Raw genomic sequence first — 57,671 nt, forward strand, 5'->3', positions numbered from 1 at the left:
AGCAGCTCGAGGCGTGGCTGGCCGAGGTCACCGGGTACGACGCGGTGTCGCTGCAGCCCAACGCCGGCTCGCAGGGCGAGCTCGCGGGGCTGCTCGCGATCCGTGGCTACCACCGTTCGCGGGGTGACGTGCATCGGGACGTGTGCCTGATCCCCTCGTCCGCGCACGGGACGAACGCGGCATCCGCGGTGCTCGCCGGCATGAAAGTCGTCGTCGTCGCGTGCGACGAGGCCGGCAACGTCGACCTGGGCGACCTGCGGGCGAAGATCGCCGCGCACGCCGAGAGCATCGCGGCGCTCATGATCACCTACCCGTCGACGCACGGGGTCTACGAGCACGATGTGGTCGACATCACCGCGGCCGTGCACGAGGCCGGGGGACAGGTGTACGTCGACGGTGCCAACCTGAACGCGCTGCTCGGGCATGCCCGGTTCGGCGATCTCGGCGGCGACGTCTCGCACCTGAACCTGCACAAGACGTTCGCGATCCCGCACGGCGGCGGCGGGCCCGGTGTGGGGCCGGTGGCCGCCAAGGCGCACCTCGCGCCGTTCCTGCCCGCCCATCCCCTCGCCCAGCGAGCCGCGCATGCCGGAGGGTACGTCTTCGACGGCGGCCCGGTGTCGGCGGCGCCGTACGGATCGGCATCCATCCTCCCCATCTCGTGGGCCTACGTCCGCATGATGGGCGCCGACGGGCTGCGGCAGGCCACCGGTGCCGCCGTGCTCGCGGCGAACTACGTCGCGGCGCGACTGAACGAGCACTATCCGGTGCTGTATGCGGGCGAGGGCGGGCTGGTCGCCCACGAGTGCATCCTCGACCTGCGACCGCTCAAGGAGCGCACCGGAGTCACCGTCGACGACGTCGCCAAGCGCCTGATCGACTACGGGTTCCACGCACCGACGATGTCGTTCCCGGTCGTCGGCACGCTCATGGTCGAGCCCACCGAGTCCGAAGACCTGGGCGAGCTCGAGCGGTTCATCGAGGCCATGATCGCGATACGGGCCGAGGCCGACGCCGTCGTGGCGGGGGAGTGGCCCGCGGACGACAACCCCCTGGTGAACGCCCCGCACTCGGCGCAGGCGGCGGTGGCATCGGAGTGGGCTCACCCGTACTCGCGGGAGTCGGCCGTGTACCCCGTACCGGCCCTCGTGCGGACGAAGTACTGGCCGCCGGTGCGCCGCATCGACAACGCCTACGGCGACCGCAACCTGGTGTGCGCCTGCCCACCCGTGGAGGCCTTCGCCTGACGCCGCGCCGCCGCGCCGCCGCGCCCTCATTCGGCGAGAGAACAACTGGCGGACGAGAGAACGGGGTTCACCCGTTCTCTCGTCGCTGAGTTGTTCTCTCGCGGCGGCTACGGGTGATCGCGCGATCGTAGGGTGCCAGGAGTCGCTGGAGTGAGCGCAGCGGGGCGTGCGTCTCGGGCGCAATCTGTCGCAGTCCCTGGCCCATCAGCTGCGCGCGCAGCGGGTCGATACGTGCGACTTCGATCCATCCCCAGTGGGTCACCGCGCGCACGCCACCCAGCAGCAGGCGACGGTCTCGTTGGCGGCGTTTGCGGAGCAGTTCGGCAGGGTCGCCGAATCGACCGTCGTATTTGAACTCTCCGTCGGGCTCACCGAGCAGCCCGGCCTCCTCCCACCAGAGATCACCGCGGTCGGTGATGCCATGGGGAGAGGTGAACTCGTGCTGGATCTCGGGCGCGGGAAAGCCGAGCCATTCGATCGTCGCGACGCTCAGCGATTCCAGCACGCTCTCGCATCGCCCGTCCGCGCGGTCGAGAGCCCAGCGGGCGTGATTGCGTCCGCGGCTGCTGAGGCGCGAGTCATTGTCGGCTCGCAGAGCCTGCGGCGTCAGCGTCTCGTCCATGCGCAACGCGGCCTCCAGCGCGGCGAACCCGATGGCCTCGTGTCGATGCCGTGCGAGGGTCACGGCGGTGGCGCCGGGGCTCGTCAGCAACAGTCCGCCGATGGTGAGCACGGCGGCAGAGCGCTCGGTGCGATGCGACCGGATGCCGGCGCTCTCACGTGCGGCCGCGGTCGGCGGCACCAGGACGTGCACGGTCTCGGGGTCGCCGATGACCGGAATCCCGAGCAGCGCCGCGGCCGACTCGTGGCTGAAGGCGAAGTCGGGATACAGCATGGCAACGGCGTAGACACGCGCGAGATAGCGTTGCCACGGTCGCAGCACCAACCAGCGGGCACGCGGGGCGTAGACGCCGCGGCGGACCCGAATGACTTCGCCGTTCGCAAGGGCGCGCTCCGGATGGGGGAGCTGCGCGGTCGGCACGAGGGGCACGGGGCAGGGCACGAGGGTCAATCGTGCGAGATCGAGCGCGAGGCCGGTGTCTGGCATCCTCTCACTGTGGACGCTCGGACCGGGCACTGCTCATGCGCGGCGCCCATCTGTGGACGCGTTCGCAACTTCGCCCCCTGTGGAGGAGACGCCACCCCAGCCGGCTCTCGGCCCGCGCACGCACCCGCCGCACCGTCCCCACGACGCCCCACGACGCCCCCGCACGACGCCCCACGACGACACCCCACGGCGCCCCACGACGACGCCGCACGACGCCCCACGACACCCCACGGCGCGCGAGAGAACAACTGACGGCCGAGAGAACGGGGTTCACCCGTTCTCTGGGCGCCCCGTTGTTCTCTCGCCGGCGGGAGGGGGGGCGGAGAGCAGGGGCAGGGTCAGGATGCCGGGGCGAATACATCCGGCCACCAGGCGGCGGCCAGGGGGTAGCCGATGAACGCGATCACGTCGATCAGGGTGTGAGCGATCACGAGCGGCATCACGCGGCCCCAGCGCTGGTAGACCCAGCCGAACACGACGCCCATGGCGAAGTTCCCGACGATCGGACCGAAGCCCTGGTAGCCGTGGTAAGCGGCGCGCAGGGCGGCAGAGGCCAGGATGATCGTCCACGGGCCCAGGCCCAGCCGTTTCAGGCGGTCGAACAGGTAGGCGATCATGATCACCTCTTCGGTGAGCCCGGCCCGCACGGCCGCGAGCAGCAGCAGTGAGATCGTCCACCACGACGAGTCGATCGGCGACGCGTCGACCTGCACGGTGATGCCGAGCGCTCGCCCTCCCGCGTAGAGGGCGAGTCCGGGAACGCCGATGACGAGGATCAGCAGGAGCCCGGCGCCGAGGTCCCGGCCGAACATGCGGAAGTCCAGGCCGATGCGCCGGAAGGTGCTCACGCCGGGCTCCCACAGCAGATAGATCGCCAGCGCGATCGGCGCCAGCGCGAACAGCTGTGCGAGGAACTGGTTCAGCACATCCCAGAATTGCTCGGCGTTCGCGCCGGGGTTCAACGACGTGGACTGGTCGCCGAGCGGCGCTTCACGGGTGAGGGCCTGGATCAGCGACAGGACCGAATACACGGCGGACCGCCCGACCGAGAGCGCCAGCACGATGGCGATCTCCCAGCACAGTCGTGTGCGGCGCCGGGCTTGCTGTTCCACATCCGGGTCGACAAGCCCGCGATCGTCGTTCACCTTGTCAGGTTGTCACATTCATGACCATTTGAGTTAAGGCTATGTAACGTTTTGGGCAGTTGTTTTGGTCGTCTCTGTCGTCGTGCCTATTGTGTTCCTATCCGTGCCACCGGGGGCTGACGCCCGCGAGTGGTGCACCTAACCTGCACAGGAGGAAACAGCGTGTCTAACCAGACATGGCGTAAGCGTGCGCTCGGGATCGTCGCCGGCGTGGGGATCACAGCCCTCGCGATCAGCGGATGCTCGACGACGCCCGAGCCCAGCGACAGCGACGAGCCCGTCGTCGACACCAACGTCACGATCGCCGAGGTGAACGAGTTCACCAGCACGAACGCGATCAGTGCCACCGGCAACCTCGACATCAACGGCAAGGTCAACTACCTGACCCGCGCCGGCTTCTACTACGTCAGCGACACCTACGAGGTCGTCCCCGACGAGTCGTTCGGCAAGATGGAGGTTCTCTCGGAGGACCCGCTTCAGGTCAAGTACACCCTCAACGAGGGCCTCGTCTGGTCTGACGGCGACCCCATCGACGCCGACGACCTGGTCCTCGGCTGGGCAGTCAGCTCGGGCATCTTCGACGATGCGACCTTCGACGCCGATGGCAATGTCACCGCGGGCACGCAGTACTTCGAGTACGCGGGCAGCACTGAGGGCCTCAAGACCTCGACGATCACCGAGGTCAGCGACGACAAGCTGTCGCTCACGCTCGAGTACGACGCGCCGTTCGTCGACTGGAACCTCAACGGCCTGACCGACCAGCCGATCCACGTCCTGGCGGACAAGGCCGGCCTCGAGGTCGCCGACCTCGTCGACACGATCCTGACGAGCCCCCGCGGCGACGCGGCGAGCCCGGCACCGGTCAACGAGACGCTCAAGGCCGCGGCCGACTTCTGGAACACCGGCTTCGACATGACGTCGCTGCCCGAGGACGAGTCGCTGTACCTGTCGAGCGGACCCTTCACGATCTCCTCGTGGGAGCCGTCGCAGTCCATGACGCTGACCCTCAACGAGTCCTACACGGGTGACCTCACCCCGAGCTTCAGCGAGTTCGTCATCCGGTTCATCGGTGACGCGCAGGCTCAGGTCACGGCGCTGCAGAACGGCGAGGTCGACCTGATCGTCCCGCAGGCCAGCGGCGACATGCTCACCACCCTCGAGGGCATGGACGGCGTTCAGGTCATCCAGGGCGACCAGCTCGCCTACGACCACATCGACCTCACCTTCGCCGGTGTGTTCGCCGACGCCAACGTGCGCGAGGCCTTCCTCAAGACGATCCCGCGCCAGCAGATCGTCGACACGCTGATCAAGCCGGTCAACCCGAACGCCGAGGTGCTCAACTCGCAGCTGTTCATCCCCGCGCAGCCGGCCTACGCCGACGCCATCGCGGCGAACGGCTCGGACGCCTTCAACGAGGTCGACATCGAGGGCGCCAAGGAGCTGCTCGCCGGTGCCACTCCGACCATCCGACTGATGTACAACATCAACAACCCGAACCGCGTCGACTCGTTCCAGGCCATCCAGGCTTCGGCAGCTGAGGCCGGCATCACGGTCGAGGACGTCGGACGCGAGGACTGGAGCGCACAGCTGGGCTCGGACATCTACGACGCCGTCATCTTCGGATGGAGCTCGCCGGGTGTCGGCAACGGCACGATCCCGCAGATCTTCGCGAGCTTCGGTGGCAGCAACTTCAACAAGTTCGCCAACGACCGTGTCGACGAGATCGCCCGCACGATCCCGGTCACGCTCGACCCGGCCGAGATCGACGCGCTGACGATCGAGGCCGACACGGAACTGTTCGCGGACGGCTACGGTCTGCCGCTGTTCCAGAGTGCGGGCCTGGAGGCCCACACCGACCGGCTCGAGGGGGTCACCTACATGGGTAACCAGACCGGTCCGATCTGGAACTTCTGGGAGTGGACGGTCGCCGAGTAATCGGCACCACCCACTGACGTACGACGCAGGGGCGTCGGGTCTCACCACCCGGCGCCCCCTGCGCGTGCAGATCGACCACAGGCACGCCTGCGGACGCGCGGAATCACGAGTTCCCCGCCGCACGCCTGCTACCTTGTCCGCATGAAGGGCCAACCCCGTGCTTAGCTTCATCCTTCGGCGCATCGGCGTATCGATCCTGATCCTCATCGCCGCGTCATTCCTCATGTACGCCATGGTCGCGGTCGCGCGCGACCCGCTCGAGGATCTCTATGCGTCCAACAGCCCGAACCGCGAAGCGTTGATCCAGCAGCGCACCGAGTGGCTCAATCTCAATCAGCCCATTCCGGTGCGCTGGTTCAATTGGTTCCTGGGCGCCGCCCGCTGCGTGATCCCGTTCGGCGGGTGCGACCTCGGCGTGACGATCCAGAACCAGCCCGTGACGATCCTGCTCGGCCGGGCCATGGGCGCGACCCTCCAGTTGGTCACCGCCTCCACCATCCTCGCGATCGTGCTCGGCATCGTCGTGGGCATCGTCTCGGCGCTGCGCCAGTACAGCGCGGTCGACAACACGTTCACCTTCGCCAGCTTCCTCTTCTACTCGCTGCCGTCGTTCGTGATGGCGGTGCTGCTCAAGGTGTTCGTCGCGCTCACCTTCAACGACTGGCTCGCCGAACCGGTGTTCACATGGCCGTTCATCATCGTCTTCTCGGTGATATTCGGGTTCTTCCTGCAGGCGATGACCGGGGGACCGCGCGCGAGGCGCCTGGTCACCTTCGCCGTCGCGACGGTCGTCACGATCGGCATCCTCTACTTCATGAGCGTGACGGCGTGGTTCCTCGACCCGGCACTGGGACCTGTCGTGGCCCCGCTTCTCATCGCGGGCTTTGCCGCCGCGATGGTCGTGATGATCGCGGGCGCGCATGCCCGATACGCGTGGCGGACGGCGGGCGCGACGGCGATCGTGCTCATCGTCTGCTACTTCGCCCTCCAGCCGGTGCTGGCCGGGTGGGGCGGCTGGGGCGTCTTCGCCCTGTTCCTGATCGCAGCCGTCGTCGGCGTCGTCGCAGGCTGGCTGCTCGGCGAGTACGACAAGGGTCAGGCCATCCGCATCGGCGTGTTCACCGGCCTTCTGGGCTGGGGCGTGATCATCCTCGACCAGTTCATGCAGCACTGGAACGAGTATGTGCGCCACCCGCGCGTGCGGGGCCGGCCGATCGCGACGATCGGCTCCGAGACCCCGAATCTCAACGGCGACTTCTGGATCTCCGGCATCGACACGTTCACCCACCTGCTGCTGCCCACGATCAGCCTCATGTTGATCTCGTTCGCCGCGTATACGCGTTACGCGCGCGGTGGCATGCTCGAGACCCTCAACCAGGACTACATCCGCACGGCTCGCGCGAAGGGCCTTCCTGAGCGAACCGTCGTGGTGCGCCATGCGCTGCGAAACTCACTCATCCCGATCACGACCATCGTCGCCGCCGACGTCGGCGCGCTGATCGGCGGTGCGATTATCACCGAGAGCATCTTCGCGTTCAGCGGCATGGGCGCCCTGTTCAACAACGGTCTTCGAGCGGGGGATCCGAACCCGGTCATGGCGTACTTCATCGTCATCGCGATCTTCGCGATCACGTTCAACTTCCTCGCCGACCTCGCCTATTCCGTCATCGACCCGAGAGTGAGGGTCAAGTGATGGCGCTCCCCAATGACCCGGGGCTCCCCGGCGACGTCATCGAGCAGTCGCACGTGCTCGCCGCCGACGAGCGCGGCATCAGCCAGGGCCGGCTGACCCTCCGCCGGTTCGTGGCGCACAAGCCGGCCGTGATCAGCGCGGTCCTGTTCGTCCTCCTCGTCGGCTTCGCCGTGAGCGTCACGGGCATCGGGGCGTGGCCCGGGTGGTGGAAGTGGAACCACGAGCAGCTGCTCCCGCCGGTCGACGGTGGCCGGCCTACGTTGACACTGTTCCCGTTCTCGCTGGGTGAACACCCGTTCGGGCAGAACACGGTCGGCAAGGACTACTTCGCGATGGTCATGCGGGGGCTGGTGAACTCGTCCTACATCATGTTCATCATCGGCCTGCTGGCGTCGTTCATCGGGGTCGTGATCGGCGCCATCGCCGGGTACTACCGCGGCTGGGTCGATTCGGTGCTCATGCGTCTGACCGACGTGGTCATCGTCATCCCGATCATCGTCATCGGCGCGGTCGTCGGCTCTGCCGCAGGAGGCCTGGGCCCGGTCGTGCTGGCCGTATTCCTCGGCTTCTTCGCCTGGACGGGGGTGGCCCGTCTCGTGCGAGCCGAGTTCCTCACCCTGCGAGAGCGCGAGTTCGTCGAGGCGGCTCGCGTCGCGGGCGCCTCGGATGCGCGGATCATCTTCAAGCACATCCTGCCCAACGCCATCGGCGTGGTCATCGTGTCCACGACGCTGCTGATCGCCGCCGCGGTCATCCTCGAGACCTCGCTCTCGTTCCTCGGCTATGGCGTCCGTTCGCCCGACGTGTCGCTGGGTCTGCTGATCGCGCAGAACCAGTCCGCATTCCAGACCCGCCCGTGGCTGTTCTGGTGGCCGGCCGTGCTCATCGTGCTGCTGTCGCTGCTGGTCAACTTCGTCGGCGACGGACTGCGCGACGCGTTCGACCCGCGCCAGAAGCGCGTCGTCTTTCGCAAGGTGAAGGAGCTGCCGGCCGACGCGACCGTCGTCTCCGCCGATGACGCGGTCTCAGAGGACGAGGCGAAGGCGCAACTGTGATCAGCGCGCGCAGGTCACGCGGTCGCGACCATCGTCCAGAGGGTCACGACCACCAGCAGGCCGCCCAGCAGCGGCAGGGCCGGCTCCCACTGACGGCGCACCGGGGTCTCGGCGGCCACCCCGAGCTCCACGTCGCCGCGTTCGCGGCGGTTCTCCCACTGCTCGCGGATCACGACGGCGGCGTTGCCCGAGTCCGAACCGACCAGGTCGCTGTTGCGGACGTCCGCGCCGGCCGCGCGCGCCTCGCGTCGCGCCGTCCGGGCGTTGGAATTCAGCGCGGACAACAGTCCGGGCGCCGGCGCCGACCAGGCCACGAAGGCACCCTGCGGCGTCAGCAGCGTGAGTGCACGCCGGGTATCCACATGGATGAGCGCATGCCAGGGGACGAGCACCCGGTGGGTGACGTTCTGCAGTCGGATGCCGGCGTCCGACACCTCGACATGGGGGCGCCACAGGGCGACCCAGCCGAGCACGCCGGCCGCCGCGGCCGCCGGGTACACCCACAGCATGTTCTCGCGGTCGGTCCACAGCGCAGTGAGGACGGCCAAGCCGGCGACGGTCCACACGACGACGGCCATCGACCGGTTGAAGGTGGATCTCACACGCACGGGCTCGCTCATCCCTCCATTCTCTCTTGCACGCAGACCAGGACGACCCGATGACTGAACTGAACACCGCCGGCCAGGCCGGCTCCGCACCACTTCTCCAGGTCGAGGGGCTGTCGGTGGACTTCGCCGTCGACAACTTCTGGGTGCCCGCCGCCAAGAAGCTCGATTACACGCTCGAACGCGGCAAGGCGCTGGCCATCGTGGGCGAGTCCGGTTCGGGCAAGAGCGCGAGCTCGATGGCCATGCTGGGACTCCTCCCCAAGAACGCGCGCGTGCGCGGCAGCGTGAAGCTCGACGGCGAAGAGATCCTGGGTATGGATGCCGACCACCTGCGACGGATCCGCGGCGGCGAGATCGCGGTCATCTTCCAGGAGCCCATGACAGCCCTGAACCCCGTGTTCACCGTGGGATTCCAGATCATCGAGACGCTGCGCGTCCACTTCGGCATGTCGCCCAGCGAAGCCAAGACGCGCGCGCTCGAGCTGCTCGCGATGGTGGAGCTGCCCGACCCGCAGAAGGCGTTCGACTCGTATCCCCACCAGCTGTCGGGTGGTCAGCGTCAGCGTGCCATGATCGCGCAGTCGATCTCGTGCGACCCCAAGCTGCTGATCGCCGACGAGCCCACGACGGCGCTCGACGTGACAGTCCAGGCCGAGATCCTCGACCTCATGCGGGACCTCCGCCACCGGCTCGACTCGGCGATCCTGATCATCACCCACGACATGGGCGTGGTCGCCGACATCGCCGACGACATCGTGGTCATGCGCCGCGGCGAGATCGTCGAACGCGGCACCGTGCACGGCATCTTCGGCGCCCCGCAGCACCCGTACACCCAGGAGCTGCTCGGTGCGGTGCCCCGCATCGGCGACGGCGCCGACGAGACCATCGACACCACCGCCGCGCTGGCGGGCGACACCACCGAGATCCGTCTCGCCGAGGTCGCCGCCCGCAAGGACGAAGAGCGACGCAGTGGCCTCGGAAAGCCGGTCCTGCGCTTCGACGACGTCGCGATCGAGTACCCCAAGCGCGGGCGCGTGCCGGCGTTCCGTGCCGTAGAGCACGCCTCCTTCTCGGTATACCCCGGCGAGGTCACGGGACTCGTCGGCGAGTCGGGTTCGGGCAAGACCACCGTGGGTCGCGCGGCCATCGGACTTCTGCCGATCGCGGACGGCACCGCCGAGGTCGTGGGCATCGACATCACGTCGGCGAACCGGTCCACGCTGCGCCGGGTGCACAAGGACGTGGGAATCGTCTTCCAGGACCCGTCGTCGTCGCTGAACCCGCGCTTGCCGATCGCCCAGTCGATCGGTGAGCCCATGCTGCTGGCGAAGGTGGCGAAGGGCCGCCAGCTCGACACGCGCATCCAAGAGCTGCTGGATGCCGTGGAGCTGCCCCGTTCGTACCGCAACCGGTACCCGCACGAGCTGTCCGGTGGGCAGAAGCAGCGCGTGGGCATCGCTCGGGCACTGTCGCTGCAGCCCAAGCTGCTCATCGCCGACGAGCCGACCTCCGCGCTCGACGTGTCGGTGCAGGCCACCGTGCTCGAGCTGCTGCGTCAGCTGCAGGCCGACCTCGGCTTCGCGTGCCTGTTCGTCAGCCACGACCTCGCCGTCGTCGACTCGCTCGCCGACCGGATCATCGTGATGAGCAAGGGACGCATCGTCGAACAGGGCGCGACCGGTCAGATCCTGCGAGCGCCCAGCGAGGCCTACACGAAGCGTCTGATCGCCGCGATCCCGGTGCCCGATCCCGAGGAGCAGCGCCAGCGCCGCGAGGCACGTGCGGTGCTGCTGCGCGACGACGTCATCTGATTCCGCAGGCAGAAGGCCTGAAGCGCTCATTCAGCGAGCCCTTGTAGTATGTATCGTCGGCATCCCGGCGCACCCCCATTCTGCATAGGACCCCTTCATGGCGCACGCCCTCCGCTCAGACCTCCGCAACGTCGCAATCGTCGCGCACGTCGATCACGGCAAGACGACGCTGGTCGACGCCATGCTCCGCCAGACCGGCTCTTTCGGATCGCACGAGCACATGGAAGAGCGCGCGATGGACTCGAACGACCTCGAGCGTGAGAAGGGCATCACGATCCTCGCCAAGAACACGGCGATCACCTACAACGGCATCCATTCGGATGTGCCCATCACGATCAACGTGATCGACACGCCCGGCCACGCCGATTTCGGCGGCGAGGTCGAGCGCGGGCTGTCGATGGTTGACGGCGTCGTACTGCTGGTGGATGCCAGTGAAGGCCCCCTGCCCCAGACCCGCTTCGTGCTGCGCAAGGCCCTCGAAGCCAAACTCCCGGTGATCCTCCTGGTCAACAAGACTGATCGCCCCGACGCGCGTATCGCCGAGGTCGAGGAAGAGGCGCACGACCTGCTCCTGGGGCTGGCGTCCGACCTCGTCGACGACGTGCCCGACCTCGACGTCGACGCGCTCCTGGACGTGCCGGTCGTCTACGCCTCCGGTCGCGCCGGCGCCGCCTCGCGCACCCGCCCCGACAACGGCTCGCTGCCTGACAACGACGACCTCGAGCCGCTGTTCGAGGCGATCCTCGAGCATGTGCCCGCACCGGCCTACGACGACGAGGCGCCGCTGCAGGCGTGGGTCACCAACCTCGACTCGAGCCCGTTCCTCGGCCGTCTCGCCCTGCTGCGCGTGTTCAACGGCACGCTGAAGAAGGGCCAGACGGTCGCCTGGGTGCGCCACGACGGCACGGTCAGCAACGCCCGCATCACCGAGCTCCTCAAGACCCGCGCGCTCGACCGCTACCCCGCCGACGACGCCGGCCCCGGCGACATCGTCGCGATCGCCGGATTCCCCGACATCACGATCGGTGAGACGATCGCCGACATCGAGGACGTGCGGCCGCTGCCGCAGATCCACGTCGACGACCCCGCGATCTCGATGACGATCGGCACCAACACGTCGCCCCTCATCGGCAAGGTCAAGGGCCACAAGCTGACCGCCCGCATGGTCAAGGACCGTCTCGATCGCGAACTCGTCGGAAACGTCTCGCTCAAGGTCGTCGACATCGGCCGTCCCGACGCGTGGGAGGTGCAGGGACGCGGCGAGCTCGCCCTCGCGATCCTCGTCGAGAACATGCGCCGCGAGGGCTTCGAGCTCACCGTCGGCAAGCCCCAGGTGGTCACCAAGCAGGTCGACGGCAAGACGCACGAGCCCTTCGAGCACCTGACGATCGACGCGCCCGAGGAGTACCTCGGCGCGATCACCCAGCTGCTCGCCGCCCGCAAGGGTCGCATGGACAACATGACCAACCACGGCACCGGCTGGGTGCGCATGGAGTTCATCGTGCCCTCGCGCGGCCTCATCGGCTTCCGCACCGAGTTCCTGACGACAACCCGCGGCACCGGCATCGCCAACGCGATCTCGCACGGCTACGAGCCCTGGGCCGGTCACATCGTGACCCGTCAGAACGGCTCGATCGTCGCCGACCGCTCGGGTGTGGTCACGCCGTTCGCCATCATCGCCCTCCAGGAGCGGATGTCGTTCTTCGTGCAGCCCACCCAGGAGGTGTATGAGGGCATGGTGGTCGGTGAGAACTCGCGCGCCGACGACATGGACGTGAACATCACCAAGGAGAAGAAGCTCACGAACATGCGCCAGTCGACGTCGGACACGTTCGAATCGATGACGCCCCCGCGCCAGTTGACCCTCGAGGAGAGCCTCGAGTTCGCCCGCGACGACGAATGCGTCGAGGTGACCCCCGAGATCGTGCGCATCCGCAAGGTCAATCTCGATGCGACCGAGCGCGCCCGCGCGACCGCACGCCTGAAGCGCCAGGACGCCAGCGCCTGACCTTGAGTGAATGGATGCCGCGGCCCGCAGCGCTCGGGCCGCGGCATCCATCGCTCTGCGCGGCATAGCCGGCCCCGGGCCGGATAGCATCGAGCGGTGAGTCACGAACGCGAGCAGGTCCGGCGCGCGTGGCGCGATGGGCTCGGCGTGGCGATCGCCACCAGTGCGTACGGCATCTCCTTCGGCGCTCTCGCGGTGGCCTCGGGCCTGGACGTGTGGCAGACGTGCGTGCTGAGCCTGCTCATGTTCACCGGCGGATCGCAGTTCGCATTCGTCGGGGTGATCGGCGCGGGCGGGCTCGCGGCCGCACCTGCGGCGATCGCATCGGCGGGGCTGCTCGGCGCCCGCAACGTCGCCTACGGGCTGCGCATGTCGCCGGTCATCGGCGCCGGATTCTGGCGCCGGGCCGCGGCGGCGCACTTCACGATCGACGAGTCGACCGCCGTCTCGCTCGCGCAGACGGCACCACGGGCGCGGCTGACCGGGTTCTGGGTGACCGGCATCGGCATCTACATCGGGTGGAACCTCTCGACCCTCGCCGGCGCGCTGCTGGGCGATGTGCTCGGCGACCCGCGGGCCTATGGGCTCGACGCCGCGGCCGCGGCCGCATTCCTCGCGCTGCTGTGGCCGCGCCTGCGGCGCACGCAGGCCATCGCGGTGGGGATTGCGGCCGCAGTGGTGGCCACGGTGCTCACCCCGTCGCTCATGCCCGGCATCCCGGTGCTGCTGGCGGCCGTGGTGGCGGTGGTCGTGGGATGGACGAACTGGCTCGGCGATCGGGAATCGGCGCCCGAAGAGCCCGACGACGTCCCCGAACGGGAGGGGCTGCCATGACGCTGTGGAACGCCGTCATCGTCTCGGCACTCGTGTGCGTCGCGCTCAAGACCCTCGGCTATCTGATCCCGCCCCGGTGGTTCGAAGCGCCCGCGCCCTCGCGCATCACCGACCTGCTGACCGTCGCGCTGCTGGCCGCACTCGTCGCCGTGCAGACCCTCGGGGTCGGTCAGGCGATCGTCGTCGACGCGCGCGTGCCGGCCGTGCTGGTGGCAGCGGGCCTGCTCATGCTGCGTGCGCCGTTCCTGGTCGTCGTGGTCGCCGCAGCCGTGGTGGCCGCACTGCTGCGCTTGTGGGGCTGGGCGGCCTGACAGGCGCGCCCACGCGGGCGCGCCTAGACTTGTGCGGTGAAGTTCTCGTGGGCCCGCGTGGCGACCTGGGTGGTCGCGGCCGCCATCGGCTTCGTCTACGGCATTGCCGGGACGATAGGCCAGAGCGCGCGCTGGGGCTGGTTCCCCGTCGGCCTGATCGTCGCGATCATCGGCGTCGCCGCGCTCGTGCTGGCCGTCCGCCTGCTCACCGCAGACCGCTGGGCGGCTCTGGCCACCGGAGCGGGCATCGCCCTGTCGACGGTGCTGTTCTCCGGAACCGGTCCGGGCGGGTCGGTCGTGGTGCCCGCACCGCCCGAGGGGGAGCTGTCGACCGGGGTGATCTGGATGTTCGCCGCGCCGATCGTCGCCGGGCTGATCGTCGCGTGGCCGTCGACACCGGCAGTCCGCGACGCGTCCGAGGATCGGCCCACGAACTAGACTTGTCCTCGTGACGTATGTGATCGCCCTGCCGTGCGTCGACGTGAAGGACCGCGCCTGCGTCGATGAGTGTCCCGTGGACTGCATCTACGAGGGTGAACGCTCGCTGTACATCCACCCCGACGAGTGCGTCGACTGCGGTGCGTGCGAACCGGTGTGCCCCGTCGAGGCGATCTACTACGAAGACGACCTGCCCGACGAGTGGCAGGACTACTACACCGCCAACGTCGAGTTCTTCGACGACATCGGGTCACCCGGCGGCGCCGCCAAGATCGGCGTCATCAAGAAGGATCACCCGGTGATCGCCGCACTGCCTCCGCAGGCGCCGTAATGGCCGTCCGCGACCTCGCCGACTACCCCTGGGACGCCGTCGCACCCTACGCTCAGAAGGCGCGCAACCACCCCGGTGGCATCGTCGACCTGTCCATCGGCTCACCCGTCGACCCGACGCCGGCCGTCATCGCCGAGGCGCTGCGGGCCGCGACCGACGCCCACGCCTACCCGCAGACGGTGGGTACGCCCGCCCTGCGCGAGGCGATCGTCGCCTGGTATGCCCGCCGCCGGGGGGTGCCCGGGCTCAGCGTCGATCAGGTGCTGCCGACCGTCGGCTCCAAGGAGCTCGTCGCCCTCCTGCCGCTGCTGCTGGACGTCACCGCCGGGGACGTCGTCGTCCACCCGCGTGCGGCGTACCCGTCGTACGAGGTCGGCGCCCGGCTCGTCGGCGCGACTCCGTTGGCGTCGGACGACCCGGCCGAGTGGCCCGAGGGCACGCGGCTGGTGTGGCTGAACTCGCCCGGCAACCCCGATGGCCGCGTGCTCGGCATCGACGAGCTGCGCGCCGCCGTCTCCCGTGCCCGTGAACTGGGTGCGGTCCTCGCGTCGGACGAGTGCTACGCCGAGCTCGGCTGGGACGATCCGTGGATGGATGCCGGGGTGCCCAGCGTCCTGGACCCTCGTGTGACGGCGGGTGATGTCACCGGCATCCTGTCGGTCTACTCCCTCAGCAAGCAGTCGAACCTCGCCGGGTACCGGGCCGCGTTCCTCGCCGGCGACTCGGCGCTCGTCGTCCGACTGCTCACCGCGCGCAAGCACCTCGGTCTCATGCTGCCCACGCCCGTGCAGGCCGCGATGACCGTCGCGCTCGGCGACGACGCGCACGTCGGCGAGCAGAAGGAGCGCTACCGGGTCCGTCGCGACATCCTGCGTCCGGCACTCGAGCACGCCGGGCTGCGCATCGACCGCAGCGAGGGCGGACTCTACCTGTGGGCGACCGCGGGCGAGGACGCGTGGACGACGATGGACCGCATGGCCGGCCACGGCATCCTCGCCGGACCCGGGCACTTCTACGGCACGCACTTCCCGCAGCACGTGCGCTTCTCGCTCACCGCGACCGATGAGCGGATCGCCGAGGCGGCACGCCGGCTGTCGGGTTCGTAGAAGTCCCACTACCGAATGCCCGATCCTTTGGCGGGGTCAGGAGTAGGCCCAGGCGGCAGATAGGCTGTAACGAGTGCGTCCAACACGGCAAGGAGGCTTCGTGAGCAACCCGGATACCCCTCAGACGGCCCAGGTCACCATCGGTGACCGGACCGCCCAGCTGCCGATCCTCCCCGGTGCAGAGGGCATCCCCAGCGTCGACTTCTCGACCTTCACGAAGCAGACCGGGCACACCGCGCTGGACTACGGCTTCGTCAACACGGCATCCACCACCTCGAAGATCACCTACATCGACGGCGACGAGGGAATCCTGCGCTACCGCGGGTATCCGATCGAGCAGCTGGCGACGGGCAGCACCTATCTCGAGGTCGCCTGGTTGCTGCTGTACGGCGAACTGCCCACCGCCGATGAGCTCGCCGAGTTCGACGACAGGATCCGTCGCCACACGCTTCTGCACGAAGACCTCAAGCACTTCTTCTCGTCGCTGCCGCACACGGCGCACCCGATGTCGGTGCTTTCTTCGGCCACGGCGGCGCTGTCGACGTACTACGAGCACCAGTCCGACCCGCACGATCCCGAGCACGTCGAGCTGAACACCATTCGGCTGCTGGCCAAGCTGCCCGTCATCGCCGCGTATGCGCACAAGAAGAGCGTCGGACAGGCGTTCCTGTACCCCGACAACTCGCTGAGCTTCGTCGACAACTTCCTCAAGCTCAACTTCGGCGTGCACAGCGAGCCGTACGAGATCAACCCGGTCATGTCGCGGGCCCTCGAGCGTCTGCTGATCCTGCACGAAGACCACGAGCAGAACGCATCCACCTCGACGGTGCGCCTGGTCGGGTCCACGGGCGCCAACCAGTTCTCGTCGATCTCGGCGGGCATCAACGCCCTGTACGGTCCGCTGCACGGCGGCGCGAACGAGGCCGTGCTCGACATGCTCGCGCGCATCCGCGATTCGGGTGAGAGCGTCCAGCGCTTCGTCGAGCGGGTCAAGAACAAGGAAGACGGCGTGAAGCTCATGGGCTTCGGGCATCGCGTCTACAAGAACTACGACCCCCGCGCCAGGCTGGTCAAGGAGTCGGCCGACGAGGTGCTGCGCGAACTCGGGGTGCATGACCCGCTGCTCGACCTGGCCACCGAGCTCGAGCAGGTCGCCCTCGAGGACGACTACTTCAAGGAGCGTCGCCTCTACCCGAACGTCGACTTCTACACGGGCGTGATCTACAAGGCGATGGGCTTCCCGACGCGGATGTTCACCGTCCTGTTCGCCATCGGCCGGCTGCCCGGCTGGCTCGCGCACTGGCGCGAGATGCAGTACGACCCGCAGACGAAGATCGGCCGCCCCCAGCAGCTGTACATCGGCGCCGGCGCGCGGGACTACCCCGGCGCGAACTGACCCGCCCGCGCCGAGAACATCTCCTCGCCGAGAGAACATCTCCTCGCCGAGAGAACAACCCGGCGCCGAGAGAACAACCCGGCGACGAGAGAACGGGTGTCAACCGTTCTCTCGTCCGCGAGGTGTTCTCTCGCGGGGGAGAGGCGACACTGCTCAGGCGTGCAGGGCCTCGTTCAGAGTCACGCCCACGCCCGCGCGGCGCACGGCTTCGATCGCTCCGGTGAGCGAGTTGCGGCGGAACAGCAGGCCGCTCCGACCGGAGAGCTCGGCGCCCTTCACGACGGGCCGCGAGTTGTCGTGGCGCGGTGCGCCGTCGGCGAGGACGATCTTCGATCCGGCGGTGACGTACAGGCCGGCTTCGACGACGCAGTCGTCGCCGAGCGAGATGCCGATGCCGGCGTTGGCGCCCAGCAGCGTGCGGGCGCCGATCGAGACCCGGTGCGCGCCGCCGCCCGACAGCGTCCCCATGATGGATGCACCGCCGCCGACGTCGCTGCCGTCGCCGACGACGACGCCCTGCGAGACGCGTCCCTCGACCATGGAGGCGCCGAGCGTGCCGGCGTTGAAGTTGACGAAGCCCTCGTGCATGACCGTGGTGCCGGGCGACAGGTGCGCCCCGAGCCGCACGCGTGACGCATCGGCGATGCGCACGCCCGCGGGGACCACGTAGTCGGTCAGGCGCGGGAACTTGTCGAGACCCTGCACCTGGATGCCGGCGCGCTGCAGCCGCGGGCGCAGGCGCGTGAGGTCGTCGGGGTCCACGGGGCCGGCGTTGGTCCACGCCACGTTGGGCAGGTGGCCGAAGATGCCGTCGAGGTTGAGGTCGTTCGGGGCGACGAGGCGATGTGAGAGTGCGTGCAGCCGCAGGTACGCGTCCGAGGTGCCCTGCGGCGCGACATCGAGGTCGATCTCGGTGACGACGACCTCCACGGTCACGGCGCGACGCTCATCGGGCCCGGCATAGGCGTCCCAGGCGGCCGTGTCGGCGGCATCCGGAGCAGCGCCGAAAGCCGGTTCGGGGTACCAGGTGTCCAGCACCGTGCCCCGCTCGCTGACCGTGGCCAGACCGACACCCCATACCCGACGCGCTTCACTCATGCCTCCAGGGTATCGGGCCGCAGGCGGCAACCTGCGCCGTCGGTAGACTCGGTGCCATGCTCGATCTCACCGCCTCGTCCGTCGATCTCACGCGCATCATCTGCGACATCCCGAGCGTTTCGGACTCCGAGACGGTGCTCGCCGACGCGATCCACGCGGCGGTCGCCGCGCTCGGGCACCTCGAGGTCCACCGCGACGGCGACACCATCGTGGCCCGCACCATGCTGGGGCGTGCGCAGCGTGTCGTGATCGCCGGGCACATCGACACCGTGCCGATCAACGCGAACGTGCCCACGCGCGACATCGAGGTCGACGGTGAGCCGTATCTGTGGGGGCGCGGGACGGTCGACATGAAGGCGGGCGTCGCCGTGCAGCTCAAGCTCGCCGCCGAGCTCACCAGCCCCCGTGTCGACGTCACCTGGATGTGGTACGACCATGAAGAGGTGGATGCCGATCTCAACGGCCTCACCCGGCTCGCCGCCGTGCGTCCCGACCTCTTCGCCGGCGACTTCGCGATCCTCGGCGAGCCCTCCAACGGACAGGTCGAAGGCGGCTGCAACGGCAATCTCCGTGCGATCGTTCGCACCGACGGCGTGCGCTCGCACAGCGCGAGGGCGTGGATGGGGCAGAACGCGATCCACAAGGCCGCCCCCGTGCTGGCGCGCCTGGCCGAGTACCGGCCGCGCGAGATCGAGGTGGAGGGACTCGTCTACCGCGAGGGGCTCAACGCGGTGCGCATCGGCGGGGGCGTGGCCGGCAACGTCATCCCCGACCTGTGCGAGGTCGAGGTGAACTACCGGTTCGCCCCCAATCACACGGCCGCCGAGGCGGAGGAGCATGTCCGCTCGGTGTTCGAGGGGTTCGACGTCGAGGTCGTGGACCTCGCGGTCGGCGCGCGTCCGGGACTGCACGCCGCTCTCGCGCAGGAGTTCGTCGCCGCGGTCGGCGCGGTCCCGCAGCCCAAGTACGGGTGGACCGACGTCGCGCGCTTCTCGGCGCTCGGAGTGCCGGCCGTCAACTACGGCCCCGGCGACCCGAGCCTCGCCCACCACGATCAGGAGCGGGTCTCTCTCGCGCAGATCGACGCGGTCGAGCACGGCCTGCGGGCGTGGCTGACGGCGGTGTGACGCTCCGCCACCGTGCCCGGGAGATCCCGGTCGCGTTGCGCGTTGCCATCCTGTACCTGCTCGCCCGGCTGATCACCACCGGATTCATCGCACTGGCCGCGGGGCTGTCGGGCCCGGCATCCCGATTCGGGGCGGATGCCACGGTCTCCGAACTGCTGATGGGCTGGGACGCCCAGTGGTACTGGTCCATCGTCACGCAGGGGTACCCGACCGATCTCCCGGTCGATCTCGCCGGAGACGTGCAGCAGAACCAGTGGGCGTTCATGCCGGTGTACCCGGTGCTCGCGAATCTGGTGGGACTGCCGCTGGGGTCGTACGCGGCCGGCGCATTCCTCGTCCCGGTCGTGGCGGGCTACCTGGCCTGCCTCGTCCTGTACCGGCTGCTGCGCGACCGGCTGGACGAGACCGCCACTATGTGGGCCGTCCTGCTGTTCGCGGCGGGACCGCTCGCGGCGATGTTCCATCTGGGCTACGCCGAAGCGCTCTTCCTGCTGTGGCTGTTCCTCGCACTGCGGTGCCTGCAGCGCCGCCGGTTCGGCTGGCTGTACCTGCTCATTCCGCTGATGGGATATACCCGTCCGGGCGTGCTCGCGTTCGCCCTGCTGCTCGGGCTGTACGGCATCTGGCGCTGGTTCCGCCGCCGCCGCGACCCGCTGCCCGTCCGCGAGATCGTCCACATCATCGCGCTGGGGCTCATCGCCGTGATCGTCGGGTTCTCCTGGCAAGTGATCGCCGGCATCGTGACCGGCGACATGTCGGCCTACCTCGACACCGAACTGTCGTGGCGACGCGGCTGGCTCAGCGCCGAGGAGTCCGGATTCGTGCCGTTCGCGGGCTTCGTCCAGGCGGCCGGTATGTGGTTCCGGCTGTGGGGCATGCCGTCTGCCCTCGGCTATGCGGCGCTGGCGGTCTGCGTCGGGGCGGTTGCCTGGCTGCTGCTGTCCGAACGTCACGTGCGGCGGCTGGGCGTCGTCGTCCGGCTGTGGTCGGCGTCGTACATCGTGTACCTGCTGGCCGTCTTCTTCCCGCAGTCGAGCATCTTCCGGCTCCTGCTTCCGCTGTCGCCGCTGTACGGAGCACTGGCGGCCCCGCGATCGACCTGGTGGCGGGTCGCGATGCTCGTGCTCGGGCTGGCCGGCCAGTGGTGGTGGATCTACAGCATGCTCGCGCAGGGGAATGCGTATACCCAGATTCCGTGAGAGGGATGCTGGCAGACGGGCGGCAACGGGCCATGGTTACGCATGGCGGTCAGTGCCCCGCCGTTCCGGGTAAACTTGAGAGGTAGTCCTACGAGGAAAGGGAGCCGCAATGGCAGCCATGAAGCCGCGCACCGGAGACGGACCGATGGAGGCCGTGAAGGAGGGGCGCCTGATCATCGTGCGTGTTCCGCTGGAAGGCGGCGGACGTCTTGTGGTGTCTGTCAACGCCGAAGAGGCCAAGGAGCTGCACGGCGTCCTGGGCGAGGTCGTCGGCGCCGCCTGACATAGCACCGTACGCGAACGGCCGGTCTTCGGATCGGCCGTTCGCCGTCTCCGGTGGGGTCAGCGTCTCTCGGCGGCCGTGGTCGTCAACTGCAGCAGGCCTTCGCCCGCGATGGACAGCGCGCCCAGGACCGCCGGCGAAGCCTGGGTCTCCTGGATGAGCGAGCGGTACGCGCTCGTGGTGGGATCGCGCTTGACCGGGTCGGCGACGGCTCCGCCGGCGAGCACGCGGGGGACCAGCACGGTGCCTCCGGCGCGGACGAGTCGCAGGCCGTGCTCCACGTACTCGATGACGCCCTCGGCGTCGGCATCGACGAGCACGATGTCGTACGAGGCCTCGTTCATGCGGGGCAGGACATCGGCGGCGCGGCCGGTGATGAAGCGGGCGCGCGCGGCCGGGATCTTCGCGTCGGCGAACGCCGTGCGCGCGAGCGCGAGGTGCTCGGGCTCCTTGTCGATCGTCGTGAGGGTGGCGCGCGGTGAACCGTGCAGCAGCCAGAGGCCCGAGACGCCGCCGCCGGTGCCGATCTCGACGATGTTCAGCGCCCCCGTAGCCGCGGCCAGCACCGCGCACTGCGCGCCGATGACGGGGCTGATGGGGTCGGCGCCGAGCTCGAGGGCATGGGCCCGGGCGCGCGCGATGGCGTCGGGTTCGATCGTCGCCTCATCGGCGAACCTGCGGATCGCGTCGTGTTCGGCCATGGACTCAGCCTACGGCGCGTGAGCGGCCAGGACCGGCAAGGCGCACGGGTAACCTGGAGCCATGTTCTTCGGGCTCGACATGGAGAAGCTCCTCCTCATCGCGCTCGTCGCCGCGCTCCTGCTCGGGCCGGAGCGCCTCCCGCGCTACGCCGAGATGCTCGGTCGGTTCACCGTCCGGGCCAAGGAGTGGCTGCAGGGCGCCAAGGGCCGTGTCAAAGAGGAGATGGGCGAGGACTTCGACGACGTCGAGTGGCGCAAGCTCGACCCGCGTCAGTACGATCCGCGCCGGATCATCCGCGACGCCCTGCTCGACGATGCCCCCGTGCCGACGGTGCGCGCGGCCGGCGTCGCCGCAGCCGTCGCAGCCACCGCGCCGGACCCGGCACCGGTCTTCGTCGCCGACGACCCCGACCGGCCCGTTCCGTACGACTCCGAGGCCACCTGAATCAGGCGCGGCTCACCGGCAGCGGCCGTCCGGCGCGGGAACGGCCCGTGGTGGCAAGGCGCAGGGCGATCGCGTCGAGCGCGACGGCGGCGGGATCATCGGGGGTGGATGCCACGATCGGGCGTCCCTCGTCGCCGCCCGACCGCAGCGCGGGGCTCAGCGGAATCGAGCCGAGCAGCGGCACGGTCTCGTCGTCGGTCGACAGCGCGGCAGCGACCGCGGCACCGCCACCGCTGCCGAACAGGTCGAGGCTCGTGCCGTCCGCGAGGGTCAGCGCCGCCATGTTCTCCACGACGCCGATCACCCGCTGGCCAGTCTGGCGGGCCACGAGCCCGCTGCGCACCGCGACCTCGGCGGCCGCCGGCTGCGGGGTGGTGACCACGAGCACGTCCGCGTGCGGCAGGAGCTGACCCACCGAGATCGCGACGTCTCCGGTGCCCGGCGGCATGTCCAGCAGCAGCACGTCGAGATCACCGAAGTACACGTCGTTGAGGAACTGGTTCACCGTGCGGTGGAGCATCGGCCCGCGCCAGGCGACGGCGCCGCCGGCGGGCGCATCGCGCGGCAGGAACATGCCGATCGAGATCGCCTTGACGTCGTAGCCGACCGGCGGCAGCATCAGGTCGTCGATGCGGGTGGGCTGGGGCGGCAGCCCGTCGTCCTCGATCAGACCCAGCAGGGCGGGGATCGAGAAGCCGTGCACGTCCGCGTCGATGAGCCCGACCGCGAGTCCGCGCTGCGCGAGCGCGACGGCGAGGTTCGCGGTGACCGTGGACTTGCCGACCCCGCCCTTGCCGCTGGTGACGGCGATGACCCGGGTGAGTGATTCGGGTCCGAAGGGCATCACCCGCTGCGCCCTCCCGCCCCGCAGGCGCTCGGTGAGCGCCGTGCGCTCGGCCGGGGTCATGACGCCGACCTCGACGGTGACGTCGTGGATGCCCGCGACGGCCGCCGCGGCGGCGTGGACGTCCCGCTCGATGCGGTCGGCGGCGGGACACCCCACGATCGTCAGCGCGATCTGCACGGTTGCGCTCCCGGCATCCACCCGCACCTCACGGACCATGTCGAGCTTCGACAGCGGCCGCCGCAGCTCGGGATCCATCACGGCGCCGACGGCCGTGCGCACGTCGACGGCATCGGTCATGGGTGCTCCGGCTGCTCGGCGTCAGGCCGGGGTGATTCGGCTCCGCGGGCGTCGAGCTGCTCGAGCAGCGCCTTCAGCTCCTGACGCAGCACATCGCGGGTGACGGCCTCGTCGGAGACCTCGGTCATCGCCATGCGCAGGGCGACCACCTCGCGGGCGAGGTACTCGGTGTCGGCGAGGTTGCGCTCGGCGCGCTGGCGGTCCTGCTCGATCTGCACGCGGTCACGGTCGTCCTGACGGTTCTGCGCGAGCAGGATCAGGGGCGCGGCATAGGAAGCCTGCAGCGACAGCACCAGGGTCAGCGCGGTGAAGCCGAGCGCGGCGTCGTCGAAGCGGAGATGCGGGGGCGCCGTGGTGTTCCACACGATCCAGCCGATGCAGAACAGGCTCAGGATCAGCAGGAACATGGGGGTGCCCATGGCCCGAGCGATCCACTCCGTGAACCGGCCGAACCGGTCGCGCGAGCGATGATCCGACGGGGTCGAACGCGGCAGCACGTTCGTGCGGCGGCCCCGGGGCGCCTCGAGCGGGTTCGCCGGACGCCGCGCCATCACGGACGCGCTCCGGCGGGTGCGACGCCGGGCTCATCGGCGTCGTGCGAGCGCCAGTCCTCGGGCAGGAGGTAGTCGAGCACATCATCGACGCTGACGGCGCCGACGAGCCGGTGGGCGGGGTCGACGACCGGCAGCGACACCAGGTCGTAGCTGGCCAGCAGTCGCGCCACCTCGGCGGCGGAGGCCATCACCGGGACCGGGTCGACCGTGTCGTCGATGATCGCCCCCAGTCGCTCGTGCGGGGGATAGCGCAGCATGCGCTGGAAGTGCACCGTGCCCAGCAGCCGCCCGGTGGGCGTCTCGTACGGCGGCAGGGTGACGAACACGGCGGCCGCCAGTGCCGGGTGCAGCTCGTGGCGGCGGATCAGGGCGAGCGCCTCGGCGACGGTGGCATCCGCCGACAGCACGATGGGCTCGGTCGTCATGAGACCACCCGCCGTGTCGGGACCGTACTTCAGGAGGGCGCGGACATCTTCGGCCTCTTCGGGCTCCATGAGGTCGAGGAGCTCTTCCCGCTGGCCTTCGGGCAGCTGCGCGAGCACGTCGGCGGCGTCGTCGGGGTCCATCGCGTCGAGGATGTCGGCGGCGCGCTCGTCGCCGAGCGCTTCGAGGATCTGCACCTGGTCGTCTTCGGGCATCTCCTCGAGAGCGTCGGCGAGCCGGTCGTCGGAGAGTTCGCCGACCACCTGGAGCAGGCGCGCATCGGGCAGGTCGAGCAGGCTGTTGGCGAGGTCGGCGGGCTTGAGCTCGGAATAGCTGGCCACCAGCTGCTGGGCCGACTGCTCTTCGCCCGGCGACTGGTCCTCGCGCACGTCGGTCCACTGGGCGAACGTCGTGGGCCCTTTCGCGAAGGGCGACGCGCTCGTCTTGGGCTTGCGCAGGAACAGCTGGCCGATGTCCCAGTCGCCCTGGCGGCTGCGCTCGATGGCCACGTCCTCGATGACCGCCTGACCCGAGCCGTCGGTGAAATACACCCGGCGGCCGATGAGCTCGGCCATGACCCGCACCTCTCCGCCGCGCTGCTGGAAGCGGCGCACGTTGATGAGACCGGTGGTGATCACCTGGCCGGTGGCGATGGAGGTGACCCGCCCGATCGAGAGGAACACGTGGCGGCGGCCGGGGATCTCGACGACGAGTCCCACGACGCGCGGCGGATGGTTCTTGCGATAGATCACCACGACGTCGCGGACCTTGCCGAGCCGGTCGCCGGCAGGGTCGAACACCGCGCACCCGGTCAGGCGCGCCACGAATACCCTCTGCGTGCTCACGCGTCCAGCGTAGTCCGCTCATCCCCGTCGCCACCGGACGGGCACGTGAGAGGATGGGCGGATGAGCATGATGGGCGGAACTCCGCGCGAACACGGCGAGAAGATCGCCGAATTCAGCACCTACGAGGGCGCGCAGAAGGCGGTCACCGCACTCATCGAGGCGGAGATCCCGGCGAAGGACATCGCGATCGTCGGACGGAGCCTGCGCTCGGTCGAGACCGTCACCGGCCGGCTGGGATATGCGGCGGCGGCGCGGACGGGCGCGATCAACGGCATCCTCCTCGGGCTCGTGTTCTCGGCGATCTTCGTGCTGGGCACCCCCAACGCCGCGATCCAGCTGTTCATCGGCGTGATGCTCGTGGGCATCGCGGTCGGCATGCTGATGAGCCTGCTCACCTACGCGATCGTGCGGCGCCGGCGCGCGTACACGTCGATGACGCAGCTCATCGCCGACCACTACGAGATCACGGTGCTGCCGCGCAGCATCCACCGGGCCCGCGAGGTCGTCGGCCACACCGTCGCCACGGTGACCGCCCACCCGGCCGATCCGCCCGCGAGCGCCCCGGTCGCCGCACCCCACGCGCCCGTGGCGCCGCCGGACGTGGAAGAGCCGCCACGCTACGGCGAGCGGATCAGCCCGGTGTCCGAGCAGCCCGCGCCTCCGGCCGACGAGGCCCCGCGGGGCTGACGATCATGGCCACGATCGAGGTCGCGCTGCCGGCGGGCCCGGTCACGGTGTCCGCCGAGTTCGACACTCCGGCCTCCGCCTGGGCCGCGGTGGCGCTCGCGCACGGGGCCGGAGCGGGGATGGACCACCCGTTCCTCGTCGGCTTCGCCGCCGCGCTGCGCGAACAGGGACTCGCGACCCTGCGCTTCAACTTCCCGTACGTCGAGGCGGGGCGACGGATGCCGGGACCGGCGGCCCACGCGATCGTGACCTGGCGGGCCGTGATGGCGGAGCTGGCCGCACGCGTCCCCGGCATCCCGCACGTCGCCGCGGGCAAGTCCTACGGCGGCCGCATGGCGTCGATGGCCGCGGCCGACAGTGTCATCGCCCCGGCCGCGCTGGTCTACCTCGGCTACCCGCTGCACCCGCCGGGCAACCCCGAGCGGACGCGGACCGCGCATCTGTCGCATGTCGTCCCGCCGCAGCTGTTCGTCGAGGGGACCAACGACCCGTTCATCCAGCCGCTCGCCCAGCTCGAGGACGCCGTGGCGGCATGCCAGGATGCCGAGACCACCTGGATCACCGGCGGCGGTCACTCGTTCGAGGTCAAAGGCAACAAGCGTCCCCCGGCCGAGGTCGCCGCTGCGCTCGCACCCGGCGTCGCGGAGTGGCTGCGCACCCGGCTGGGCGAGACGGAGTCGCCCGCAAGGCCGTGACCACCGCGTCAGCGTCCGGCGGCGTAGCCCTGCATCCCGCGCGGGTTGGCGGCCGCCCACACCGTGCCGTCCTCACGTGAGATCCCGACCGCCGACAGCCGGCCCAGCGCCCAGTCGCCGGTCCGCGTGACGTCGTGACCGCGGGCGCGGAGACCGTCGATCACGTCCGCGCCGAGCCGGTCTTCGGCGACCACGCCCGCGGGGGTCCACGTGCGCGGCCAGAACGAGTCGACCAGCGCCGTCGTGTGCAGCGTCGGCGCGTCTATCGCCTGCTGGGCGGTGTACCCGCCGGCGAGCATGCGCAGCAGCATCGGCAGCTGCCACTGCTCCTGCTGGTCGCCGCCCGGCGTGCCCATCGCGAACAGCGGCAGTCCGTCCTTGAGGACGAGCGTCGGGGTGAGGGTGGTGCGCGGACGCGCGCCGGGCCGCAGCGCCGTCGGTGCGGCGTCGTCGAGCCACATCATCTGCAGGCGCGTGCCCAGGCAGAACCCCAGCTCGGGGATGGCCGGCGAGGACTGCAGCCAGCCGCCCGACGGCGTGACCGCGACGATGTTGCCCCAGCGGTCGACGACGTCGATGTGGCAGGTGTCGCCGCGCGTCTGACCGGTCGGTGCGACCGTCGGCTCGCCCGTCCCCGCCGCGACGCCGCCCTCGGCGCGCAAGGGCGGGTGGAACGGGGTGCGTCCGGGAACAGCGCCGGGGCGCCACTGGTGCGACGCCGTCCCGCCGATCTGGGCGCGACGTCCGGAGATGTAGGCCTCGTCGAGCAGGGCGTCGACGGGCGCACCGTCCCCGAGGTAGGCGTCGCGGTCGGCGAGAGCGAGCTTGAGGGTCTCGACGATCGTGTGCGCACCGGCCGGAGTCTGAGGGTCGAGCCGGTCGTCGGTGAAGCCGTCGAGGATCCGCAGCGCCTCCAGCAGCGCCGGCCCCTGCGACCAGCTGCCGGCTTTCGCGACCGTGTGCCCGCGGAACCCGGCTGTCACCGGCCGCTCATAGCCGGCATCGAAGGCGGCGAAGTCGTCCGCGGTGAGGACGGCGGCGTGGTCGGCGCCGGTCGAGTGCCGGTGCGGCTGCGCCAGGAAGGCGGTGGATGCCGTGGCGACGAGCCCCGTCTTCCACTCCGCCCGCCCGGCGTCGATGCGCGCGCGCCGATCCGCCGCGCCCGCGCCCGCCGCAACCAGCCGGTCGAGCACCGCGGCATAGGCGGGGTTGCGCACCATGGCGCCGGGCGCCGGGACCTCGCCCTCCGGCATCCACAGGTCAGCGGAGGTGGGCCAATGGTCGCGGAACAGCCCGGAGACGCGGGCGATGGTGGCGGCGGCCTGCGCGAGCAGCGGGTGGCCGTCGCGGGCGTAGCCGATCGCATAGGCGAGGACATCGCCCAGTTCCCACGTGCCGTGGTCGCGGAGCAGGACGAGCCAGGCGTCGACGGCGCCCGGCACGGCGGCCGCGAGTCCGCCGGCCCCGGGAACGAGGTCGAGCCCCTCGGCGCGGTAGTGGGCGATCGTCGCACCTGCCGGAGCGGGCCCCTGGCCCATGAGCACGGTGGGGCCGTCGGCCCCTTCGGCGTGGAAGATGCCGACCAGATCGCCGCCCGGGCCGTTCAGGTGCGGTTCGACGACGTGCAGGACGAATCCGCCGGCCACGACCGCATCGAATGCGTTGCCGCCGCGCTCGAGGACCGCCTGTGCCGTCGCGGTCGCCGTGGCATCGGTGGACGCGGCCATGCCGAACGTCCCCACCAGCTGCGGCCGCGTCGTGAAGGCGGGCGGGGGAGTGAACCCCGTCACGCCGACCGGGCGATCCAGGCTTCGACCTCGTCGGCGGTGCGGGGGATGCCGGCCGACAGGTTCACCGGTCCGTCCGCGGTCATAAGGATGTCGTCCTCGATGCGCACGCCGATGCCGCGGTACTCCTCGGGCACGGTGAGGTCGTCGATCTGGAAGTAGAGCCCCGGCTCGATGGTGAACACCATCCCCGGCTCGAGGACGCCGTCGTAATACATCTCCCGCCGTGCCTGCGCGCAGTCGTGCACATCGAGGCCGAGGTGGTGCGAAGTGCCGTGCACCATGTACCGGCGGTGCTGGCCGCCGGTGTCGGCGTCGAGCGCCTCCTGCGCGGTCACCGGCAGCAGACCCCATTCCGAGACCCGCGCCGCGATGACCGCCATGGCGGCCTCGTGCACGCTGCGGAACTTCACGCCCGGCTTGGCGGCGGCGAAGGCGGCATCGGCCGCCTCGCGGACGGTCTCGTAGATGGTCCGCTGGATGGGGGTGAAGGTCCCGGACACCGGCAGAGTGCGGGTGATGTCGGCGGTGTAGAGGCTGTCGACCTCGACCCCGGCGTCGATGAGGATCAGGTCACCGGGCACGACGGCGCCGTCGTTGCGCGTCCAGTGCAGGTAGCAGGCGTGCGGGCCGGATGCGGCGATCGTGTCGTATCCCTCGCCGTTGCCGTCGGTGCGCGCGCGCAGGTGGAACACGCCCTCGACGGCGCGTTCGCCGCGTGGGGTGTCGATGATGCGCGGCAGGTCGGCGACGATGTCGTCGAACCCGCGGGCGGTCACGTCGACGGCGAGCTGCAGCTGGGCCCGCTCGTACTCGTCCTTGACGAGCCGCAGCTCCGACACGAAGCGGGTCAGCTCGTCGTCGGCGTCCACGACCAGTTCGCCGGGGACCGGCGAGAACCGGTCGATGTGCGCCGTGGCGATGCCGAGGTCGGTGGCGACGCCCGCGAGGGACGGGCGCGGCCCGATCCAGAACTCGCCGATCGACGCGTCGCCGTAGAACTCGGCGGTGGTGCGGTCGGCGCGCTCGCGCAGGTAGAGGGTGACCTCGTGACCGGATGCCGTGGGCTCGAACACCAGAACCGACTCGGGCACCGCGTCGGCTCCCCACCCGGTGAGGTGTGCGAACGCGGAGTGCGCGCGGAACGGGTAGTCGGTGTCGTTCGAGCGTTGCTTGAGGGCCCCCGCCGGGATCACGAGACGCTTGCCGGGGAAGGCGGCCGACACCGCGGCGCGCCGAGCGGCGGCGTACGGTGCCTGCGGGCGCTGCGGCGGCGCCTGCTCGGGGCGGTCGGCCCAGCCGGTCGAGATGGCCTCGAGGAAGCCGCTCGGGAACGGCTGCCTGCGGTTGGTCGTGCTCTCGGCCGGAATCGTCTCGGTCTCGGCGATCGTGTCGCCCTCGTGCGTGCTCATGGTTCCATCCTCGCACCGAGGAGCGGAGCGGTCAGCGTGCGCGTTCGAACTGGACCACGACCGGGCGGTGATCGCCGCCGGACCCGTCCAGGGAGTCGAGCACGACCGATCCGGTGGCCGTCCACGCATCGGTGGCCAGGACGTGGTCGATGGGTGCGCCCAGCAGTGCCGGCCACTCGGTCGACCAGGTGCCCACGCCGCCGTTGCCGGTCGCGGTCGTCGCGTCCCGGCAGCGCCCGAGGGTCGCGTCATCGACGCCGAGACGCTCCATGTGGTCGACGGTCGCGTTGAAGTCGCCGGCCATGATCACGTCGTCCGCCGCGCACTGGTCGGCGAGCCACTGCAGGTCGGCGCGCCAGGCGGCCATGTGCGCCGCGCGCGGCGCGACCGCGTGGACGGCGACGACGATGGGCCCCTCCCCGTCGACGGGCATCGCCACGACGCTGGGCACCTGGGAGGTGTTCGAGGTGCCCGCCGACTCGGACTCGACGACGGCGTAGTCCCCGAGGTCGGGCGAGATCAGCAGACTCGTCGAGTTGGCATCCCACTCCTCATAGCCCGCTTGGTCGCCGAAGTCCTCGTGGTGCGCCCACATCGGACGGCCCATCTCGCGCATGAGGACGGCGACCTCGGTGCCCGTCTCGATCGACGTCTCGGGCAGCGCCACGATGTCGACCTGCATGGCGACGGCGGTCTTCGCGATGATGCTCGCGTCCGTGGCCGCGCCGGCCGTGTTCCAGGTCATCACGCGGATCGCCTCTTCGCCGGGCGTGGTCAGCGACGACTCGCCGGTGCCGCGGGTGAAGAGGATCCCCCCGTTGATGACGCCGGTCACGACGGCGATCACGAGAACGGATGCCGCGAAGGCGCGCATCGGGCGGATGAGGCACAGCAGGAGCATGACGACGGCGAGGACGGCGCACGCGGTCACGACCACGCCGCGCAGCGACACGATCTGCGCGAACGGGAACGTCTGCTCGAGCCGGAAGAACTGCGGCCAGGTGAGCACGGCGGCGCCGATCGCGGCGACCAGCGTCACGAGGATCCCGAGCAACCGCAGCACGCTCGCGAGCATATGTCAGCAGGCTGAGCAGAATCTGCGCGCACCGCCGCTTCGGGGCGGGCCGGTACGCTCGACGTCATGTCGACAGGGCGAGGCGCGCGCGGATCGCGCCGTGCGCAGCGGGGGTGGGAAGGCCCGAGCGACCTGCACCTGCATTCCTCGCACTCCGACGGCACCGAGCCGCCTGCCGAGGTCATGGCGGCGGCGCACCGCCACGGGCTGCGCACCGCGGCGCTGACCGATCACGACTCGACGGCCGGCTGGGCCGAGGCGGCCGAAGCGGCGGCATCCCTCGGCATGACGCTGATCCCGGGGATGGAGCTGTCGGCCCGCCACGAGTGGCGCAGCGTCCATGTGCTGGGCTACCTGTTCGACCCCGACGATTCCACGCTACGTGCGCTCACCGACCGCATCCGCGAGTCGAGGCTGTCGCGCATCCGGACGATGGCCGACCGGATCGGCCGGGACTACGACCTGTCGTGGGAGGACATCGTCGCCCACACGGCGGTCGGGGCGACGATCGGCCGGCCGCACATCGCCGATGCGCTGATCTCGAAGGGGATCGTCGTCGACCGCGGCGAGGCCTTCGCCGACATCCTCCACCCCGGCGGCTCCTATTACGTCGACCTGTACGCACCCGACCCGGTCACCGCGGTGGAGGCGATCGCCGGTGCCGGCGGCGTGGCCGTCGTCGCGCATCCGGCGGGGCGCGCGGGACTGCTGCCGCAGCGGATGACGCAGCGCATGCTGGATGCGGGACTCGCGGGGTTCGAGCTCGGCCATCGCGAGAACCGGCCCGATGCGGTCGCGAAGCTCGACGCGTTGGTGCGGGCGAACGATCTGATAGTCACCGGGTCGAGCGACTATCACGGCCGCGGCAAGCCGAACGTGCCCGGCGAGCACACGACGTCGGACGAGATGGTCGCCCGCATCATCGAGCGGGCAACCGGAAGCGCCCCCGTCTACCCCTGAGAAGGGGCGGACGAGGGCGCCGGTCGTACGGGAGAGTGGCTCAGGCGAGTGCTTTGGCCTTGAGGGCGTCGAACTCGGCCTGCGTGATGGTGCCCGAGTCGAGCAGGGCCTTCGCCTGCGCGATCTGGTCGGTGGCGCTGGCGCCTGCGACCTGTCGGATGTAGTCCTCCTGCGCAGCCTGGTACTTCGACGCCTGTGCGGCCGAGCGCTTGCCCATGCCGGTGCCGCGCGCGATGAGGTAGATCAGCGCGGTGAGGAACGGGACGAAGATCAGGAACACGATCCAGACGGCCTTCCAGCCGCCGGCCAGCTTGTCGTCACGGAAGATGTCCCCGATGATCGCGAACAGCGCGAACAGGTAGGACACGAAGATGAATGCCATGAGGAACCACCAGATGAGGTCCCAGAAGGAACCCCAGAAGCCCTGGTACTCCACAGCTGCGTCAAGGAAGCGCATGATTGCCTTTCGCGAGAGTTCACGGCACTGTGCCGCTTGCGCTCACGTTAGCGGCATCTGTTGCCGCTGTGGCAGATGTGACACGCCGCGTCACCCGGAGAGGGCGACGGGCTCATGCTCCCTGGACGGGCGCATTGCCTCCTGAGTGGCGGCGACGACGGCGGCGGCGCGCGACGGCGGGCTTGCCGTCGTGGTGCTCCTTGCCGGCGCCGTCGTGCGTACCGGCGCCGTCCTGGTCGGAGGCATCGGACGCGCGGGCCTCAGTGGATGCGGGCGCCGAGGCGCCGGCATCCACTCCTTCGGTGAAGGTCGACCCGACCGGGGTGGTGCCTGAGCGACGCCGGCGGCGGCGACGTGAGCCGTCCTCGCCCGTGTCGGCGGCCGCATCGGCAGCACGGCCCGGTTTCTGCGTGCGCACGGACTGGGTCTTCGGCGCCGTCGCGATGCGACCCTTGGTGCCGGCGGGGATGTCGAGATCCTCGTACAGGTGGGGGCTCGACGAGTAGGTCTCGACGGGCTCGGGCTGGCCGAACTCGAGAGCGCGGTTGATGAGCGCCCACTTGTGCAGGTCGTCCCAGTCGACGAAGGTGACTGCGATGCCGGTCTTGCCGGCGCGTCCGGTGCGGCCGGCGCGGTGCAGGTAGGTCTTCTCGTCGTCGGGGATGGTGTGGTTGATGACGTGGGTGACGTCGTCGACGTCGATGCCGCGGGCGGCGACGTCCGTCGCGATCAGGACGTCTTTCTTGCCGGCCTTGAACGCGGCCATCGAGCGCTCCCGCGCCTCCTGACTCATGTCGCCGTGGACGGAGCCGGCATTGAAGCCGCGGTCGTTCAGCTCGTCGACGAGCTTCTGCGCCGCGCGCTTGGTGCGGGTGAAGATGACCGCCTTCGTGCCGCCCTCGGCCTGCAGGATCCGCGCGATGATCTCGTCCTTGTCGAGCGAGTGCGCACGGTAGACGAGGTGCTTGATATTGGCCTGCGTGAGCCCCTCGTCGGGGTCGGTCGCGCGGATGTGGATGGGGTTGGTCATGAACCGGCGGGCCAGGGCCACGATCGGACCGGGCATGGTCGCCGAGAACAGCTGCGTGTGGCGTACCGGAGCGACCTTCGTGAAGATCTTCTCGATGTCGGCGAGGAATCCGAGGTCGAGCATCTTGTCGGCCTCGTCGAGGACGACCTCGGTGGCGCCTGACAGGTCCAGCAGGCGCTGGTTGTTCAGGTCGATCAGCCGGCCCGGGGTGCCCACGACGATCTGCGCGCCCGCCTTGAGCTGGTCGATCTGGCCTTCGTACGCCTTGCCGCCGTAGATGGCCACGACGCTCGTCGAGCGGTTCGAGGTGAGCATGTCCATGTCCTCGTAGACCTGGACGGCCAGTTCGCGGGTGGGCACCACGATCAGGGCCTTCACCCCGGGCGCCGGGTCGAGGCCGAGGCGCTGCACGACCGGGATGCCGAAACCGAAGGTCTTGCCGGTTCCCGTCTTGGCCTGGCCGATGATGTCCTGGCCGGGGAGGCCGAGGGGGATGGTCTGCTCCTGGATCGGGAACGAATCGACGATGCCCTTGGTGGCGAGGGCTTCGACGATGTCCTGATCCACACCGAGCTCGGCGAATGTGGTCACGATGCGTGCCTGTCCGGCAGTGAGATGCTGCCTGGGTCTGGGGTGCCCCCGCGGACATGATGCCTCGGCGGCGGCGAGTGGGTCCACGCCCCTTCTCTCCGCAGGCGCGGTGCCCCCATCCACTGCAGGGGCATCTCCAGCCTACCGGGGCGCCGCGCCGAACTCCGCCAGCCGGCCCGGTGCGTGCCGCGGCCCGGCCGTAGGCTGTACGCGTGGTCAACTGGTTCTGGAAGCGCAAGCGCCCGCTGACGCGTACGCTGCGCGTGCGTTCCCGCGGCGACTACGGCGACGTGCGGCGGGTGGATTTCGCGGAGCTGGCTCCCGAGATCGACACCTACCTCGGTCAGGCCGCGTACCTGCAGCTGGGCTTCTTCGAGACGCTCAGCGACCTGATCGCGCCCACGCCGGAGCTGTCGCAGAAGGAGTCGCTGTCGCTGGCCGCCGGCGCCGCGCTGCTGAAGCACCGCGCTCTGGTCGACGTCATCCGCGAACGCGGGGACGACCCCCTCGATGTCATGCTGCCGTTCCGCGAGCCGCTGGACACGTTCCGCCGCGCGACGCACGGGGCGCGGCCGCTCGAGACGATGCTGTCGGTGCAGATCACCGCGGGCATGCTCGACGACTTCTACCTCGCCCTCTCGGCCAGCTACGGCGCGACCGGCAAGCAGGTGGCCGAGATCCTGCAGGCGGACGACGACCGCGACGCGCTCGTGTCGATCCTGAAGGATGCCATCGACTCCGACCCCGAGTGGTCGTCGCTTCTCGCCCTCTGGGGCCGGAGACTCGTCGGCGACACCCTGCTGATCGCGCGCGCCGCACTGGGCTCACAGGCGCTCGACGAAGAGGAAGAGGCCCGGGTGGACCCGGTGTTCACCGACCTGCTGGGCGCGCACTCGCGCCGGATGGCGCAACTGGGCCTGGACGCCTGACTCCGGCATCCCCTCGCGGATCGAAGCTCAGGCGATGCGCAGCCGCACGCGCTCGCGCGCATCGTGCGCGTCACGCACGCGACGCAGCACGGTCAGTGCGACCGGAACCACGACGACCGGCACGATCACCGAGACCAGCCACAGCCACGGGCTCTCGAGCGTGAACCCGAGCCAGGTCATGACGAGCCAGGTGAGGCCGCCGAGCACCGCGCCCACGATCGGGGCCAGTGCAACCCCGCGCGATGCGCGACCGGGCATCGTGTAGTGCAGCACGGCGCCGTAGGCTGCGCCGAAGATCAGCGCGAGCAGGATCTGCATGTCAGGCGACGAAGCCGACGCGGCGAGACTCCTCGGTCCCGACCTCGACGAATGCGATGCGCGCGGTGGGCACGATGTAGGAGCTGCCCCTGGTGTCGGCGAAGCTGACGAAGCCGGCACCCTCTTCGAGCGCGCTCGTCACGGTCTTCTTGACGGCGTCGGCCGATTCGTCGGACTCGAACGTGAGCTCACGGGCGGTGTCGGCCAGGCCGATGCGGATCTCCACGGATGACTGCCTTTCCGGCCCCGGAAGCGGGACCACTTCGATGCTACGACACCGCCGGGTGTCGCCGGTCGCCACTACCGTGAATGACATGCATCATCCGCCGCGCGCCCTGGACGTCGACGGCGCCCCGGCGGGCGGGGATGCCGCGCACCGCGCGGTGGTCGAGCTGCCCGCCGATGCGAGCGGCGTCGTCGCGGGGGCTCCCGGCAGCGGCAAGACCACGTGCCTGCTGGCACGGGTCGCGCACCTGGTCGCGGCGGGGCTCTCCCCCGATGAGCTGCTGGTGCTGACGCCGACGCGGCAGACGGCCACCGAGCTGCGCGACCGGCTCGCCCTCGCCGTGGGCGTCGCCACGACGGGCCCGCTGGCGCGGTCGGTGGCAGCCTTCGCCTACCAGCTGGTGCGCGCGGCGGCCGTGCACGCCGGCGAGGAGCCGCCGCAGCTGCTCACCGGGCCCGATGAGGACCAGCTCATCGCGGATCTGCTCGCCGGCGACGCCGAGGACGAGCTGACCGGGTCCTCGCGCTGGCCCGAGTGGCTTCCCGCGGCCGTGCGCGGCACCGGGGGCTTCCGCACCGAAGTGCGCACCTTCCTCGCCGAATGCACGACTCTCGGCATCGAACCCGACCGGCTCGCGCAGCTCGCGCGCGAACAGGACCGCGAGGCCTGGACGGCGCTGGCCTCGTTCGCGCGGGAGTACCACCGCGTCCGCGCCGACATGCGCGGCGCGCACCGCGACGCGGCCGGTCTCGTGCGCGAGGCCGTGGGCCTGGCGCGCACCCTGCCCCCCGGGCACCCGGCGTGGGACGTTGTCGGGCGGTACCGCGTCCTGCTCGTCGACGACGCACAGGAGCTGACCCTCGGTGGCGTCGAACTGATCGAGGCGTGCCGTGCGCGCGGCATCGCCGTGCTCGCCTTCGGCGACCCCGACATCAGCGCGGGTGCGTTCCGCGCGGCGACACCCGAGAACTTCGCCCGGCTGGCGGCCGCCGTGCCGGTCCACGTGCTGCCCACGGTCCACCGCGGCACGGCGGCGCAGCAGGAGCTGAGCGCGCAGATCACCTCGCGGATCGGCGCGGCGGGAATCGTCGCGCATCGCCGTCGGCCGCAGGGGGGCGATCCGGATGCCAGCGTGCGCGCATTCACTGCCCGATCCACGTCGGAGGAGCACGACCTCATCGCCCGCCTGCTGCGCGAGCGGCACGTGCACGAGGGGGTGCCGTGGTCGGACTGCGTGGTGATCGCACACGACACGCGCCAGATCGTGGCGCTGGAAGCCGAACTCGCGGCCCGCGAGGTGCCGACGCGGGCTCTCGGTCAGGCGACGCCGCTCGCCGATGCACGGGCGGTCCGCGACCTGTTGCGGCTGGTCCTCCTCGCGGCACGCGACCCCGACAGCTGGACGGCCGACGAACTGGGCGACGTGCTGCGCGGCGGGGGACTCGATCCTGTCGAGCTGCGGCGCCTGCGCACCGCCCTCCGGCACGTCGCGCTGGCGCAGGCGGACGAAGGCGAGATCGTGCCCACCGGGCGCGAGCTGCTGGCATCCGCCCTGGCGCACCCGACCGAGTTCGTGCTCGTCGACACCCGCGAGGCGCGACGCGCCGCCCGGGTCGGTACGGCGATCGCCACCCTGCGCGAGCAGCTGGCCGCGCAGGCGACGGCGCACGAGCTGATGTGGACGGCGTGGGAGAGCATCGGCGGCGAGCGTGCCTGGCAGGCCGCGGTCTCCGGGCACGGGCCGCTCGCGGAGCAGGCCGGGCGCGAGCTGGACGCCGTCGTCGCCCTGTTCCAGGCGGCGAAGCGACACGGTGAACGCGATGACGGCACGTCCGCGCTGACGTTCCTGCGCGGTGTGCTCGACTCGGACGTGGCGGAGGACAGGCTCACCGGTCCGCCGCCCGAGGGCGTCGTGCAGGTCATGACCCCCGCCGGTGCGCTCGGCACCCAGTTCGACACCGTCGTGGTCGCGGGCGTGCAGGACGGCGTCTGGCCGAACCTCCGCACCCGCGGCAGTCTGCTCGACACGTGGCGGCTCGCGCTCCCCGATGGCGTGGATGCCGTTGACCGGCGTCGCGGCGTGCTCCACGACGAGCTGCGCCTGTTCGCCCGGGCGGTCTCGCGCGCGCGCCGGCAGCTCGTGGTGACCGCGGTCGACGACGACGACACGGGCCCCAGCGTGCTGTTCGAGCTGCTCCCGCCCGCCGAGCCGGTGGGCTCGTGGGCGGCGCACCCGCTGTCGCTGCGAGGCCTGGTCGCCCAGCACCGCCGCGCGCTGACCGACCGCCGAGCGTCGGCACCGGCGCGTGCGGCCGCGCCCGGACAGCTGGCCCTGCTGGCGGCGGCAGGCGTGCCCGGCGCGGAGCCCGGTGAGTGGTTCGGAGTGGCGGGGCCGTCGTCGACGGGGCCGCTGCGGGATCTGCAGCACGAGGATGTGCGGGTCTCGCCGTCGCGGCTCCAGGCGCTCGACGAGTGCCAGTTGAACTGGGTCATCGCCGATCTCGGGGGCGACACCGGTGGTGCAGTCGCGGGACTCGGCACGATCCTGCACGCCGCACTGGAGCACGCCGACGGCGCCGACGAAGACGCACTGTGGGCGATGGTGACCGCGCGCTGGTCCGAGCTCGACTTCGAGTCCGCCTGGCGCGACCGTGCCGAGCAGGCGCGGGCGCGTGGCCTGGTGCGCCGGCTGGCGCTGTACCTGCGGCGGTTCGACGCGGCCGGCGGGCGGCTCGTCGGCGCGGAGCCGCACTTCGAAGTCCCCATCCCGATCGCCGGCGGTGCGCCGCACGGCGCCGTGCTGTCCGGATACATCGACCGGGTTGAGCTCGCGCCCGACGGCTCCGTCGTCATCGTCGATCTGAAGACCGGCAAGAACGAGCCGCAGAGCGACGCGAAGGTGGCGGACAACCCGCAGCTCGCCGCCTACCAGCTGGCCTTCGAGGCGGGCGCCATCCCCGAGGTGGCCGGCCACCCTAGCGGGGGCGCGAAGCTGCTGGTGCTGCGCCCGACCGCCGTGACCAAGGACTATGTCGAACCGCGGCAGCGTCCGTTCGACGATGAGACCCGGGCCGCCTTCCTCGCGCGGGTGCGCGAGGCGGTGGGCGTGATGGGCGGCACGGTGTTCACCGCGCCGTACGAGGAGCACTGCCGTGACGACCACACCTATGGGCTGTGCCGCATCCACACGATCGGTCCGGTGAGCGCGTCATGACCATCTCCCCCCGCGCGATCGCGGCGGCCCTCGGGCAGTTCCCGCCGACCGAGGCGCAGGCGCGGGTCATCGCCGCGCCGCTTGGCCCCGCCCTCGTGGTGGCCGGTGCCGGCAGCGGCAAGACCGAGACCATGGCGTCGCGCGTGGTGTGGCTCGTCGCCAACGGCATGGTCCGCCGCGACCAGGTGCTGGGCCTCACCTTCACCCGCAAAGCCGCCGGCGAGCTCGCCGAGCGCATCCAGCGCCGGCTGAACCGGCTGGCCGAGTTCGAGCGCCGCGGCCTGCTGGCGGCGCTGCCCGAACTCCACTCCGCCGGTCGGCTCGACAGATTCGCACAGCTCGAGCGCGACGGTGCGGGCGAGGCTGCCCGCCGGGCGGCACTGGACGATCTCGGTGGGCGAGTGGATGCCGCGCCGGACGCCGACGCGCTCCTGGAGCGCCCCCACGTGGCGACCTACAACGCCTTCGCCGACGCGATCGTGCGCGAACATGCCGTGCGCGTGGGGCGCGATGCCGAGGCGGCCGTCCTCAGCGAGTCCGCGGCGTGGCTGCTCATGCGCCGCGTCGTCCTCGACTCCGATGACGGGCGCCTCGAGGAGCGTGGCGAGGCGCTGTCGTCGATCATCGACGGCGCCCTGCGCATCGCCCGCGACAGCACCGACAATCTCGTCGACCTCGACACGCTGGCCGCGTTCCCCGCGCGCTTCGCGAGTGTGCTCGAGCGGCCCTCCACATCCTCACGGGTGACCGTCTACGCCGATGTGAGCAAGGCTGCCAAGACCGTCGCGGGTCTCGAGGTGCTGGTCGATCTGGCCCGCGAGTACGCCGGGCAGAAGCAGCGGCAGGGCGTCATCGACTTCTCCGACCAGGTCGCCGGCGCTCTCCACGTGGTCCAGCGTCACACCGCCGTCCGCGACGAGCTGCGCGACCGCTACCGGGTCGTATTGCTGGACGAGTACCAGGACACCTCCGTCGTGCAGACCACTCTGCTGGGCACCGCCTTCCGCGACACGGCCGTGATGGCCGTGGGCGACCCGCACCAGTCGATCTACGGATGGCGGGGCGCGAGCGCGGGCAACCTCGGCGGGTTCGCCGCGGCATTCAGCAGCGACGGTCGAGCTGAGAGGTTCGCGCTCATGACCAGCTGGCGCAACGCGACACGCGTGCTGGAGGCCGCCGGAGCCGTCCTGGCACCGCTGGCCGCGGACTCGCCGGTCGCCGTGGACGAACTCCTGCCGCGCCCGGACGCGCCCGACGGGTCCGTCGGCATCGCCTTCGACGGCGACGTCGATGCCGAAGCCGATCGGGTCGCCGCCTGGTTCGACGACGTGCGCGTGCACCGCGCCGCCGAGGGGAAGGCGACGACCGGCGCGATCCTGTTCCGCAGCAAGAAGCACATGGTCCGCTTCGCCGATGCGCTCGGACGCCGCGCGATACCCCATCGCATCCTGGGGCTCGGCGGCCTGCTCAGCACCCCCGAGGTCGTCGATGTGGTCGCGACGCTGCGCGTCATCAGCGACCCGCGTGCGGGCTCGTCGCTCATCCGGCTGCTGTCCGGTCCGCGCTGGGCGGTCGGCCTGCCCGACCTGCGCATCCTCAATGAGCTGTCGCGCCGGATCGCCCGGCACGATGCCGCCCTGCAGCCGCTGTCGCCCGAGGTCGTCGCGCGGCGGCGCGCGTCGACAGACGATGACGACGGATCGCTCGTCGATGCCCTCGACTTCGTGCTCCGGCATCCGCTCGACCACGGCTGGCTCACGGACTTCAGCGCAGCGGGACTCGAACGGCTGCGCGACGCGGCTGGCGTCTTCGCCGGGCTGCGGCGGGCGGCGGGGATGCCGATCCCCGAGCTGGTGCGCCTGATCGAACTGGAGCTGCGCCTCGACATCGAACTGGCGGCCAACGAAGCACGCGGACCCGCCCGGACCGCGGGCGACCAGCTGCGCGCGTTCGTCGACGAGCTGCACGGGTTCCTCGCCACCGACGAGAGCGGGTCGCTCATGAGTCTGCTGGCGTGGCTCGATCACGCCGAGCGGCTCGACGAGTTCGCCCCGCGCACCGAGCCTCCCGAGGACGACGTCGTCCAGCTGCTCACCGTGCACGGGTCGAAGGGCCTGGAGTGGGATGCGGTGGCAGTCGTGCGGTTCGTCGAGGACGAGCTGCCCACGCGCGCCAAGGAGACGAAGGCCTGGCTGGGCTTCGGTGTGCTGCCGTACGAGTTCCGCGGCGACCGCCGCTGGCTTCCCGAATTGCGGTGGGATGCCGCGGTGTCACCCACGCAGCAGGACGTGAAACAGGCGTTCGACGACTTCGCGGGTGACGTGCGGGCGCGCCAGATCGATGAGGAGCGACGGCTCGCCTATGTGGCAGTCACCCGCGCACGCGACCTGCTGCTGCTGACCGGGTCGAGCTGGTCGGGGACCAAGAAGCCGCGCGGGCCGAGCCCGTTCCTGCGCGAGATCGCCACGGCCATCGGGCACGAACTGCCCGAGATCGAGCCGGGGGAGAACCCGTACGAGGGGGAGCGCCGGCTGCTGACGTGGCCGCTCGACCCGCTCGGGGCGCGGCGCGAGGTGGTGTCGCGAGCCGCCGATCTGGTGCGCTCCGCGCAGAGCGAACCGCCCGCTCCGCCCTCGCGCGACCTCGAACTGCTGCTCGCCGAGCGCGCGCTGCGGGCGACCGGCCGAACCGAGAGCCTGCCCACCCGCATCCCGGCGTCACGGTTCAAGGACCTGTCGGCCCCCGGTGGTGCGGCGGCACTCGCGCGGCCGATGCCGGAACGGCCGTATCGGCAGACCAGGCTCGGAACGCTGTTCCACGCGTGGGTGGAACAGCGTTCCGGTCTCGCCGGCGGCGGATCGTCGCTGGACGACGCCCTGTGGCAGTCGGACGACGAGACCGGCCACCTCGGCGCGGCGGACGCCGAGGCGCTCACTGGGCTGACGGAGACGTTTCTCGCGTCGGAGTGGGCAGACCTCCAGCCGCTCGAGGTGGAGAGCGAGATCGACTTCGTCGACCCGGACGCGTTCGGTGACGGGAAGCCGCGGATCATCATCTGCAAGCTGGACGCGGTGTACCGGCGTGCGGACGACCGCATCGAGATCGTCGACTGGAAGACCGGGCGGCCGCCGCGCACCGAGCGTGATCGGGCCGAGCGGATGGTGCAGCTCGACCTCTACCGGCGGGCGTATCACGCCAAGCACGGCGTGCCGCTCGACCAGATCGACGTCGCGCTGTTCTACGTCGCCGACGACCTGGTGCTGCGCGGCTGACTCAGGCGGTGCCGGTCCAGCGCCGTAGGGCGTTGCGCGCCGCCTCATCGAGCTCGTCACGCGCGGGCGAGTCGTCCTCGGAGGCGTCGACTGCCGAGACGATGCCCGTCGCGGGTGCGGTGGCGTTCGTGCCGGTGGCGTCCGTGGCGGTGCGCTGAGCGCCGGCCGGATGCGCGCCGGGCGCCTGCGTGGACTGCCGCGGCGACCACTCGGACAGCTCGATGGGCACCGTCTCGATGTCTGCGGTCTCGTCGTCGTCGCTGAACAGTGCGCCCATGTCGGGGTGGTACGCGTCGGTCTGCATCGACGTGTCGACCTCGGTGGAGGCCGACGGCACCCGCTCGCGGGCGGCGAACGCCTCGTCGGCCGTCACCGGCGGCGAATCGATGGGAGGCTCGTCGCGCACGTTCTCATCGAGGGCCTCCAGCAGTGAGACGGCATCCGCGACGATCGAGTCCGCTCCCGTGGCATGCCCGTGCACGAGCCAGCGTGCGAACTCGAGTTCGGCGTGTAGCCGCGCGCGTTCGGCGAGCAGGCCGTCGGGGGCCCGGTGCGACAGCGTCGTGTACGCGTCCAGCACGTCATCGCGCGCGTTCGGCGCTGTCGCGAGCCAGCGCAGATCCACCGCCGGGTCGCCGACGCTGAGCCCGCCCCACGCCAGCAGACCGGTCACCGTCGGCACACCGTCATCGTCGTCCTCGAGGACGAACGAACCCGGCTCGACGCCGCCCAGCACCACCGTCGTCTCGAATCGCCACAGGGACTCCGAGGCCACCGCGGCACTCCAGCGCCGGAGCAGCCCGAAGGGGAGTCTGCCGGTCGCCTCTGCGCGGTCGAGCAGCCGTTCGGCCTCGTCGCGCACCTGGCCGGCGGTCATCAGCGCCAGGCCCGCGTCGCGGACGACCGACACCGGAAGGTCGTGGACGCGGGCAAGGGCCGCGCCGATCGTGGTGGCCACCCCGCGTCCGGCGGGGATGTGCGCCGCGTCGACGCGGTAGCCGGGCAGCATCGTCTGGACCAGCGCATGCATGCCCTCGACGGTCGTCTCGCCCAGCACATCTGGCGCGGCGAACGGCAGCACGCCGCGCACGCCTGCCGACAGTGCGCGCAGGGCGCGGATCTCGTTGCGGAGCTCGGCGTCGGCCTCGGCGTCGACGGGAACCCGCACGACGACGCGACGGTCATCGTCCAGAGTCGCCACCGCGCTGTCGTAACGTCCGGAGGTTCCTTCGGTGAGAGGACTGACCCTCACGACGCCTGCGCCCGGAAGGGCGGACGTCACCGACGCGGCTAGAGTGAGAGGTGAGCGTGCCATGCCCCCAGGGTAGGCGGGCCACGCCCCGGCGCCGCCGCGCCACGCCCGGCAAGAGAGGTCCTCGATGATGCCGACACCGGTTCCCGAGCTGCCCGCCCTCGCGCGCGACGGCATCGACCGAGCCGCCGAAGAACGCCTGGACGAGGAACTGCTCCTCCGGCTGCGCGACGACGCCACCACCGCCGTGCTGGTGGTGCACGGCGATCGCTCGCCGCTGCTTCCCGACGGCGGTCTGCGGCTGGTGGCTCCGGCCGACGTCGCCGGCGCGGTGGAGTGGGGGTTCCTCGGTCGCCGGCCCGACGGCACGGGAGTCCTCGTCGCCACCGCCGGATCGGAGGCTCCCGCGCCGGTCGAGTCGGAGCACTGGGACTCGCTGCGGGGTGTGGGCGGAGACCTGTCGCCGGTCGAGTCCGGCCTGTTCGTCGAGGCGCTCAGCCTGGGGCGCTGGCTGCGGGATGCACCGTACTGCCCCGGCTGCGGAAGCCTCACCCAGGTGCGCAGCGCCGGCTGGTCGCGCCGGTGCGATCAGTGCCGGCGGGAGCACTTCCCGCGCACTGACCCCGCCGTGATCGTGGCGATCACCAGCGCCGACGGCGAGCGCGTGCTCCTCGGCCAGAACTCGCTGTGGGCGGGGCGCAACATGTACTCCGCATTCGCCGGGTTCGTGGAGGCGGGCGAGTCGCTCGAGTCCGCCCTTGTGCGCGAATTGATGGAGGAAGCCGGCGTCGAGGTCACCGAACTGCGGTACCAGAGCTCGCAGGCGTGGCCGTACCCGCGCTCGCTGATGCTCGGCTTCTACGCCACCGCGCGGCACGAGGAGGCGGCCCGCCCCGACGGCGAGGAGATCGTCGACGTGCGCTGGTTCTCCCGGTCGGAGATCGCCGCCGGGCTGCGGGGCGAAGCGGAATTCCAGCTGCCGGGCCGCGCGTCCATCGCGCACACGCTGATCCGGAACTGGCTCGAGGGATGACCGAGCGCGCGCTCGTCGGTCTCGACGATCGCCAGCGCGAGGCGGCCTCCGCCCTGCGTGGTCCCGTGTGCGTGCTGGCCGGTGCCGGCACCGGCAAGACCCGGGTGATCACCCACCGCATCGCCCACGGCGTCGACACGGGGGCGTACTCGCCGGCGCGTGTGATGGCCGTGACCTTCACCACGAAGGCGGCCGGTGAGATGCGCGGACGCCTGCGGGCACTCGGCGTCGAGAAGGTGGCCGCCCGCACGTTCCACTCCGCCGCCCTCGCGCAGCTGAACTTCTTCTGGCCGCAGGTGGCGGGCGATTCGGCGCCCGCGATCGTGGACAGCAAGGTGCGTGTGCTCGGGCAGGCGGCCGACGCGATCGGGCTGCGACTGGACGCCACCACCCTGCGGGACGTCGCCGGCCGCATCGAGTCGCGCAAGGTGTCGATGCGCACGATCGAAGCCGATGCCACCGCTCGCCCGCACAGCATTCCCGGGCTCGACCTGTCCGCCCTGACGGATCTGCAGCGTGCCTACGAGAAGCTCAAGGATCAGCGCCGGCAGCTCGACTTCGAGGACGTGCTGCTCGCGTGCGCGGGCATGCTGGAGTCCGAGCCGCGCGTGCTGACCGCGGTGCACGAGCAGTACCGGCACTTCACCGTCGACGAGTTCCAGGACGTCTCGCCCGTCCAGCACCGGCTGCTCGAACTGTGGATCGGGGAGCGTCAGGATCTGTGCGTGGTCGGCGACGCCAGCCAGACCATCTACTCCTTCGCCGGTGCCGACCCGCGCTACCTGCTCGACTTCCACACGCGATACCCCCAGGCGCAGGTCGTGCGCCTCGAGCGCAACTACCGGTCCGACGGCGCGATCCTCGGCGCCGCCAACGCACTCATGCGCGGCCGCCCCGGTGCACTGGAGCTCGTCTCCTCCGGGCCTGCCGGTCCGGTTCCGCAGGTGACCGGCTATCCCGATGACGCGCGTGAGGCGGAGGGCGTGGCGCGACGGATAGCGGAGGCCATCGCGGCCGGTGTGGATCCGCGCCGCATCGCCGTGCTGTACCGGGCCAACGCGCAGTCGGCCGCTCTGCTGTCGGCGCTGGCGTCGCGGGGGGTACCGGCGACGGTGCTCGGCGGAAAGCGGTTCTTCGACCTGCCCGAGGTGCGTCAGGCGCTGCTCGCCTTGCGCGGCGCCGCGGTGGCGCCGCTGGAGACGACCTTCGTCGCCGCTGTGCGCGACGTGCTGCGCTCGCTGGGATTCAGCGACGACCCTCCGCCCGCCGGGGGCGCGCTGCGCGATGCCTGGGAGGCGCGGGCGGCGCTGATGCGGCTCGCCGAAGAGGCTCCGGCCGGCGCCACGCTGCGCACCTTCACCGATCAGCTGATGGCGCGTGCGAAGGATCAGCACGAGCCTTCGCTGCGAACAGTGACCCTCGCCACGCTGCACGCGGCGAAGGGCCTGGAGTGGGACCACGTCCATCTCGTCGGCATGGCCGAGGGGCTGCTGCCGATCTCCTACGCCACGACGTTCGAGCAGATCGACGAAGAGCGGCGGCTGGCGTACGTCGGCATCACCCGTGCGGCGCGATCGCTGTCGCTGTCGTGGGCGCAGGCGAGCGGGTACCGGGAGCGTCAGCGGTCACGGTTCCTTCAAGAGATCGGCACAGGCATCGCGGATGCGGGCGGTGCACGTGCCACGACCGGCGGCCGGTCTCGCCACTGACGCTCACCGACCGTGACGGGATCTCGCCGCCCACGTGCAGCAGGCGTGCGGCGAGGAGTGCCGCTTCGATGATGAGCGCGCGCGCCGTCGGGACCGTCGGCCGTGCCAGCAGTTGAACGGCGATCATCGGCCAGCTCGAATCGGCCTCGGCGCGATGCGCGTGCACGCAGCTGAGACACGCGGTCTGCCCGGGCACCACCACCGGCCCGGCGGTCACGCGGTCTCCCGACAGTTGCAGCGGGACATGGGTGATGTCGGCGGCCATCAGACGCACAGTCTGCCGCGGATCGACCAGATGGGAGGCGACGACGACGACCGGCGCCCCCGGCGTGGGCTCGTCCGCCGACCAGCCGGTCATCGACTCGACGTGGAGCTCCCCGCCCTGCAGCGCCGTCACGAGGGCGTCCCGGTCGGCCGGCCCGAGATCGCTGGGCACTTCCACACGGACGGGGAGCGGCGACAGCGGCTGTGAGCTCAGCGCGGCGCCGATGCGGTCGATGAACGCGTGCACCTCCGCTGCGGTCGCGCCGTAAGCGGTCGCGAGCGGCACGACCATCGCATCGGGGATGCCGCCTATGAGCGCGTCCAGCAGCTGCTCCTGCCACGCGGTGACGTCGCTGAGCCGTGTCGTCGCGTCGGCGCCGAGCTGAATGCTCGACGGGGTGCGCCACAGGGGCGGGTGGGACGGAGCCAATCGGAGCATGCCCCGAGTCTGCCGCTCCGGCATCCCCTTCTCCCGTTGTCCACAGGTCGCCTGTGCGCTCTCGCGACAGACGCGTGCCTGTGGAGGAGGCGGTGCTAGACCGGTCGCGGACCCTCGGGGCGGTCGGCGTCCGTGTCGCCCGGAGCGTCGCCGGTGTCGTCGGCGGCGGACTTCAACAGCGCGTCGAGGGCGTCGTCCATCGCGTCGCGCGGCGGAGCCTCGCCGCGTCCCCGCGCCTGCAGGCGGGCGATCAGCCCGGCCGGATCATCGATGTCGCCGGGACCGGGCATGAGGTCGGGGTAGTCCCAGAGGCTGTCGCGCGCCTCGACGCCGACCGCGTCGGTGACCGCACGCCACATCGCCGCCGCCTCCCGTAGACGCCGCGGCCGCAGCTCCAGGCCGACCAGCGACCCCATGGCCTGCTCGGCGGGGCCGCCGACAGCGCGACGGCGGCGGACCGCCTCGGCGATCCGGTCGGCGGTGGGCAGCCGTGAGGTCGCGTCGGCCGTGACGATGTCGACCCATCCCTCGATGGTGGCCAGCAGGTTCTCGAGGCGTTCGAGCGCGGTCGTCTGCGCGTCGGTGCGCTGGGGGAGAAGCGCACCGCTCTCGATGGCGGCCTTCAGCTCGTCGGGCGACGACGGATCGAATCGGGTGGCGAGCTCTTCGAGGGCACCCATGTCGACGTGGATGCCACGGGCGAAGTCGGTCACCTGTGAGATCACGTGCAGACGCAGCCACCGCGCGTGGCGGAACAGGCGCGCGTGGGCGAGTTCGCGGGTGGCGAGGTACAGGGCCAGCTGGTCGGGCTCGATCTCGAGGTCGCGACCGAAGTCGGCGAAGTTCTGCGGGAGGATGGCGGCCTCGCCGTCGGGCATGACCGGGATGCCGACGTCACCGCCGGAGACGACCTCCTGCGACAGCCGGCCGATGACCCCACCCAGCTGGGCGGCGAAGAGCGACCCGCCGATGGTGCGCATGAAACGGCCTGCGCCGGCGATCGCACCCTTCATCTCGTCGGGCGTCTGCGAGTCGATGGCGGCGGTGAGGGCGTCGGCGATCGAGTTGGCGACCGGCTCGGCGAGCTCCTGCCACACGGGCAGGGTCGCCTCGACCCACTGACCGCGCGTCATCGCCCGCGGCGCGGACGCGAGTTCGGACACCGCCGTCGCCTCGCTCAGCCACAGGGTGGCCAGCGAGAAGGCCTGGCCGAAGTCCTGCCGGTCGCCGGTGCCGATGCCCTGACCGTCCTGGTTCGCCAGATGCAGTGCCTGCGTGCGGGCGGCGTTCCAGTCGATGCCGTCGGCACCCGAGGCGAACGCGCTCTGCATCTGCCGCAGCACCTGCTGCATCATGGCGGGGTCCACGCCCAGTCCGCGCAGCTGCTCGAGCTGCTCGGGGCCGAGACCACCGCCCTGACCACCGAGAAGGCCGCGCAGCAGCTCTTCGAAGTCGTCGTTGTCGGGACGGTCCTCATCGGTCATGGGCGGGGGCCTTTCAGCAAAGTGATGGGGTCGCGCTCTACGCTAGTTCAACGTCCACCGCACGTCCCCGGCGGGAGGATCACCCGCTTACGCCGGTCGCGAACGACCGGCCAGGAAGGCCAGCCGTGGCACTGTTCGACCCCACCGTGACGGTCACGCCCGCACCGCGGCGCCGCGTTCCGCGCAGCGTGACCATCGGCATCTGGGCGCTGGCTGTGGCTCTCCTGGCACTGCTGGCGCTGACGCTGCTGCCGACGTCGTTCGTGATCCAGCGACCGGGGCCTGTGTTCAACACGCTCGGCACCGCTGCGGATGCCGAGGGGGAGCAGGTCCCGCTGATCGAAGTCGCCGGGGCCGACACCTATCCGACCGCCGGTGCACTCGACCTGCTCACCGCGGAGATCCGCGGCAACCCCGCCAACACGCCGTCGTGGGTCGAACTGGCCTTCGCCTGGTTCGACCCGTCCCGTGCGATCCTGCCGATCGATCGGGTGTTCGCCGAGGGTCAGACCGCCGAAGAGCGCACCCAGCAGAGCGCGCAGATGATGGTCGACTCCCAGAAGGAGGCCACCGCCGCCGCCCTGATCGAGCTCGGGCACGACGTCGAGCCGATGGTGCGGGTGTACGCGATAGGGGAGGAGTCGCCGGCGCAGGGCATCCTGCAGCCCGACGACATCATCCGCGCGGTGGACGGAACGCCCGTCGACGACACCGACGCGCTTCGCAAGGGGATCAACGCCACCGGCGGCGATCCTGTCGATCTCACCGTCGAGCGCGACGGCCAGCTGCTCGACGCGCAGGTGACGCCGATCGAAGGCGAGATCGACGGCGAGACGACCTGGCTGGTCGGCGTCACGACGCTGCGCGACTTCGACTTTCCGATCGACGTGACCATCCAGCTCAACGCCGTGGGCGGTTCCAGCGCCGGGATGATGTTCTCGCTGGGGATCATCGACATGCTCACGCCGGGTGAGCTCAACGGCGGCGAGAGCGTGGCCGGCACGGGCACCATCGACTCGGAGGGCGTCGTCGGCCCGATCGGCGCCATCCGGCAGAAGCTGCATGGAGCGAAGGATGCCGGTGCCGACTGGTTCCTGGCTCCGCTGAGCAACTGCGACGAAGTCGTCGGCCATGTGCCGTCGGGTCTGCAGGTGTTCGCCGTCGAGACGCTCGACGACGCGCTCGAAGTCCTCGAGACGATCCGCGAGGACGGCGACGTCGACGCGCTGCCGACGTGCGAGCGCTGAGGCCGTGTTCGCGCTGGGCTGACACGGCGATCGCACAGAATCACCCCGCCTAGGATGGAAGGGTGACCACGACCTCAGCGCCGAACCAGGCCACGCCCAGCCCGCTTCGCCGTGCAATCGGCATCACCCTGGCGGTGATCGCCGCGATCGTCGTGGCGTTCTTCATCTTCGCGAGCCTGTACGCCGACTGGCTCTGGTACGCACAGCTCGGCTTCGACGGTGTGCTCGTCACGCAGTGGACGGCGCGCGTGGTGATGTTCGCGATCGGGTTCTTCGGCATGGCCGCCCCGGTGTTCGCGTCGATCCAGCTCGCCTACCGGCTGCGACCGGTCTACGCCCGGCTGAGCTCGCAGCTGGACCACTACCAGGAGGTCGTGGAACCGCTGCGTCGCCTGGCGATGTGGGGCATCCCGGTCTTCTTCGGCTTCTTCTCCGGCTTCGCGGCATCGGCGCAGTGGGAGACCGCGTGGCTGTGGATGAATCGGGTCTCCACGGGAATCGACGATCCCGAGTTCGGCCTCGACACCGGCTTCTACCTCTTCGAGTTGCCCTTCTTCGGCAGCCTTCTCGGCTTCATCTCGGCCGTCCTCCTCGTCTGCCTGCTCGTCACCGCATTGGTCGCGTACCTCTACGGCTCGGTGCGCGTCGGCCAGCGGGAGCTGCGGATCTCGAAGGCGGCACGCATCCAGCTGGCGATCATCGCCGGCCTCTACCTGCTGACGCAGGGGGTGAGCCTGTGGCTCGACCGCTACAAGACGCTGCTGTCCGAAGGCGACCGCATCACCGGTGCGAGCTACGTCGACGTCAATGCGATCATCCCGGGTCTGACCATCCTGTCCATCGCCGCAGCCATCGTGGCTGTGCTGTTCTTCGTGACCGCGGTCATCGGGCGCTGGCGCTTTCCCCTCATCGGCACCGCGCTGCTGATCGTGACGTCGCTGATCGTGGGCGTGGCCTACCCGTGGGTCATCACGCAGGTGCAGGTGATCCCGAACCAGCGGACCCTCGAGGCGGAGTACTACGAGCGCAACCTGGAGGCGACCAAGTTCGCCTACGGTGTCGACGGACTCGAGAAGACCGACTTCGAGGCGGTCACCGACGTCGAGCCGGGACAGCTGCGCGCCGACGCCGAGACCACGGCATCCATTCGCATCATGGACCCGGCCATCATCGGACCGACCATCCGTCAGCTCGAGCAGTACCGCGGGTACTACCAGTTCACCGACCCGATGGACGTCGACCGCTACGAGATCAACGGCACGTCGCAGGACACGGTCGTCTCGGTGCGCGAGCTCGACATGACTCAGCTGGGCTCGGCGGCGTCGTGGTACAACACCACCCTCGTCTACACGCACGGCTACGGCATGGTCGCGGCCAAGGGCAACGCGCGCACGACCGACGGAAACCCCGTGTTCCTCGAGCGCGGCATCCCCACTGCGGGTGCGCTGACCACGGGCGAGGAATACGAACCGCGCGTCTACTTCGGTGAGAACGCCCCGCTGTACTCGATCGTGGGTGCGCCCGAGGGGGACGCCGACATCGAGCTCGACTATCCCCGTGGTGAGGACGGCGCGGCCCAGACCACGACGACGTTCACCGGCGACGGCGGCCCTGTCGTGGGCGATCCCTTCCACCGGCTGATCTACTCGCTGAAGTTCCAGTCCACCGACATCCTGTTCTCGGACGCCATCAACGACAAGTCCCAGATCCTGTACGACCGTGACCCGATCACCCGCGTCGAGAAGGCGGCTCCCTACCTGGAGCTCGACAACGACCCGTACCCGTCCGTCGTCGATGGACGCATCGTGTGGATCGTCGACGGTTACACGCTCAGCGCGAACTACCCGTATTCGTCGATCGTGAGCCTGCGCGACGCGATCAGCGACACCACGAACACGGCCCCACGGGTGGCGCTGGACGACATCAACTACATCCGCAACTCGGTCAAGGCGACCGTCGATGCGTATGACGGCGAGGTCACTCTCTACGCGTGGGATGAAGAGGACCCGCTGCTGCAGGCCTGGCAGAAGGTCTACCCGAACACGCTCAAGCCGATCAGCGAGATGTCCGGCGACCTGATGAGCCACGTGCGGTACCCGACCGACCTGTTCAAGGTGCAGCGGATGATGCTCGGCACGTACCACGTCGACGACGCGGCGTCGTTCTACTCCCGCGACAACGCGTGGCGGACCCCGGACGACCCGGTGGCCGACAACAACGTGCTGCAGCCGCCGTATTACCTGACCATGCAGATGCCCGGGCAGGATGCGCCGAGCTATTCGATGTTCACATCCTTCATCCCGGCATCCGAGGGGGACAACGCCCGGAACGTGCTGATGGGCTATCTCGCGGTCGATGCGAACGCCGGCAGTGAGGACGGGGTGAAGTCCGAGGGATACGGAAAGCTGCGGATGCTGGAGATCAGCGCCGATGTCAGCGTGCCCGGTCCCGGCCAGGTCCAGAACACGTTCGACTCCGATCAGACGATCTCGTCGCAGATGAACCTGCTGCGCCAGGGTGCGTCCGAGGTGCTCAACGGCAACCTCCTGACCCTGCCGGTCGGCGGCGGTCTGCTCTACGTGCAGCCCGTGTTCGTCCAGGCCTCCGGCGGCACCCAGCTGCCGACGCTGCGGAAGATCCTCGTCGCGTTCGGTGACGAAGTGGCATTCGAGGACACCCTGCAAGAGGCGCTGGACTCGATGTTCGGCGGTGAGTCCGGTGCGAGCACGGGCGACGGCGAAGTGACGCCCACTCCCGAACCGGATGACGGCGAGTCGGAGGAACCGGGTACAGGCGAGCAGCCCGCTCCCGACGTTCCGGCCGATGCCTACCAGGCGGCGCTGGATGCCGCGCGTCAGGCCATGGTCGACCGCGATGCCGCGATGCAGGCCGGCGACTGGGCCGCATACGGCGAGGCGGACGAGCGCCTCACCGAAGCGATCGAACAGCTGCTCGCGCTGTCGGAGGAGTGATCAGGCGGTCAGCAATGACCACCAGATCAGCAGGATCGTCACGCCGGACCCGGTGAGCTGGTTCAGCCAGAGGAACCGGCGCCAGCCTGCCGTGGCGGCGGTGCACTGGGCATCGGCGACGTTCCGGTACGGCCACACCGTGACGACGTACGGGATGGCCAGGAGCGCGGCGAGCTTCCCCGGCCAGGCGGTGCCGAGCATCGCCAGCCCGGCGAGCACGTAGCAGGCGAGCGCGAAGCGCACCGTGCGGGCGGCACCGAAGGCGGTCGCGATCGAGGCGATGCCGGCCTCACGGTCGGCGATGACGTCCTGGACGGCGCCGAAGGCGTGCGAAGCGATACCCCAGAGGGCGAATCCGAGCAGGAGTGCGATGAGCTGCCACGTCCACTCGGCCCCCGCCAGGACGAGCCCGTACACGGCGGGGGCGAAGAAGTGGATGCTGCTGGTCACCGAGTCGGCGACGGGCCGCTCCTTGAGCCGCAGCGGCGGTGCCGAATATGCGACGACGAAGAACAGGCTGGCCCCGAGCACGAGCCAGGATGCCGGTGAGCCGGCGACGACGAGGACGACCACGAACGGGGCGCAGGCCAGTGCGGCAGCCCACAGCGTGACCCGGTGCAGCCGCGGGTCCAGCACCGCGCCGTGCGCACCGCCCTTGCGAGGATTGGCGAGGTCGGACGCGTAGTCGAACACATCGTTGATGCCGTACATCGCGAGGTTGTACGGGATGAGGAAGAACACCGTGCCCACGACCAGCAGCCCATCGATCTCGCGGGTGCTGAGCAGGTACGCAGCCGCGAACGGGTAGGCCGTGTTGATCCAGCTCACCGGACGCGATGAGATCAACAGCTGCCGCAGGATGCCGCTCACGGCAGCGTCCTCCGGGTGAGCAGCGTGGCGACCGCCGGGACGAGGAACGCCGCGCACAGCGGGTAGGCGAAGTCCTCGATCGGCGCCAGTCCGATCCGCACGCCGCTGATCTGTTCGTCGGGGTAGGTGAACAGCCCGGCGGCGATCATCAGATTGTCGAACACGGCCGTCAACGCCATGAGGACCGCCGCGCACAGCGCCGACGCCGCCATACGACGCCCGAACCGCGGACGACGCACCGTGGCGAGTGTCACGAAGAGCGTGACGAGCAGGAACGGCACGACGATCAGCGGGTATGTCACGCGACCTCCCGCCTGTTCCAGAACGCGGCGTGGACGATCAGTGCGAGATGGCAGAGGAACGCGAGGAAGACCGGCTCCTCCACGGGCAGATGCGGCGCCAGATCGACGCCGAGCAGCAGGGGGCTGTCTCCCTTGACGAACACGCCCGCGGCGATCCCGGCGGCATCCCACAGGAGGAAGAACGCCGTTCCGACCGCGATCGCGCCCGCGGAGACCCCCGGACGTCGCCAGAGCGCGAGCCGAAAGCGCGCGTCGAGAAGCAGGGTGCCCGTGAACGAGACGAGGAGCAGAAGCAGGTACAGACCGGGCATGTCAGCGCGTGCTCCGCGCCGGCTCGGGAAGCGGGCCGGCGGTCCGATCGGCGCGCAGGCGCTTGAGCACGAGCTCCGCGGAGATCAGGCACATCGGCAGGCCGATGCCCGGCAGCACCGACGTGCCCGCGTAGAACAGCCCGTCCACCTTCGCCGACGCGTTGCGCGGGCGGAAGACCGCGCTCTGGCCCAGGGTGTGCGCGAGGCCCAGCGCACCGCCCTGCCAGGCGTTCAGATCCGACTCGAAGTCGGCGGGACCGATCGTCCGGCGCACGCGCACGCGGGCGGCCAGGTCGGGAATCGAGCACCACTGGGCCAGCTGGTCGATGACGCGGTCGGCCGCACCCTCCAGCGGCGGGTCTCCGCGTCCGTCGACGCCGCCATGGCCGAGGCTCGGGTCGGCCGGGATCGGCACGAGGACGAACAGATTCTCCTTGCCGGGAGGGGCGACGCTCGCATCGGTGGCACTGGGCCGGCACACGTACACGGATGCGGGAACGGGGATGCGCGGGCTGCGCCCGAAGATGTCGCCGAAACTCGCGTGCCAATCGCGGGTGAACAGCAGCGTGTGGTGAGCCAGCTGGGGAAGCGGGCCGTCGACGCCGAGCAGGACCAGCAGCGCACCCGGGCCCGGGTCTCGGCGTCGCCACCAGGATTCCGGGTAGGTGCGCAGCCGTTCGGGCAGCAGTGCGGTCTCGGTGTGGTGCAGATCCGCGGTGGACACGACGATGTCGGCGGTGTGCGTCGTGCCGTCGGTGAGACGGATGCCGCGGGTGCGGTCGCCGTCGACGAGGATCTCAGCGACGGGGGCTGACGTGTGCACCCGGGCGCCGCGCGCCAGGGCGAGGCGCTCGATCGCGGCGATCACCGCGGCGAACCCGCCCTGCGGGTAGAGGACCCCCTGGTCCAGGTCGAGATGACTCATCAGGTGATAGAGGCTCGGGGCGCGCAACGGCGAGGTGCCGAGGAAGACCGCCGGGTACGCGAGGATCTGGCGCAGCAGGCGGTCGCGGAATCGACGGTCGACGTGCGCGGCGAGAGACCGCGTGAGCAGAGGCAGGAGCTGCGGCATCCGGGCGAGCAGGGCGGGGTCGCGCAGCCCGGCCGTCGTCTCGTAGGTGTCATAGAGGAATCGCGTGGTCGCCAGCTGGTATGCGTCCGCCGCGGAGTCGAGATACGTGTCGAGCCTGTCCCCGGCACCGGGCTCGCGGTCCTCGAAGAGCGCTCGCGCGGCATCCCGCCCCGATCGCACGTCGATGTGCTCGGCGGCGGCGCGACCATCCGGTTCGCCGTACACGCGATAGGCCGGGTCGAGGGGCGTGAGATCCAGCTCCTCCGCCGCGGAGGTGCCCAGAAGGCGGAAGAAGTGGTCGAACACCTCGGGCATCAGATACCAGCTCGGTCCGGTGTCGAACCGGAACCCGTCACGCTCCCAGGAGCCTGCCCGTCCGCCGGTCGAGTCGCGGGCCTCCCAGACGTCGACGCGCCAGCCGTCTTCGGCCAGCAGCGCCGCTGTGGCGAGCCCCGCGATCCCCGCTCCGATCACTGTCGCGGTGCGCATCAGACCGCCACCCGCCGGGGAGGACGTCCCGCGACGGCACGGGCGGCGATCCTCACCTTCTTGGCTCCGGGCACGCGCACGCGGGTCGAGGTGTCGGCACTGCGCAGCCTGCGGGTCAGCTCGGCGAACAGGCCGTGCGCGACGGCCACGGCGCGCCGGCAGTCGGCAGGAAGATCGCCGATCACCGCTGCCGCGGCGTCGAGATCCGCATCGATGCGCGCGAGCACATCGGCACGGTTCGTGCGGCCGCTCACGATACCCAGGTAGTCCCGCCCGAGGCGCTCGGTGTCGTCGGCCTGGTCGCGGAGGAAGTTGATGTCCTGGAAGGCGGCTCCCAGGCGCCGCGCCCCCTCCACGAGCGCGGGATCGTATGTCGCACGCGCGCGATCGGCCTCGAGGAACACATGGAGGCACATCAGCCCGATGACCTCCGCCGAACCGTACACGTACGCGTCGTGTGACGCGGCATCGTGGTCCGCGCGATCGAGGTCAGTGCGCATCGAGGCGAAGAACGGGCGGATGAGGTCTGCTCCGATTCCGCACTCGCGTGCGGTTCCGGCGAACGCGTGCACGACGAGGTTCGCGCTGTAGCCGCGGGAGAGTGCGATCAGCGTGTCGGCCTCCAGCTCGTCCAGGACGGCGCGACGCACCTGCGGCGCGAGCGTGTCCGCGGCTCCGTCCACGATCTCGTCGGCGATGCGCACGAGCGCGTAGACGTTGCGGACGTGGGGGCGCACCCTCGTTCCGAGCAGCCGGCAGGCGAGGGCGAAGGACGTCGAGTAGGCGGCGATGACCGCGCCGGCGGCGTCGCGGGCGCAGCGATCGTAGAGCGTGCGGCCGGTCACGGGATGCGCTCCTCGATCGCGTCGAGCCGGTCGGGTGCGAGCGGGATCACGAGGCCTACCCCTGCCGGGTGAACAGTCCGAGTTGCTCCGCCTGGAGCACGAGCCAGGGGCTGAAGGCCCACGGTGCCGCCTGCAGCGCGTCGCCGAGATCGGCGGGATCGGTCCAGCGCGCCTCCACCACTTCGCGCGGATTCAGCTCGGGCTCGTCGTCGGTGATGGCGGTGTACACCGGGCACACCTCGTGTTCGACGACGCCGCTGGCATCAACGGCGCGGTAGCGGAACAGCGGAAGGGCAAGCCGGACATCGCGTATGGTGATGCCGAGTTCATGCTCGGCCCGGCGATGCACGGCGCCGAGCACAGGCTCGGCAGGACGGGGATGGCCACAGAAGGAGTTGCTCCACACTCCCGGCCACGTTCCCTTGTCGAGCGCACGGCGGGTGACGAGGGTCTCGCCGCGAGGGTTGTAGACATGGCAGGAGAAGGCGAGATGGAGAGCGGTGGCAGTCCCGTGCACACTGGACTTCGGTGCGGTGCCGATCTCGCGGCCCTCTTCGTCGAGGAGCACGACGTATTCGATCTCAGACATCAGCCCTCCGATTTCGCTAGCGTATCTAGCAATAGTTAGCGATACTACCCATACATAAGGAAGGTGTCCACCGCATGCGTCAGCGCTGGGTCCCCGAGTCGCCTCGCGACGAACTCGTCATGGAGACCATGAAGTCGGTGCGCGCGTTCAGCGACGCGATGGATCACATGCACGGTGGCCTCCGCGGCGACATGGACATGAACGCCACCGATCTGGCAGCCCTTCGCATGCTGATCATGCGCGAGCAGCGCGGGGAGTGGGTCTCACCGCACGCCATCGCCACGCACCTGGCGATATCCACCGCGTCGACGACGAAGCTGCTGGACCGCCTGACCGCGAGCGGGCACCTCGAGCGCCGGCCGCACCCGAGCGACCGACGGGCGCGAGTGGTCGTGCTCAGCGAGCTGGCGCGCGCCGACTTCTACCGCCATTTCGGCGAACGGATGCTGCGGATGCGGCAGGCCATGACCGGATACAGCGACGATGAGCTCCGTGCCGTCGTCCGCTTCCTGGCGGACATGGAGGTCGCGCTCTCCGGTGAGGGCTGACATCTCGGGAAAGTGAAGAAGGCGCCCCGTCCGGGACGCCTTCTTCATATTGGTTGCGGGGGCAGGATTTGAACCTACGACCTCTGGGTTATGAGCCCAGCGAGCTACCGAGCTGCTCCACCCCGCGTCACGTCTTCTACTTTACCACGCGCAGGGGTGTGCTCCTGCACGCGGTTGCCGTTCCGGCATCCGGCACGGGAGGATGATCGCATGCACGAGCGCCCGCGGACCGCCCCCGAGGTGAAGGACGACGGTCGCGCCGAGACGGCCGACGAGCGCGCGGACCGCAACTGGAGCGAGGTGCTGCAAGAGCTGCGTGTGCTGCAGACCGGCACGCAGATCCTGACCGGCTTCCTGCTGGCGCTGGCCTTCCAGCCCGCCTTCGCCGATCTCGACGATGTCGAGCGGGCCTTCTACCTCACGCTGGTCGTGCTCGCGGCCATCAGTGCGATCGTGGCGCTGGCTCCGGTCGCGTTCCACCGCACCGTCTTCCGCCATCACGCGAAGCCCACCGTCGTCGCCTACGGGCACGCGGCGCTGATCACCGCGCTCGCGACCGTCTCCGTGCTGCTGGTGGGGGTGGTGGCGTTCGTGTTCCTGGTGGTGGTCGGGGCTGCCGCGTCGTGGATCTCGGGCATCGCACTGGGGATCCTCATCGCCGCCCTGTGGGCGGCCATTCCGTTCGCACTGCGCCGTCAGGAGACCTCGTGAGCGTCGCCGAGTCCGCGATCGCCGTCGCCCAGTTC

52 protein-coding genes and 1 tRNA gene (2 of these 53 cut by a window edge) are annotated in these 57,671 nt (G+C 70.4%); 29 read left to right on the plus strand and 24 right to left on the minus strand.

From position 1 onward, the window contains the following. Positions 1-1,247, plus strand: partial view of an aminomethyl-transferring glycine dehydrogenase gene (gene gcvP, locus BKA10_RS02740; protein WP_241740129.1) — the final stretch only. 1,555 nt of this gene lie to the left of the window's left edge; 1,247 of the gene's 2,802 nt are visible here — the last part of the coding sequence; its start codon lies off the left edge, out of view; its stop codon occupies positions 1,245-1,247. A gap of 67 nt (positions 1,248-1,314) precedes the next feature. Here the strand turns inward: gcvP and BKA10_RS02745 are convergent, their stop codons facing one another. Beyond that, positions 1,315-2,355, minus strand: coding sequence for a type IV toxin-antitoxin system AbiEi family antitoxin (locus BKA10_RS02745; RefSeq protein WP_183498486.1), 1,041 nt, complete (start codon positions 2,353-2,355; stop codon positions 1,315-1,317). A gap of 338 nt (positions 2,356-2,693) precedes the next feature. Then, positions 2,694-3,500, minus strand: a complete 807-nt coding sequence (locus BKA10_RS02750; RefSeq protein WP_248199043.1) for a CPBP family intramembrane glutamic endopeptidase — start codon at positions 3,498-3,500, stop codon at positions 2,694-2,696. A gap of 162 nt (positions 3,501-3,662) precedes the next feature. Between BKA10_RS02750 and BKA10_RS02755 the strand changes: the two genes are divergently transcribed. From BKA10_RS02755 to BKA10_RS02765, 3 genes are all read left to right on the plus strand, one after another. Next, positions 3,663-5,435: an ABC transporter family substrate-binding protein gene (locus BKA10_RS02755; protein WP_183498487.1), complete on the plus strand. Its 1,773-nt coding sequence runs from the start codon at positions 3,663-3,665 to the stop codon at positions 5,433-5,435. A gap of 157 nt (positions 5,436-5,592) precedes the next feature. Then, the gene (locus BKA10_RS02760; RefSeq protein WP_183498488.1) at positions 5,593-7,128 is read left to right on the plus strand and encodes an ABC transporter permease; all 1,536 of its coding nucleotides are present in this window, start codon (positions 5,593-5,595) and stop codon (positions 7,126-7,128) included. Continuing rightward, a complete protein-coding gene (locus BKA10_RS02765) occupies positions 7,128-8,183 on the plus strand; it encodes an ABC transporter permease (protein ID WP_183498489.1) in 1,056 nt (351 codons plus the stop codon). The genes BKA10_RS02760 and BKA10_RS02765 overlap by 1 nt, the downstream gene beginning before the upstream one ends. 14 nt (positions 8,184-8,197) lie before the next feature. Here the strand turns inward: BKA10_RS02765 and BKA10_RS02770 are convergent, their stop codons facing one another. Next, on the minus strand, positions 8,198-8,803 hold the full coding sequence (locus BKA10_RS02770) for a PH domain-containing protein (protein ID WP_183498490.1): 606 nt from the start codon (positions 8,801-8,803) through the stop codon (positions 8,198-8,200). 38 nt (positions 8,804-8,841) lie between these two features. Here BKA10_RS02770 and BKA10_RS02775 point away from each other — a divergent pair, with 38 nt between their 5' ends. The 8 genes from BKA10_RS02775 to BKA10_RS02810 all read left to right on the plus strand — a co-directional run bounded on the left by BKA10_RS02775 (position 8,842) and on the right by BKA10_RS02810 (position 17,026). Continuing rightward, positions 8,842-10,602, plus strand: coding sequence for an ABC transporter ATP-binding protein (locus BKA10_RS02775; RefSeq protein ID WP_183498491.1), 1,761 nt, complete (start codon positions 8,842-8,844; stop codon positions 10,600-10,602). A gap of 97 nt (positions 10,603-10,699) precedes the next feature. Beyond that, entirely contained in the window at positions 10,700-12,610 is a 1,911-nt protein-coding gene (gene typA, locus BKA10_RS02780; protein ID WP_183498492.1) for a translational GTPase TypA, read from the plus strand. A 96-nt stretch (positions 12,611-12,706) separates the two neighbouring features. Continuing rightward, complete coding sequence (locus BKA10_RS02785) at positions 12,707-13,444, plus strand: AzlC family ABC transporter permease (RefSeq protein ID WP_183498493.1); 738 nt, start codon at positions 12,707-12,709, stop codon at positions 13,442-13,444. After that, complete coding sequence (locus BKA10_RS02790) at positions 13,441-13,755, plus strand: AzlD domain-containing protein (RefSeq protein ID WP_183498494.1); 315 nt, start codon at positions 13,441-13,443, stop codon at positions 13,753-13,755. The genes BKA10_RS02785 and BKA10_RS02790 overlap by 4 nt, the downstream gene beginning before the upstream one ends. A gap of 36 nt (positions 13,756-13,791) precedes the next feature. Further along, a complete protein-coding gene (locus BKA10_RS02795) occupies positions 13,792-14,193 on the plus strand; it encodes a DUF6113 family protein (protein ID WP_183498495.1) in 402 nt (133 codons plus the stop codon). Positions 14,194-14,203: 10 nt separating this feature from the next. Further along, positions 14,204-14,524, plus strand: a complete 321-nt coding sequence (gene fdxA, locus BKA10_RS02800) for a ferredoxin (RefSeq protein WP_183498496.1) — start codon at positions 14,204-14,206, stop codon at positions 14,522-14,524. Then, positions 14,524-15,630 carry a succinyldiaminopimelate transaminase gene (gene dapC, locus BKA10_RS02805; RefSeq protein WP_183498497.1) on the plus strand — a complete coding sequence of 369 codons (1,107 nt, stop codon included), beginning with the start codon at positions 14,524-14,526 and terminating at the stop codon, positions 15,628-15,630. The genes fdxA and dapC overlap by 1 nt, the downstream gene beginning before the upstream one ends. A 100-nt stretch (positions 15,631-15,730) precedes the next feature. Beyond that, positions 15,731-17,026: a citrate synthase gene (locus tag BKA10_RS02810; RefSeq protein WP_183498498.1), complete on the plus strand. Its 1,296-nt coding sequence runs from the start codon at positions 15,731-15,733 to the stop codon at positions 17,024-17,026. Between the two features lie 153 nt (positions 17,027-17,179). Here the strand turns inward: BKA10_RS02810 and dapD are convergent, their stop codons facing one another. Then, positions 17,180-18,124 carry a 2,3,4,5-tetrahydropyridine-2,6-dicarboxylate N-succinyltransferase gene (gene dapD, locus BKA10_RS02815; protein WP_183498499.1) on the minus strand — a complete coding sequence of 315 codons (945 nt, stop codon included), beginning with the start codon at positions 18,122-18,124 and terminating at the stop codon, positions 17,180-17,182. 56 nt (positions 18,125-18,180) lie between these two features. Between dapD and dapE the strand changes: the two genes are divergently transcribed. The 3 genes from dapE (at position 18,181) to BKA10_RS02830 (ending at position 20,733) form a co-directional block, all read left to right on the plus strand. Continuing rightward, positions 18,181-19,251, plus strand: a complete 1,071-nt coding sequence (dapE, locus tag BKA10_RS02820; protein ID WP_183498500.1) for a succinyl-diaminopimelate desuccinylase — start codon at positions 18,181-18,183, stop codon at positions 19,249-19,251. Beyond that, positions 19,233-20,450, plus strand: coding sequence for a putative hexosyltransferase (locus BKA10_RS02825; protein ID WP_183498501.1), 1,218 nt, complete (start codon positions 19,233-19,235; stop codon positions 20,448-20,450). The genes dapE and BKA10_RS02825 overlap by 19 nt, the downstream gene beginning before the upstream one ends. A gap of 109 nt (positions 20,451-20,559) precedes the next feature. After that, on the plus strand, positions 20,560-20,733 hold the full coding sequence (locus BKA10_RS02830; RefSeq protein ID WP_183498502.1) for a DUF3117 domain-containing protein: 174 nt from the start codon (positions 20,560-20,562) through the stop codon (positions 20,731-20,733). Between the two features lie 59 nt (positions 20,734-20,792). Here BKA10_RS02830 and BKA10_RS02835 read toward each other — a convergent pair whose 3' ends face one another. After that, positions 20,793-21,434: an O-methyltransferase gene (locus BKA10_RS02835; protein WP_183498503.1), complete on the minus strand. Its 642-nt coding sequence runs from the start codon at positions 21,432-21,434 to the stop codon at positions 20,793-20,795. A 61-nt stretch (positions 21,435-21,495) separates the two neighbouring features. On the opposite strand from BKA10_RS02835, the gene BKA10_RS02840 reads away from it, so the two are divergent. Then, entirely contained in the window at positions 21,496-21,879 is a 384-nt protein-coding gene (locus BKA10_RS02840; RefSeq protein WP_183498504.1) for a twin-arginine translocase TatA/TatE family subunit, read from the plus strand. Between the two features lies 1 nt (position 21,880). On the opposite strand, the gene BKA10_RS02845 is transcribed toward BKA10_RS02840, so the two are convergent. Genes BKA10_RS02845 through BKA10_RS02855 form a run of 3 tightly spaced genes read right to left on the minus strand, consistent with a single transcriptional unit; the run spans position 21,881 to position 24,845 of the window. After that, positions 21,881-23,023, minus strand: a complete 1,143-nt coding sequence (locus BKA10_RS02845; protein ID WP_183498505.1) for an Mrp/NBP35 family ATP-binding protein — start codon at positions 23,021-23,023, stop codon at positions 21,881-21,883. Then, complete coding sequence (locus BKA10_RS02850) at positions 23,020-23,574, minus strand: DUF1003 domain-containing protein (RefSeq protein ID WP_183498506.1); 555 nt, start codon at positions 23,572-23,574, stop codon at positions 23,020-23,022. The genes BKA10_RS02845 and BKA10_RS02850 overlap by 4 nt, the downstream gene beginning before the upstream one ends. Further along, positions 23,574-24,845: a magnesium transporter MgtE N-terminal domain-containing protein gene (locus BKA10_RS02855; protein ID WP_183498507.1), complete on the minus strand. Its 1,272-nt coding sequence runs from the start codon at positions 24,843-24,845 to the stop codon at positions 23,574-23,576. Before BKA10_RS02855 ends, BKA10_RS02850 begins: the two co-directional genes overlap by 1 nt. Before the next feature lie 61 nt (positions 24,846-24,906). Between BKA10_RS02855 and BKA10_RS02860 the strand changes: the two genes are divergently transcribed. Further along, positions 24,907-25,533, plus strand: coding sequence for a YflT domain-containing protein (locus BKA10_RS02860; RefSeq protein WP_241740034.1), 627 nt, complete (start codon positions 24,907-24,909; stop codon positions 25,531-25,533). Positions 25,534-25,538: 5 nt separating this feature from the next. Beyond that, positions 25,539-26,228 carry an alpha/beta hydrolase family protein gene (locus BKA10_RS02865; RefSeq protein WP_183498508.1) on the plus strand — a complete coding sequence of 230 codons (690 nt, stop codon included), beginning with the start codon at positions 25,539-25,541 and terminating at the stop codon, positions 26,226-26,228. Positions 26,229-26,236: 8 nt separating this feature from the next. On the opposite strand, the gene BKA10_RS02870 is transcribed toward BKA10_RS02865, so the two are convergent. From BKA10_RS02870 to BKA10_RS02880, 3 genes are read right to left on the minus strand one after another with little or no spacing between them, the layout of a single operon-like run. Then, positions 26,237-27,955, minus strand: a complete 1,719-nt coding sequence (locus tag BKA10_RS02870) for a gamma-glutamyltransferase family protein (RefSeq protein ID WP_183501035.1) — start codon at positions 27,953-27,955, stop codon at positions 26,237-26,239. 59 nt (positions 27,956-28,014) lie between these two features. After that, positions 28,015-29,427 (minus strand): aminopeptidase P family protein, encoded by a 1,413-nt coding sequence (locus BKA10_RS02875; RefSeq protein WP_183498509.1) that lies wholly within the window; start codon positions 29,425-29,427, stop codon positions 28,015-28,017. A 31-nt stretch (positions 29,428-29,458) separates the two neighbouring features. Next, a complete protein-coding gene (locus BKA10_RS02880) occupies positions 29,459-30,490 on the minus strand; it encodes an endonuclease/exonuclease/phosphatase family protein (RefSeq protein ID WP_183498510.1) in 1,032 nt (343 codons plus the stop codon). Between the two features lie 78 nt (positions 30,491-30,568). Between BKA10_RS02880 and BKA10_RS02885 the strand changes: the two genes are divergently transcribed. Next, a complete protein-coding gene (locus BKA10_RS02885; protein ID WP_183498511.1) occupies positions 30,569-31,462 on the plus strand; it encodes a PHP domain-containing protein in 894 nt (297 codons plus the stop codon). Between the two features lie 40 nt (positions 31,463-31,502). Here BKA10_RS02885 and BKA10_RS02890 read toward each other — a convergent pair whose 3' ends face one another. Beyond that, a complete protein-coding gene (locus tag BKA10_RS02890; RefSeq protein WP_183498512.1) occupies positions 31,503-31,919 on the minus strand; it encodes an SHOCT domain-containing protein in 417 nt (138 codons plus the stop codon). A 112-nt stretch (positions 31,920-32,031) separates the two neighbouring features. Beyond that, complete coding sequence (locus BKA10_RS02895; RefSeq protein WP_183498513.1) at positions 32,032-33,540, minus strand: DEAD/DEAH box helicase; 1,509 nt, start codon at positions 33,538-33,540, stop codon at positions 32,032-32,034. A gap of 212 nt (positions 33,541-33,752) precedes the next feature. On the opposite strand from BKA10_RS02895, the gene BKA10_RS02900 reads away from it, so the two are divergent. After that, the gene (locus tag BKA10_RS02900; protein ID WP_183498514.1) at positions 33,753-34,469 is read left to right on the plus strand and encodes a ferritin-like fold-containing protein; all 717 of its coding nucleotides are present in this window, start codon (positions 33,753-33,755) and stop codon (positions 34,467-34,469) included. A gap of 27 nt (positions 34,470-34,496) precedes the next feature. Here BKA10_RS02900 and BKA10_RS02905 read toward each other — a convergent pair whose 3' ends face one another. Both BKA10_RS02905 and BKA10_RS02910 read right to left on the minus strand, forming a co-directional pair. Beyond that, positions 34,497-34,787 carry a hypothetical protein gene (locus BKA10_RS02905; protein WP_183498515.1) on the minus strand — a complete coding sequence of 97 codons (291 nt, stop codon included), beginning with the start codon at positions 34,785-34,787 and terminating at the stop codon, positions 34,497-34,499. 1 nt (position 34,788) lies between these two features. Next, complete coding sequence (locus tag BKA10_RS02910; RefSeq protein WP_183498516.1) at positions 34,789-35,013, minus strand: DUF3107 family protein; 225 nt, start codon at positions 35,011-35,013, stop codon at positions 34,789-34,791. Between the two features lie 88 nt (positions 35,014-35,101). Here BKA10_RS02910 and BKA10_RS02915 point away from each other — a divergent pair, with 88 nt between their 5' ends. Continuing rightward, positions 35,102-38,227, plus strand: coding sequence for an ATP-dependent helicase (locus BKA10_RS02915; protein ID WP_183498517.1), 3,126 nt, complete (start codon positions 35,102-35,104; stop codon positions 38,225-38,227). Continuing rightward, positions 38,224-41,499 carry an ATP-dependent DNA helicase gene (locus BKA10_RS02920; protein ID WP_183498518.1) on the plus strand — a complete coding sequence of 1,092 codons (3,276 nt, stop codon included), beginning with the start codon at positions 38,224-38,226 and terminating at the stop codon, positions 41,497-41,499. Before BKA10_RS02915 ends, BKA10_RS02920 begins: the two co-directional genes overlap by 4 nt. Position 41,500: 1 nt before the next feature. Here BKA10_RS02920 and BKA10_RS02925 read toward each other — a convergent pair whose 3' ends face one another. After that, positions 41,501-42,814: a phosphotransferase gene (locus BKA10_RS02925; protein ID WP_183498519.1), complete on the minus strand. Its 1,314-nt coding sequence runs from the start codon at positions 42,812-42,814 to the stop codon at positions 41,501-41,503. 64 nt (positions 42,815-42,878) lie between these two features. Between BKA10_RS02925 and nudC the strand changes: the two genes are divergently transcribed. Together nudC and BKA10_RS02935 are read left to right on the plus strand one after the other, a co-directional pair. Continuing rightward, a complete protein-coding gene (gene nudC, locus BKA10_RS02930) occupies positions 42,879-43,784 on the plus strand; it encodes an NAD(+) diphosphatase (protein WP_183498520.1) in 906 nt (301 codons plus the stop codon). Then, positions 43,781-45,493, plus strand: coding sequence for an ATP-dependent helicase (locus BKA10_RS02935; protein WP_183498521.1), 1,713 nt, complete (start codon positions 43,781-43,783; stop codon positions 45,491-45,493). The genes nudC and BKA10_RS02935 overlap by 4 nt, the downstream gene beginning before the upstream one ends. Positions 45,494-46,291: 798 nt before the next feature. Here the strand turns inward: BKA10_RS02935 and BKA10_RS02940 are convergent. Next, a complete protein-coding gene (locus BKA10_RS02940; protein WP_183498522.1) occupies positions 46,292-47,680 on the minus strand; it encodes a zinc-dependent metalloprotease in 1,389 nt (462 codons plus the stop codon). A gap of 125 nt (positions 47,681-47,805) precedes the next feature. Here BKA10_RS02940 and BKA10_RS02945 point away from each other — a divergent pair, with 125 nt between their 5' ends. Beyond that, entirely contained in the window at positions 47,806-48,927 is a 1,122-nt protein-coding gene (locus tag BKA10_RS02945; protein WP_183498523.1) for a YlbL family protein, read from the plus strand. 62 nt (positions 48,928-48,989) lie between these two features. Next, on the plus strand, positions 48,990-51,899 hold the full coding sequence (locus BKA10_RS02950) for a UPF0182 family protein (RefSeq protein ID WP_183498524.1): 2,910 nt from the start codon (positions 48,990-48,992) through the stop codon (positions 51,897-51,899). On the opposite strand, the gene BKA10_RS02955 is transcribed toward BKA10_RS02950, so the two are convergent. From BKA10_RS02955 to idi, 6 genes are read right to left on the minus strand one after another with little or no spacing between them, the layout of a single operon-like run. Then, complete coding sequence (locus tag BKA10_RS02955; protein WP_183498525.1) at positions 51,900-52,769, minus strand: prenyltransferase; 870 nt, start codon at positions 52,767-52,769, stop codon at positions 51,900-51,902. It lies immediately after the preceding gene. After that, positions 52,766-53,071: a lycopene cyclase domain-containing protein gene (locus tag BKA10_RS02960; protein ID WP_248199038.1), complete on the minus strand. Its 306-nt coding sequence runs from the start codon at positions 53,069-53,071 to the stop codon at positions 52,766-52,768. The genes BKA10_RS02955 and BKA10_RS02960 overlap by 4 nt, the downstream gene beginning before the upstream one ends. Continuing rightward, positions 53,068-53,382, minus strand: coding sequence for a lycopene cyclase domain-containing protein (locus BKA10_RS02965; RefSeq protein WP_183498526.1), 315 nt, complete (start codon positions 53,380-53,382; stop codon positions 53,068-53,070). Before BKA10_RS02965 ends, BKA10_RS02960 begins: the two co-directional genes overlap by 4 nt. 1 nt (position 53,383) lies before the next feature. Next, positions 53,384-54,943, minus strand: a complete 1,560-nt coding sequence (gene crtI / locus BKA10_RS02970) for a phytoene desaturase family protein (protein ID WP_183498527.1) — start codon at positions 54,941-54,943, stop codon at positions 53,384-53,386. Then, positions 54,943-55,788, minus strand: a complete 846-nt coding sequence (locus BKA10_RS02975) for a squalene/phytoene synthase family protein (protein WP_183498528.1) — start codon at positions 55,786-55,788, stop codon at positions 54,943-54,945. The genes crtI and BKA10_RS02975 overlap by 1 nt, the downstream gene beginning before the upstream one ends. A gap of 55 nt (positions 55,789-55,843) precedes the next feature. Continuing rightward, the gene (gene idi / locus BKA10_RS02980) at positions 55,844-56,377 is read right to left on the minus strand and encodes an isopentenyl-diphosphate Delta-isomerase (protein WP_183498529.1); all 534 of its coding nucleotides are present in this window, start codon (positions 56,375-56,377) and stop codon (positions 55,844-55,846) included. 74 nt (positions 56,378-56,451) lie between these two features. Here idi and BKA10_RS02985 point away from each other — a divergent pair, with 74 nt between their 5' ends. After that, entirely contained in the window at positions 56,452-56,925 is a 474-nt protein-coding gene (locus tag BKA10_RS02985) for a MarR family winged helix-turn-helix transcriptional regulator (RefSeq protein ID WP_183498530.1), read from the plus strand. Positions 56,926-56,975: 50 nt separating this feature from the next. On the opposite strand, the gene BKA10_RS02990 is transcribed toward BKA10_RS02985, so the two are convergent. Beyond that, positions 56,976-57,052: transfer RNA gene (locus tag BKA10_RS02990), tRNA-Met, on the minus strand. An 83-nt stretch (positions 57,053-57,135) separates the two neighbouring features. On the opposite strand from BKA10_RS02990, the gene BKA10_RS02995 reads away from it, so the two are divergent. Both BKA10_RS02995 and BKA10_RS03000 read left to right on the plus strand, forming a co-directional pair. Next, complete coding sequence (locus tag BKA10_RS02995) at positions 57,136-57,636, plus strand: DUF6328 family protein (RefSeq protein ID WP_183498531.1); 501 nt, start codon at positions 57,136-57,138, stop codon at positions 57,634-57,636. After that, on the plus strand, positions 57,633-57,671 hold the start of the coding sequence (locus tag BKA10_RS03000) for a nitrilase-related carbon-nitrogen hydrolase (protein ID WP_183498532.1). 771 nt of this gene lie beyond the right edge of the window; 39 of the gene's 810 nt are visible here — the first part of the coding sequence; its start codon is at positions 57,633-57,635; the stop codon falls past the right edge of the window. The genes BKA10_RS02995 and BKA10_RS03000 overlap by 4 nt, the downstream gene beginning before the upstream one ends.

It is taken from the genome of Microbacterium invictum (assembly GCF_014197265.1).
GTDB classification, from domain to species: domain Bacteria; phylum Actinomycetota; class Actinomycetes; order Actinomycetales; family Microbacteriaceae; genus Microbacterium; species Microbacterium invictum.

Bases quoted from the DNA above. Each gene is read 5' to 3' on its own strand.
- BKA10_RS02790 (WP_183498494.1), top strand. From the start codon at position 13,441: ATGACGCTGTGGAACGCCGTCATCGTCTCGGCACTCGTGTGCGTCGCG.
- BKA10_RS02745 (WP_183498486.1), bottom strand. From the start codon at position 2,355: ATGCCAGACACCGGCCTCGCGCTCGATCTCGCACGATTGACCCTCGTG.
- BKA10_RS02865 (WP_183498508.1), top strand. From the start codon at position 25,539: ATGGCCACGATCGAGGTCGCGCTGCCGGCGGGCCCGGTCACGGTGTCC.
- BKA10_RS02850 (WP_183498506.1), bottom strand. From the start codon at position 23,574: ATGGCGCGGCGTCCGGCGAACCCGCTCGAGGCGCCCCGGGGCCGCCGC.
- BKA10_RS02835 (WP_183498503.1), bottom strand. From the start codon at position 21,434: ATGGCCGAACACGACGCGATCCGCAGGTTCGCCGATGAGGCGACGATC.
- typA (WP_183498492.1), top strand. From the start codon at position 10,700: ATGGCGCACGCCCTCCGCTCAGACCTCCGCAACGTCGCAATCGTCGCG.
- dapC (WP_183498497.1), top strand. From the start codon at position 14,524: ATGGCCGTCCGCGACCTCGCCGACTACCCCTGGGACGCCGTCGCACCC.
- idi (WP_183498529.1), bottom strand. From the start codon at position 56,377: ATGTCTGAGATCGAATACGTCGTGCTCCTCGACGAAGAGGGCCGCGAG.
- BKA10_RS02765 (WP_183498489.1), top strand. From the start codon at position 7,128: ATGGCGCTCCCCAATGACCCGGGGCTCCCCGGCGACGTCATCGAGCAG.
- BKA10_RS02985 (WP_183498530.1), top strand. From the start codon at position 56,452: ATGCGTCAGCGCTGGGTCCCCGAGTCGCCTCGCGACGAACTCGTCATG.
- BKA10_RS02915 (WP_183498517.1), top strand. From the start codon at position 35,102: ATGCATCATCCGCCGCGCGCCCTGGACGTCGACGGCGCCCCGGCGGGC.
- BKA10_RS02840 (WP_183498504.1), top strand. From the start codon at position 21,496: ATGTTCTTCGGGCTCGACATGGAGAAGCTCCTCCTCATCGCGCTCGTC.
- BKA10_RS02965 (WP_183498526.1), bottom strand. From the start codon at position 53,382: ATGCCCGGTCTGTACCTGCTTCTGCTCCTCGTCTCGTTCACGGGCACC.
- BKA10_RS02920 (WP_183498518.1), top strand. From the start codon at position 38,224: ATGACCATCTCCCCCCGCGCGATCGCGGCGGCCCTCGGGCAGTTCCCG.
- BKA10_RS02935 (WP_183498521.1), top strand. From the start codon at position 43,781: ATGACCGAGCGCGCGCTCGTCGGTCTCGACGATCGCCAGCGCGAGGCG.
- BKA10_RS02770 (WP_183498490.1), bottom strand. From the start codon at position 8,803: ATGAGCGAGCCCGTGCGTGTGAGATCCACCTTCAACCGGTCGATGGCC.
- dapD (WP_183498499.1), bottom strand. From the start codon at position 18,124: ATGAGTGAAGCGCGTCGGGTATGGGGTGTCGGTCTGGCCACGGTCAGC.
- crtI (WP_183498527.1), bottom strand. From the start codon at position 54,943: ATGCGCACCGCGACAGTGATCGGAGCGGGGATCGCGGGGCTCGCCACA.
- BKA10_RS02860 (WP_241740034.1), top strand. From the start codon at position 24,907: ATGAGCATGATGGGCGGAACTCCGCGCGAACACGGCGAGAAGATCGCC.
- BKA10_RS02775 (WP_183498491.1), top strand. From the start codon at position 8,842: ATGACTGAACTGAACACCGCCGGCCAGGCCGGCTCCGCACCACTTCTC.
- BKA10_RS02845 (WP_183498505.1), bottom strand. From the start codon at position 23,023: ATGACCGATGCCGTCGACGTGCGCACGGCCGTCGGCGCCGTGATGGAT.
- dapE (WP_183498500.1), top strand. From the start codon at position 18,181: ATGCTCGATCTCACCGCCTCGTCCGTCGATCTCACGCGCATCATCTGC.
- BKA10_RS02890 (WP_183498512.1), bottom strand. From the start codon at position 31,919: ATGCGCTTCCTTGACGCAGCTGTGGAGTACCAGGGCTTCTGGGGTTCC.
- BKA10_RS02870 (WP_183501035.1), bottom strand. From the start codon at position 27,955: ATGGCCGCGTCCACCGATGCCACGGCGACCGCGACGGCACAGGCGGTC.
- BKA10_RS02925 (WP_183498519.1), bottom strand. From the start codon at position 42,814: ATGGCACGCTCACCTCTCACTCTAGCCGCGTCGGTGACGTCCGCCCTT.
- nudC (WP_183498520.1), top strand. From the start codon at position 42,879: ATGATGCCGACACCGGTTCCCGAGCTGCCCGCCCTCGCGCGCGACGGC.
- BKA10_RS02830 (WP_183498502.1), top strand. From the start codon at position 20,560: ATGGCAGCCATGAAGCCGCGCACCGGAGACGGACCGATGGAGGCCGTG.
- BKA10_RS02940 (WP_183498522.1), bottom strand. From the start codon at position 47,680: ATGACCGATGAGGACCGTCCCGACAACGACGACTTCGAAGAGCTGCTG.
- BKA10_RS02905 (WP_183498515.1), bottom strand. From the start codon at position 34,787: ATGCAGATCCTGCTCGCGCTGATCTTCGGCGCAGCCTACGGCGCCGTG.
- BKA10_RS02995 (WP_183498531.1), top strand. From the start codon at position 57,136: ATGCACGAGCGCCCGCGGACCGCCCCCGAGGTGAAGGACGACGGTCGC.
- BKA10_RS02885 (WP_183498511.1), top strand. From the start codon at position 30,569: ATGTCGACAGGGCGAGGCGCGCGCGGATCGCGCCGTGCGCAGCGGGGG.
- BKA10_RS02875 (WP_183498509.1), bottom strand. From the start codon at position 29,427: ATGAGCACGCACGAGGGCGACACGATCGCCGAGACCGAGACGATTCCG.